Raw genomic sequence first — 56,753 nt, forward strand, 5'->3', positions numbered from 1 at the left:
CCCCTGACTCATCAGAGCCGCATCCAGACCTATTTGACCGAATTCATTCACCAATACTGCCCAGCGCTCATGGGCGGGCTTGTGCGTCATCAGGTGCTGAATCAGACTGGTTTTGCCGGCGCCAAGTGGCCCGGCAATCACGTGGGTGGGTATGTTCTGCAACATGATCGCCAGCTTCTATGTTGATCAAAGCAGCAATATGCCTCAGGCCAGCCAGTCGAGGGTCAAAATCAATCGGCGCTCGCCCGGCTCCAGTGCCGGAGAACGATGGATCAAGCCGGTCCCCTCATTGCCTTGCCACTTTTCTCCCTTGAGCAAGGCCACCTCACCGGCATTTACCTGCTGAATCAACGAGCCACAGGTTGGCTCGGCCTGCGGCTGACCCAACTGAGAACGCTCCATCACCCCTTCTTCCAGCCATTGGCTACCCACTCCCGCATAAGTGGTAATGAGTCGCACAGGTACGTGGTCCACATGAAACCGTGGGCACATGGCCTTATCCAGCGCCCTGAGACGCAGCCCAACGCGTTTTGCGCCCAACAGGCACGCATAGGCGCTCACCAGCCAGGAAACATCGGCAATGAAGCCTGCATAGCCCTCCAGATCATTAAACCTGGCGGCCAGGCCAGCCAAATTGGGCTGAGCCTTTTCGTTGGGCATATCTATCACGATGGCGTCAGCCAATGGCTCGTCTAACGCGAGTAATAAAGCCCCGAAATCGACGATATGCACAGGTAACTGACGCTGCCAGATAGCCAAGTTGACGTCTTCATCCAGAATCCGCGTCATGATTTCCGGCGTTTGCCCACGAACCTGATCGATCAACGGCTGAGCGATAAAGGTAAATGCATTCTTCATGCGGCTACCTCTTCATACCAATCACCAAAGGGATCGTTCAGTCGTTTCCAGCTTGCTTCGCCCAATGCCATTTCGGCATCGCTGAGCAAACAGGCATCAAGCTCATGGGTGAGAAGTGAAAAGTCGATGTGCTGACCTATAAACACCAATTCCTGACGGCAATCTGCGGTGTCTGGCTGCCATTTTTGAAGAATTTCCGCCCTGGTTTCCGGATCTTGTGGCCATTGGTCGCTCGGCACAAAACGCCACCAGCGCCCGGCAAACCCATAGCGCATCAAGCCGCCTGCTTGGGACCAACTGCCCGCCTCCTGATATTTACTGGCCAGCCAGAAAAAACCTTTGGAACGCAGCAATTTGCCGTTGGTCCAGGGACGCTCGATGAAATTAAAAAAACGTTCGGGATGAAACGGACGGCGAGCGCGATAGGCGCTGGAGGCGATGCCGTATTCTTCGGTTTCAGGTACATGCTTACCGCGCAGCTCTTGCAACCACCCAGGTGCTTGGGCCGCACGCTCAAAATCAAAACGCCCGGTATCGAGAATTTTATTTAGCGGGACTTCCCCCATGACCATGGGGATTATTTCTGCCTGTGTATTCAGACGCTGCAAAATGGCCATTAATTCTTGTCGGTCGGCACTGCTGATGAGGTCAATTTTGCTGATCAAGATGACGTCCGCGAACTCGATTTGCTCAATCAACAAATCGGTTATTGACCGCTCGTCGGATTCATCAAGAATTTCTCCTCTAGAATCCAGGCTCTCTGCCGCTTGATAATCCTGCAAGAAATTAAGGCCATCCACCACCGTGACCATAGTATCCAGACGGGCACTATCCGCCAGGCTCTGCCCTGCGTCATCGCGAAAAGTGAAGGTTTCTGCCACGGGAAGAGGTTCTGAAATACCCGTTGATTCGATTAATAAATAATCAAATCGACCGTCCTTCGCCAATGCACTGACCTCCTCCAGCAAGTCTTCACGCAGGGTGCAGCAGATGCAGCCATTGCTCATTTCGACCAGTTTTTCTTCAGCACGATTCAAGGTCACGTCACGCTGAACTGCACCGCCATCAATATTTATTTCGCTCATGTCGTTAACGATCACCGCTACACGCAAGTTGTCGCGGTTACGCAAAATGTAATTGAGCAGGGTGCTTTTTCCCGCTCCGAGAAATCCGGACAGCACTGTCACCGGCAGACGTTTAGGCATGGGAGTTCCTCATCAGGATAGGCAGGTCAAAGCGCCCGCTTGTTGGCTCGATCATTTCTGATCGTCGATAATGATACATTATAACAATACAAAGCATTAGAATTGTTATTAAGTAACAAAACGCCAACTCCCTCGATGGAAGCCTTTTATGAATGCCCTAACCCTTCCCGACATAGCGTCACAAAACGCTCGACAAGCTATCCCACTTGAATGGGTTGGAATGTGCGGTATTGCGCTGCCAGTCTTGATTGACGGCCAGCGACTCGCAGCAACAGCTGATGCAGGTGTAAGTCTGGATGACGGTGAAGCCCGCGGGATTCATATGTCACGACTTTATCTAGCGCTAGAAGCACTCGAGTCGCAGGACCTGAACCCTCTCGTTTTTAAAAAAGTTTTGCAGCAATTTCTAGACAGTCATGACGATTTATCGATCTGTGCCTACCTCCGAATACACACCCACGTGCTGCTAAAACGTCCCGCTTTAGTAAGCCCACTGAGTGGCTGGAAAAGCTATCCGGTGAGTATCGATGCGTCTCTGAAAAACGGAATGTTCCACGTGGAACTAAAAATCGAGGTGGATTACTCATCGACTTGCCCATGCTCCGCTGCCTTGGCCCGTCAGTTAATCCAGCAACAATTCGTCAATGACTTCGCGAACAAGCCACTGCAGCACGCCGAAGTTTTAACCTGGCTTGGTAGTTCTCAGGGCATTGTTGCAACGCCCCACAGCCAACGAAGCACCGCCTACTTGCAGACTCGCCTCAGCTCTGAAGTGCAGCAGTTTCCGATCAACCTGCTTATCGATGAAGCAGAAGGAGCATTGGGTACCGCCGTACAAACCGCAGTCAAACGAGCAGATGAACAAGCCTTCGCATTAGCCAACGGTCAAAACCTTATGTTCTGTGAGGATGCGGTACGCCGACTGAATGTCGCGTTGAAGGTTGTACCGGGAGTGAAAGGCTTCAACCTCAAAGTGGTACACGCTGAAAGTTTGCACAGCCATGACGCCGTTGCCCAGAGCTTCTGGAACTGGAGACCACTATGATCCGTAAGAATCCGTCCGGTGATCTGCCGAAGATCGCCGAGTCAGCCTACGTTGATAGAACCGCGATTATTTGCGGCAAGGTAGTGATTGGCGAGAATGTATTTATCGGGCCATATGCCGTGATACGCGCCGATGAAGTAGACAGTGAGGGTGGCATGCTGCCGATTACTATCGGAGCCAATTCCAATATCCAGGACGGTGTGGTGATTCACTCGAAGTCCGGGGCTGCAGTCACTATTGGTGAAAACACCTCGATTGCGCACCGGTCCATCGTTCACGGCCCCTGCCGTATTGGTGATCGAGTGTTTATCGGCTTCAACAGTGTGCTGTTCAATTGCGAACTGGGGGACGGGTGTGTGGTGCGGCATAACTCGGTCGTCGATGGCCGCGACCTGCCGGATAAATTCTACGTACCTTCCACAACGCGTATCGGGCCAAACACTGACCTGAGCCAGTTTGCCCCGGTCAGTGTCAGCGCATCGGAGTTTTCAGAGGATGTAGCGCGCACCAATGTCGATCTGGTACGCGGCTACAAGGCGCTGCAAAACGAGTTCTAATCAAGTGCGGGGTTTGACTGTTCCACAGTTTTGTCCCAACCAGACAGCACGGGTGTCCATGCTGCCCTTCTGCTGAATCCCGGTCGCGTTAAAGGTGCCATTAACCTGGGTGGTGAACTCACGATCACTGGCAAAAGTTGCCACACCTGCGCCCTGAGCTTTTGGACAACTAAAGCGAAACTTCCACTTATTTCCACTACGCTCAGTGATCTGCTGGTTACATCCCGACTTGGGATCAGTCAGCGGGATGTCATCTGTTTTCACTTGATCAGGGGTGAGGCAGACCCGAACACCTTTGCCTGCCATGGTCAGCCCTTGGCTTTCCAATTGGGCTTTTTGTTCCGGGGTCAGCATATTTTGCAACTGGCCTAACATTACCTGCAGTTCAGGCAATTGTTGGCCGTCTACCTGCATATTGCTGGAGCTCAGTTCCCAAAGCCCCGGCTGCAGCATTTGGGCCTGAGCCACCGGGATCGACAAACCACAGGCCATGAACAACCCAAGCAGACGAACATTCATCAAGTAACTCCTACGCTATTGTCAGCGTTAGACGTCAAAAAAGGGCGAGTGTTGCAACGCACCCAAATGGGGACATTCACTACAGAACGTGGTCTGTCAGTAATTGGCATTGAACATTGAGGAGCAAGGATACGCATGGATTATCTAGGCCCGCACATATTTGGTTATCTGATTCTATTAATCCACAGCTTAGGCTTGATTGCTGCCGTACATGCGGTCTTAACCGTCAGGACGGCGCAAGGCTCGATCGCCTGGGCCATGTCATTATTCTTCATTCCTTACATCACACTGATCCCGTACCTGATCTTTGGCCGCAGCACATTTGACGATTACATTCGGGCCCGGCGCGATGCCAATCAGGAGATGCGAGAAGCCATTACTCACCTGAGCTGGCGGCCGTGGGTAGAGGAAGCCCTCGCAGCACGTAACTCAAATGCCTATGCATCACTGCGAGCGATGCCCCGGTTAGGGCGCATGCCTTGCCTGGCAAACAACACCGTACGATTGCTGATCAATGGCACCGCTACTTTCGATGCTATTTTCGACGCCATCCGTGCAGCAAAAGAAGTCGTGCTGGTCCAGTTTTTTATCGTTCACGACGATGACCTCGGCATGAAGCTGCATGCATTGCTCCTGGAAAAAGCCGCACAAGGGGTCGCAGTGCATCTGCTCTATGACAGCATCGGCAGCCATGCACTGCCCAATATTTACGCCGAGACCTTGCGCGCAGGCGGTGTTCAAACTTATGCGTTTGCCACACATGGCGGATGGATCAGTCGCTTCCAGGTGAACTTTCGTAACCACCGCAAAGTGGTAGTGGTAGACGGCGTGCGGGGCTTTGTTGGGGGGCACAACGTTGGGGATGAATACCTGGGAGCCAAACCGCCGCTGTCTCCGTGGCGCGATACCCACGTCGAAGTCACCGGCCCTGTGGTGGCCTGCCTGCAGGAGTCCTTTGCTGAAGACTGGTTCTGGGCCGCACGCAAACTGCCCCCCCTGCTCCTGCCCCAGAGTTATCCGGACGGCGGCGTGCTCTGCCAGTTTCTGGCCAACGGTCCAGCAGACCCGTATGAAACCTGCTCGTTGTTTTTTGTTGAAGCCATCCATGCCGCCAACCGCAGGGTATGGATTACGACCCCCTACTTTGTTCCCGATGAGGCGGTGTTCTCCGCTTTAAGGCTGGCCGTACTGCGCGGTGTGGATGTTCGAATCCTGATACCGTCCCGCCCGGACCACAAGATTGTGTATGCCGCGTCCAGCCTGTATGCCTTTGAAGCGGTACGCGCAGGCGTGCGGATCTTCCGTTATCAACCGGGTTTTTTGCATCAAAAAGTGGTGTTGGTCGACGACGAAATCAGCGCCATTGGCAGCGCCAATATGGACAACCGCTCGTTCCGTCTCAACTTTGAAGTGATGTTGCTTACCGTCGACGAAGCGTTCGCCAGACAGGTCGAACATATGCTGCTCGATGACTTCGCCCTGGCCCGTGAAATCACCGAAGCGGATATCAAGGCAACCCACCGTTTACAGCAGTTGGGCATGCGGGTGGCCCGGCTGGTTTCGCCCGTTCTATAAAAAAGGCCGTGACGCTCTAACGTCACGGCCTTTTCACTCCCATGTAAAAACCTGTCAGCGATAAATGTCCGCACGGGTTGGTGGCAGCTCCAGCGAACCATCCGCATGGGGCTTGGTCGCTAAAATTTGATCAATGTTGATCCATCCATGAGCAAAGGCGTAAGCACACCCCGCCAGATACAGCCGCCAAATTCGCAGGGCCTGTTCCGGCACCTGCCTGGCGGCAGCCTCAAGGTTGTGCTCCAGTCGCTGGCTCCAATGCTCCAGCGTGCGTGCGTAATGCAGACGCAAACTTTCGACATCCACCACTTCCAGTCCTGCTTCGCTGATTTCGGCAGTCATCATCGACAGATGCGGCAACTCCCCGTTGGGGAATACATAACGATCGATAAAATCACCCGCCCCCCGGCCTACCTGACGACCATCGGTGTGCTTGGAGGTAATCCCGTGATTCATCACCAACCCGCCCTCACGCACAGCCCTGGACAGGATCTCGCAATACTCACGCAGGTTGGCGTGCCCCACGTGCTCGAGCATCCCGACGCTGACGATTTTATCGAACCGCCCATCTTGAGGCAGGTCACGATAGTCCAGCAGTTGCAGATCAACCTTGTCTTGCAGGCCTTCGGCGTTGACCCGCTCGCGAGCAAGTGTGAGTTGCTCTTTGCTCAGGGTGATCCCGAACACCTTGACCCCGTATTCCCTCGCGGCAAAACGCGCCAGCCCACCCCAGCCACAACCAACATCCAATAAATATTCACCGGGTTTGAGTCGCAGCTTGCGGCACAGCAAACGGAACTTGGCTTGTTGTGCCTCATCCAGGCTCTCTTCTCCGGTTTCAAAATATCCACAGGAATAGGCCATGTCGCGGTCGAGCCACAACTGATAGAAGTCGTTGGACAGGTCATAGTGATAGGAAATGGACTCGGCATCTGTGGCCTTGTCGTGATGCACGCGAGGTGGCGTGGTGTCCTCATCATCGTCCAGCAATGCCTGACTCAACTCATCGCACACACGAATGGCTTCGCTGATCGAGCCTTCCAGTTCAAGTCGACCCTCAACAAAAGCGCTGCCCAGAAGGTCCAGACTGGGATGAGTAAACTGAGCCACCAGGGTCGGATCCTTGACCACAATCGTGACGCTGGGGCTCGGGCCAAAATTGAACTCATGCCCGTCCCACAGCCTTAGCCGTAATGGAAGTTGAAGTTTCTGTAAGGCCGGCGGAAGTTGCGCGAGCATCTGTGTTCCTCCTTCAGTTCAGATCTCAAAACTATAGGTTAGACGAATAACGAACACTGTCAGTTTCGTGGACCAGAGGTGCACACAGATCGTGCGCAACCCGCTGCGCCGCTTTAGGGTGTAATCACTCCGGGTGAGCGATTAGCTGCTTGGCCAGGGCCTCGAACGCCGGAATGGTCACCGGATCATTCGCCGAGTTGCTGGCAATCGGGTTGGAGGCATAGCGCACAATCACCATCTCGGCCTTCGGGTCGATATAGGTGCGCTGCCCATAAACACCGCGAGCCATAAAGGCACCATCGGCGTTATGCGTTACCCACCACATGTCGCGATAGCTGCTGCCTTTGAGCAGGTCATAACCGGCCTTGGCAAAGGCTGCTTTGTCGCCACCACCACGAATATCATCGATAACCGTTTTGGGCACGATTTGCTGCCCAAGGTACTGGCCATTATTACGGATCATCTCGCCAAATCGGGCCATGTCCCGCAGCCCGGTATTCAAGCCGCCGCCTGCGAACGGAGTGCCGATTGAGTCGACGGTAAAATAAGCAGCCTGTTCTGCGCCAATGCGTTGCCAGATTTTTTCGGAGAGTAACTGTGCAACGTTGCGCCCTGTCACCCGTGCAATCACCCAGCCCAGTACATCGGTGTTAACTGTTTTATAGGCGAATGCCTGGCCGTGCTCACCTTCTGGCTCAACTGTCTGCAAATATTCCATATAGCTTTGCGGGCCGGTGTAGCCCTTGGGCTTGGGCAGCGGGTTACCGGCCTGGGCATGCTTCCAGACTTCAGCATTGGGGTCGGCATAATCCTCGCTGTATTTGAGCCCCGTGGTCATGTCCAGCACCTGACGCAAGGTGGCGTTGCCAAAAGCCGACTTGGCCAGCTCCGGCACATACTCTGCAATTTTTTTATTGGCATCCAGCGTGCCGTCAGCCACCAGCATGGCACCCATGGTGCCAACCACCGATTTGGTCATCGACATTGCGCCGTGCTGACCTTCGGGGTTCAGGACGCCAAAGTAGCGCTCATAAATTATTTTTCCGCGGTGCAATACAACAATGCCGTCGGTGTAGTTCGCCGCCAGAGATTGCTCCCAGGTCATCGGTTGCTTGCTGCCCAGCGGCACAAAGGTCAACCCGTCGATATCCGTGCGCAAGGCTTGAGCCAGCGGTACCGGTGCGCCCAGGCCACGTGAAACATTGGTGGTGGGCATCAATTGGCGAAAGTTGGAAACACTCCAGCGCATGGCCGGAAACTGGAAATAACTGCCATCGGCAAACCGCACAATGCGATCAGGTGGTGGCGGCGCGCCGACCATCCAGCCCATCTTCGCCGGGTCGCTGGCGGCGGCATCCGGGTAAGTGGTTTTTTCAGTGGCACAGGCTATAGAGGCAGCCAGGCAAGACAGTAAAAAAACTGCGCCGGTACGGGCAGGTTTAAAAAATTGTTTAAACATCGAATATTCCTTTTCAGTTCAAGGCCGCACACCACCTTGCGGTAGAAGTGACTGATCTGTATAGCTCATATCCCTCTTATCCACAGCCCGAAAACAACTCGACCCGCAGGGCGGGTCGAGTTGTTGCTACAGAATGTAGAGCGTTAAAACTGTTGCACCTGCTAATGACACGACATCCACGTACGGTCGGATAAAGGGGCAAAAACGGTGGTTTCCTCAAAACCTCCAGGCTATTCGGCATTAGTCGCGTTATGTCTTAAAATAGCCGGTTGCCGAAGAACCGTCATGACCCTAGCCATGAAGGGCTTCCATTCTTAACAAGTAAGTGTGGTCAAGATGAACAAGCCTTTCATTTCGCTGTGCCCTGAAATTACTCGTGCACACGCGCTGACGTTGATGGATTGGTTGGAGGATGAACGCGTTACCTGCTATCTGAGCGATTCACGTCATGTCTCCCGCTCCATTGAGCAAGCCATTGATCGGACTCAATTGCCGATCCTGACCCATCTATTCAACCAGGGTGGCCGGTTCTTCATGGCCTTTGACAGGCATGACGCCCCAGTGGGTTTTGTCCGTCTAATCAAAACCGGCTCAAATTGCGAGATCGTTCTGGTCATCGGAGACAGCGACAAATGGGGCCGAAACCTTGGCGCCCGTACGATCCGCGAAGGCATGAAACTGGCCTTCCTCGACATGCGAGCCAAGAAGCTCATCGCCAAGATCCACCCGGACAACGCGCGCTCGCTGAAAGCCTTTCTACGCAGCGGCTTTGTGCTTGAGAGCGAATCGCCGACTTTGAAGTCATTTTCCATGACGGCGGGGCGCTATCTCCAGCTCTTGCGTGAAGGTGCCGTTGGCGACTCCACCAGGATCTACATCACCGAAATCGACAAGGCCAGGCTCGAGAGTCTGATCGCGCTCGAGCAAGGCCCGGTCGTTGTTGAACTCGAACATGAGCTTGAGCGTGCCATTGTCGTCAAGCCGCAACAGGTGGCGTGCAATGTCGTCACGATGAACTCCAGGGCCTTGCTGCAACTGGACGACGAAGAGATCGAAGTGGCCTTGGTCTACCCTGAAGATGCGGACAGCAACGCAGGAAAGCATTCCGTGTATTCCGACATCGGTGCCGCCATTCTGGGTTATCAGGAGGGGGATACTATCGACTGGCGAATTTCTGATCGGACCCGCCGGATTGAGATCAGGAAAGTGCTTTACCAGCCGGAGGCTGCAGGCCACTTCCACCTGTAATTGAACCGTTTGCTCAGTGTGCGTCTTGATCCCGGACACGGTTTGAAGGTTTTCTTCGGTTTTTGCCAGAGCCAACCCATCGTTAAATTGATGAGGTCGAATCCAGTTGTAGTGATGCATCAGGCACTGACTGATGTCTCTCTGAGCTTGTTGACCGGTCATGTAGCCAGGAGTCGGTACCCTGGCCCTCTCCCGAAGGAGAGGGAACCGATTGGGGGATGCTGTCGATTATCGGCGGCCTGTTTGCTGCGCGACAGCGCGGCGCATGGTGGCGGGGAGGCTCCTACAGACTCTCAGCCGCTTTAGAACTTCGCCCTTAATGCCAGGTTGAAGTTGCGCGGCGCGCCGTAGAAGTTCCAGTAATTGGTGTTGCCGGTGCTTTGGTAGTACTTCTTGTCAAACACGTTATCGAGGTTGTATTGGACTTCGAGGTTTTTATTGATCTCGTAGATCGCATGCAGATTGGTCAGGGCATAGCCTTGCTGCTGGATTTTGTAATCGTCGCCCGGGTAGGTGTTGGTCATTTTGCTTTGCGCAAAGAAACTGCCGCCGACGCGTGTCTGGTTCATGACGCCCGGCAAGCGGTAGTCCGTGGTCACTTTAAACAGGTGGCGTGGTGACAAGGCTGAATAGTCCTCGCCTTTCTGGCTACCGGCCACGTATTTGGACTGGGTGTAGGTGTAGCCTGCCGACAGGTTCCAGTCAGCGGTCAATGCACCGTTGAGTTCGAGATCGATCCCTCGATTACGCACCTTCTCTGAAGCGCGGTAGCAGCCGTTCGGCAACTCCGGGCACAGCGTATCTGCTTGAGCGTCGCTGTAGGCTTCTGCACGTCCGATCTGGTCAGTCTGGAACACTGCCGCCGAGGTGTTCAGGCGCTTGTCGAGAAACTCTCCTTTAAGCCCCAACTCGTAGTTTGAGCCGGTCATCGGTTTGAGCACCGAGCCGTTGCTGTCGAGGTTGTTCTGCGGTTTGAAGATTTCGGTGTAGCTGGCGTAGGCCGAGATGTTGTCATTCAGCTCCTGGACCAGACCCGCGTACGGGGTGATTTCGGCGTTTTTTTCGTACTCGTTGTTAATCTTCTTGCTGACGAACGACATGCTCTCGTTCTTGAACCAACTGATACGGCTGCCCAGGATCAGTTTGGTGCTGTCGGTCAGGCTGAAACGGCCCGCCGCGTAGACCCCGGCCTGTTTCTGCGTGATGTTGTACTTCCATTGGTTGACGTTAAGCCCGGTAGGCGTCGGTGGGTTAAAGCTGCCCGGATCCGTGATGTCAAACACGTATTTGTAGGACGCATCGCGGCCACCGTGGTAGTCGAAATCATCGACCCGCACGTTACTGCCCACGACCAGATCGTGCTGCTTTCCCATGAAACTGAAAGGCCCGGACAGGTAGGTATCTACGCTGGTCTGTGTGTCGTCGTAGCGGAAGTGCCGTGGGTTCAAGGTAAACATGTTCTCGGTGCCGTTCACACGCTGGGTGTAGTTGCCGAGAAAGTCCGATTTGGCCCAGGTCTGGTTGGCAGCGACCACCAGTTTCCAGTCATTGACGAAGTAGTGCTGGATATCCCTAAACACCGTGGTGTTGCGTTTATCCAGATGGTTCCACTTGCCGGTCAGCGACGTCGAGCGCGACAGCGGGTAGAACTTGCCACTCTCCTGGGTCGGCAAACCGGACCAGTCGTACCCCGAGTTGCGCTCTTTCTGATAGCTGAAACCGAGCGTTGCCAAGGTGTCTTTGCTGATGTCGGCTTCCAGCAGGGTATAGAACACCTGATTTTCTTTTTTCGCGGTGTCCATGTAGCTGTTGGCGTTGTTGTAGGTGATGACCGTGCGCCCGCGCACTGTTCCTTGATCGTTCAGGGGCGATGACAGATCGACCATGGTTTTGTAGTCGTCCCACGAGCCGACCGAGGTTTCGATCAGCGCCTGGGGCTCGGCCGTCGGGCGTTTGCGCACCAGGTTGATGGTGGCGGACGGGTTGCCGGCACCTTCCAGCAAACCGGTCGCGCCGCGCACGATTTCGACGCGGTCATAGATATCGGTGGTGGGCTTGGAGATCGCGTCCATCGAATAGGCGTTGCTGATGTTGGTGGGCACGCCATCAATTTGCAGGGTGTCGACCAATTGGCCGCGCGCCATGTACAGCGAGCGCTCGCCGCCGTTTTTGACGATGGTGATGCCCGGCGCGTCCTGCAACACGTCATCCAGGTTTTTCATACCTTGGTCGTCCATCTGCTGACGGGTGACCACGCTCACCGATTGCGGTGTTTCGCGCAGGCTCATCGGCAGTCGTGTGGCGGTGCTGGTGGAGCCTACGGTGTAAGCGCGGGTCTCTTCTGAGCTCACACCCACGGTGTTGGCGTTGACCCGGGTGGCGTCCAGTTCGACCGCGCCTTGTGCTTGCGGCACGACCATCAGCACATAGCCATCGCTGCTCGGCACGGCTTGCAGGCCGTGCCCGCGCAGCAATGCAGCAAATCCTTCGTCCACCCCGTAATCACCTGTCAGGCCGTTGCTGTTCTGGCTGGCGAGTTGGCGCGTCTCAAAAGAAATCGACACCCCGGACTCACGTGCATAGCGGCTCAAGACCTCAGCCAAGGGCCCGGCCTGGATGTTGTAGTGATTCAGTGGCTCGGCCATTGCCGGGGCAAAGGCGGCCAGTGCCAGGCTGCCGGCACTGAGCTTGAGCGCCAGGACCAAGGCACTGGCAGGGGTGAATGGTGGGCGCATGGGCGAGGTTGAAGGCATTTTCCCGACTCTCTGATGGATTGGCTACAACAAGGACGGCCGGGAAATGAGAATTGGAAGCAACTGACAATATTTTTTATTTGGGCACTTGCTCCGGTTCAAGCGAGATGCGGGTCATCCACGGTGTGTACGTCGTTATTTTGATCGGCAGGCTGCGGGCCAACAGTCGCAGGGCGCGCGGGCTGTCGTCGGCGGGCAGCACGGCGGTAACCTGGAGGCTGGCCAGCTCGGTGCGGTCGAACATCAGGTAACCGCTGTGGTAACGGTCCAGTTGATCAAGGACTTGCGACAGTGGTTGATCCTTGATGATGAGCTGGTGCCGGGCCCACGCTTGTTCAATCTCGGCACCGTCGACGGATCCCTGCGGGTAAATGCCCGCCTGATCGAAACGCACTTGCTCGCCGGCATGCACTGTGCGCTGCTGTGCGGCGTTTTTGACCTCGGTGCTCGACTCGATCATGGCCAGGCGCGTGGCCCCGTCCAGGCGTTCCACCACAAATCGGGTGCCCAAGGCACGTACGCTGCCTTGGTCGGTGATGACCCGGAACGGGCGATTGGCATCCTTGGCCACGTCCAGGAGGATTTCCCCGCTGATCAAGCGCAGCGTGCGGCTGTGGGCATCGAAGTCCAGGTCCACCGCAGAGCGCGCATCAAGGCGCAGCCACGTACCGTCTGCAAGCTTTTGCGCATGCCATTGCCCGGTGCCGGTGCGAATGTCTGCCAACAGGTAAGCCGGCGCAAATTGCTGCAACGCCAGCGCGCCGGGCAGCAGTACCAGCGCGCCCAACGCCAGGGCTTTGAGCGCACGTTTGCCCGATGAACGATGGCTCAGGGTGGCCAGTGCGGCACGGGTCGGCGCGAGGGGTAATTCGCGCAGGGGGGCGAGGCTGCCTTGCAGGCGCTCAATCGCATTGCGGTGTTCGGGTGCAAGGGCCAGCCACTCAGCAAAGTCGCGATGCTCGGCTGCACTGGGTTCATCGTCCAGTCGCACCAGCCATACCGCCGCCTGACGCATGATTTTAAGCGAAGGCCTGCTCATAGCGGCTCTTCGGTCGCGGCGTGGCAATGCAATAGAGCCTGTACCAGATAGTTCTGCACGGTTTTGGTCGACACGTTCAGTTGCTCGGCGATCTGTGCGTGGCTCAGGCCGTCGAGGTGGCGCAAAACAAAGGCTTGGCGCGCGCGCGGGAGCATGCTCTCAAGTGCGCGGGCAATGTGTTCCAGCGCTTGCACTGCGGCGAGTATTTGCTCGGGGGAAGGCGCGTGCTCTAGGTGCTCAACGTGTTGCGCCAAGGCTTCGCGATACGCCTGCTCAAGCTTTTGCCGACGACTGCGATCAACCATCAAGCGCCGCGCCACGGTGGCTAGAAAAGCCCGCGGCTCGCGCGGGGTCACGTAAGCCCCCGCCGTCAGCAAGCGGATAAAAGTCTCTTGCGCCATGTCCGCCGCGTTGTGCGGGCAGCCCAGGCGTCGGCGCAGCCAGACCAGCAGCCACCCGTGATAGCCCTTGTACAAAGTGTCGAGACTGTCCGTGTCAGTGCTTGAAAGAGGCTTCATGGGTGGCGGGCTTGAATGAGAATGATTCTATACTAGTGGCATTGCTAACCTTCTGACAATGCCTGGGCGTTATGACCTAAACGCATACCCCCATGACTTTTCAAAAGCCTGGCGTAGCATCGCACCAACCATGTCGAACAGCGGGCGCCTCGCGGTCTTGAAAGCGATTATTTCGCCGTTATAGAGGTCACGGATCGGCGAGAGATAAAGTTTCTGCCCCCGACCCGAAACTCCGTCACGTCGGTAATCCTGGTGGATATGCACCGGCAGTTGTTCACCAACCAGACTGGAACCACCAGCTACCTGATTGGTATCGCATCGCAGGGGCAACTCACCATCGCTTATGAAGGTGATTGCGCCTGTGGGAAGGCCGCAAGCGATGGCAAATTTGAATGGTTTACTCCTCCACACTGCAAAGCAAAATGGAAGCTGGACCGATCGCACCGCGAATTGGTGCTTGATCCTACACGCAACCTGGTGACTCGTAGCCTCAGGGCAACCCGCGCCCCGGATCCAGACTTTGTACGCCAGTAGGCACCCGCTGGAACTCGTTTTACGTCGCGCCAGGCACCGCGGTACTTTGGCTTGCCGGCAGCTTCTCATAGGGATTGCTTCGTGCAAGCAATGAGAACTGTGGCAGGCGCCTGATCAGAACAATCAGCGGCCTGCGACAGTTTTAACTCTCTAAAACCACTGCCTGTTATCGCGCTGCCACTTATTCCACAGTCACGGATTTAGCCAGGTTACGCGGCTGGTCGACGTCAGTGCCTTTAAGCACGGCCACGTAGTACGACAGCAATTGCAGCGGGATGGTGTAGAGGATCGGTGCCAGCACATCATGGATATGCGGCATGTTGATCACATGGGTGCCTTCGCCATTGGTCATGCCTGCCTGTTCATCTGCAAACACGATCAGTTCACCACCACGGGCACGAACTTCTTGAAGGTTGGATTTCAGTTTTTCCAACAATTCATTGTTCGGTGCAACGGTCACTACCGGCATGTCGTTATCCACAAGCGCCAGAGGGCCGTGCTTCAACTCGCCCGCTGGATACGCTTCAGCGTGGATGTACGAAATTTCCTTGAGCTTGAGTGCACCTTCCATTGCCACCGGGAACTGAGCACCACGACCCAGGAACAGGGTGTGGTGTTTGTCGGCGAACAATTCAGCCACTTTTTCGACAACCGAGTCCATCGCCAGGGCTTCGCCCAAACGTGCCGGCAAACGACGCAATTCTTCAACCAGCTGAGCTTCAACGCCCGCTTCCAGGGTGCCGCGCACTTGACCTAGTGACAGCGTCAACAGCAACAGGCCCACCAGCTGGGTGGTGAAGGCTTTCGTGGAAGCCACGCCAATTTCACGACCTGCTTGGGTCAGCAGCGTCAGATCAGACTCACGCACCAGCGAGCTGATACCTACGTTGCAAATCGCCAGGCTGCCCAGGAAGCCCAGTTCTTTTGCATTACGCAGAGCGGCCAGGGTGTCTGCGGTTTCGCCCGACTGAGAGATCGAAACAAACAAGGTATCTGGCTGCACCACGACTTTGCGGTAGCGGAATTCGCTCGCCACTTCGACTTGGCAAGGAATACCGGCCAGGCTTTCAAGCCAGTAACGAGCCACCATCCCGGCGTGGTAGCTGGTACCACAGGCTACGATCTGAACATTGCGTACTTTGGCGAACAATTCCTTGGCCTGTGGACCGAAGGCTTGTACCAGCACATGGTCCTGACCCAAGCGGTTTTCCAGGGTGCGCTGCACCACTGCTGGCTGCTCGTGGATTTCCTTGAGCATGTAGTGGCGATATTCACCCTTGTCAGCCGCTTCAGCACCATCGCTGTACTGCACGGTTTCACGCTGAACGCTGTGGCCATCTATATCCCAGATCTGAACGCTGTCACGATGGATTTCAGCGATATCGCCTTCTTCCAGGTACATGAAGCGGTCAGTTACCTGGCGCAATGCCAATTGGTCGGAAGCCAGGAAGTTTTCACCCAGACCCAGGCCGATCACCAGCGGGCTACCGCTACGGGCAGCAACCAGACGATCCGGTTGTTTGGCGCTGATCACGGCCAGGCCGTACGCACCGTGCAACTCTTTAACAGTGGCTTTGAGGGCCGCAGTCAGGTCGCTGTGGTCTTGGAGTTTGTGCTCAAGCAGGTGGGCAATGACTTCAGTATCAGTGTCCGAAGTAAAAACGTAACCCAGGCCTTTAAGTTGCTCGCGCAAGGCTTCATGGTTTTCGATGATGCCGTTATGAACCACAGCCAGATCGGAACCGGAGAAATGCGGGTGAGCGTTACGCTCGCAAGGCGCGCCGTGAGTTGCCCAACGGGTGTGAGCGATGCCCAGACGCCCTGCCAGTGGTTCACCGGCCAGCGCTTGCTCAAGCTCAGCAACTTTACCGTTGCGACGCATGCGTTCCAGGGTGCCGTTGTTGGTAAAAACAGCAACACCAGCACTGTCGTAGCCACGGTATTCAAGTCGTTTCAGGCCTTCAAGCAAAATGGCCGTGATGTTGCGTTCAGCGACTGCGCCTACAATTCCGCACATAAAATTCTCCTAGCTTAGGGCCGCGCATAACAGTGTTATGCCCCGGGCCTGAATCTGTTCGCGTGCCTCCAGCGGCAGGCGATCATCGGTAATAAGGGTGTGGACGCTGCTCCAGGGCAGTTCCAGGTTGGGTATCTTGCGACCAATCTTGTCCGACTCGACCATTACGATCACTTCTCGCGCGACGTCAGCCATGACCCGGCTCAGACCCAACAACTCGTTAAAAGTTGTCGTGCCGCGCTGCAGGTCTATGCCGTCAGCACCGATGAATAGTTGATCGAAGTCGTAGGATCGCAACACCTGTTCGGCAACCTGCCCCTGAAAGGATTCAGAGTGCGGATCCCAGGTGCCCCCGGTCATCAGCAACACAGGCTCGTGTTCAAGTTCACTGAGTGCATTGGCGACGTGCAGGGAGTTGGTCATCACCACCAGGCCCGGCTGCAGGCCCAATTGTGGAATCATCGCAGCCGTGGTGCTGCCGCTGTCGATGATGATGCGCGCATGCTCTTTAATCAGGCCAACCGCCGCGCGGGCAATGGCTTGCTTATAAAGTGAAACCGGTTGAGGAACATCACTGACCAGTTCTTGCGGCATGGTGATAGCACCACCGTAACGACGTAAAAGCAGACCGTTACTTTCGAGTGCAGCCAAATCCTTGCGGATCGTAACCTCGGAGGTTTCGAAGCGCTTGGCCAGCTCATCCACACTGACTTCGCCTTGCTCTGCAAGCATGGCCAGGATGTTGTGTCTGCGTTGTGGTGTATTGCGTTTGGACATAACGGCTTAAGTTTCGTTTCGAAAGATAACGAAAGCAATGAAACCTTATCTCGAAATCCCCGTCAAGAAAATGTTGCAGGTTTTTTCTGTGAATAACTCAATGTCGCCCTGTATTACTGGGACCTATCGTTATCCAAATCGGATAAAAATAAAGCCTTATCCACAGACTGTAGATAAGGCTTTAGGTAACTTATTGATTTTAAACAGTTATAGGATGACTTGTTGATAACCACAGATCGCCAAGCTGATCTGTGGATAAGTCCACATCAAGCCTTTGGCTGCTTAACCGGACGCTTCCAGCCATCAATATTTCGCTGGCGCGCACGACCGACTGCCAGTTGCTCAGGGGCAACATCCTGGTTGATGGTTGAGCCCGCTGCGGTGGTTGCACCGTTGGAGATATCCACAGGCGCTACCAGAGAGTTGTTCGAACCGATAAACACATCGGCCCCCAACACGGTTTTCCACTTGTTGGCGCCATCGTAGTTACAGGTGATCGTGCCCGCGCCAATGTTGGTGCGTGGCCCGACCTCGGCATCCCCCAGGTAAGTCAGATGGCCGCACTTGGCATCTTCACCCAGGTGGGCATTTTTCAATTCGACAAAGTTACCCACATGGGCACGGGCATCCAGCACGCTACCCGGGCGCAAACGAGCGAATGGGCCGGCATCGCTGTTTTCACCCATCACGGCGCCGTCGATATGGCTATTGGCTTTAACTACCACGCCTTTGCGCAAGGTGCTGTCTTTGATCACGCAGTTGGGGCCAATCACCACGTCATCTTCGATGACCACACGGCCTTCCAGAATCACGTTGATATCGATCAGCACGTCACGGCCCACCGTCACTTCACCGCGCACATCGAAACGGGCCGGGTCACGCAAGGTCACACCCAATGCCATCAAGCGTCGGGCTTCGCGTAGCTGGTAATGACGCTCCAGCTCACTGAGTTGCTTGCGATCATTGGCGCCCTGCACTTCCATCGGGTCGTGTGCATGTTCGGTAGCCACTACCAGACCATCATTCACTGCCATCGCAATCACGTCGGTCAGGTAATACTCGCCCTGGACGTTATTGTTCGAAAGGCGGCTCATCCAGTCACCCAGGTGCTGGGTCGGCAACGCCAAAATCCCGGTGTTGCCTTCACTGATGGCACGTTCGGCTTCGGTCGCATCCTTATGCTCAACGATGGCACTGACGTTGCCGTTGGCGTCACGCACGATCCGGCCATAACCGGTCGGGTCGGCCAGGTTCACAGTCAGCAGACCCAATTGCTCAGGGCCGACTTGCTTGAGCAAACGCTGCAAGGTCTCAACTTCGATCAGCGGCACATCCCCATAAAGGATCAGTACATTTTGAGCCGTCAAAAATGGCAATGCCTGGGCCACGGCATGGCCAGTCCCCAATTGCTTGTCTTGCAGCACAAAATTCAGATCATCAGCTGCCAAACGCTCGCGGACCAGTTCGGCACCGTGCCCGATAACGACGTGGATGCCGGTCGGCTTGAGCTGGCGAGCGCTGTGGATAACATGGCCGAGCATGGAGTTGCCTGCCACAGGATGCAGAACCTTTGGCAAGGATGAACGCATGCGGGTGCCCTGACCTGCAGCGAGAATAACGATATCGAGAGACATGACTGGCTACCAATCCTGGGTGGTCAGCGGTTGCGACCAAAAAGTATTTCGCGGAAAAAGAAAAAGGGTAGCCGAGGCTACCCTTTTTAATCAATCACACAATGAAGCAGGAGGCTTAGCCGCCAAACTTTTTGCGGATTTGCTGAACGGTGCGCAGCTGAGCTGCAGCCTCGGCCAGTCGTGCAGCAGCAGATCCGTAATCGAATTCTGCGCCTCTTTCGTTCAGGGCCTTCTCGGCAGCCTTGACGGCTTCCTGAGCGGAGGCTTCATCCAGGTCGGCAGCACGTTGCACGGTGTCGGCAAGAACCTTGACCATGTTCGGCTGAACCTCGAGGTAACCACCGGAGATGTAAAACACCTCGGCTTCACCACCCAATTTGATCAGGCGGATCGGACCTGGCTTGAGTTCAGTGATCAGCGGAGCATGACCCAGAGCGATACCAAGATCACCCAGGCTGCCGTGCGCAATCACCATCTCGACCTGACCGGAAAAGATTTCTCCTTCCGCACTGACGATATCGCAATGGACTGTCATCATATTAGCCATCTGATTGCCTCAACCTGATTAGCGCCCGTTGCCGGGCGCCGGAATTACAGTTTCTTGGCTTTCTCGATCGCTTCTTCGATGCCGCCGACCATGTAGAACGCTTGTTCTGGCAGGTGGTCGTAGTCACCGTTGAGGATGCCTTTGAAGCCAGCAATGGTGTCTTTCAGGGAAACGTATTTACCCGAAGCGCCAGTGAAGACCTCTGCCACGAAGAACGGCTGAGACAAGAAACGCTGGATCTTACGAGCGCGGGATACCAACTGCTTGTCGGTTTCCGACAGCTCGTCCATACCCAGGATCGCAATGATGTCCTTCAGTTCTTTGTAACGCTGCAACACGTACTGAACGCCGCGAGCGGTGTCGTAGTGTTCCTGGCCGATAACGTTCGGATCCAGCTGGCGCGAAGTCGAATCCAGTGGATCTACTGCTGGGTAGATACCCAGGGAAGCGATGTCACGGGACAGAACGACGGTAGCGTCCAAGTGGGCAAACGTGGTCGCAGGCGACGGGTCAGTCAAGTCATCCGCAGGTACGTATACCGCTTGGATCGAAGTGATCGAACCGTTCTTGGTCGAAGTGATGCGCTCTTGCAGAGTACCCATCTCTTCAGCCAGAGTCGGCTGGTAACCTACTGCCGAAGGCATACGGCCCAGCAGTGCGGATACTTCAGTACCGGCCAAGGTGTAACGGTAGATGTTGTCAACGAACAACAGTACGTCGTTACCTTCGTCACGGAACTTCTCGGCCATGGTCAGGCCAGTCAGTGCTACGCGCAGACGGTTACCCGGCGGCTCGTTCATCTGACCGTAAACCAGTGCCACTTTGTCCAGTACGCTGGAATCCTTCATCTCGTGGTAGAAGTCGTTACCCTCACGGGTACGCTCGCCCACACCAGCAAACACAGAGTAACCGCTGTGTTCCATGGCGATGTTACGGATCAGTTCCATCATGTTTACGGTTTTGCCTACACCGGCACCACCGAACAGACCAACCTTACCGCCTTTAGCAAACGGGCAGATCAGGTCGATAACCTTGATGCCTGTTTCCAGAAGGTCGTTGCCGCCAGCTTGCTCAGCGAAGGACGGTGCTGGGCGGTGAATGCCCCAACGCTCTTCGGTGTCAATCGGGCCAGCTTCGTCGATCGGGTTGCCCAGAACGTCCATGATCCGGCCCAGAGTCGCTTTACCGACTGGAACGGAAATGGCTGCGCCAGAGTCGGTGACTTCCAGACCGCGCTTCAAGCCCTCGGTGGAACCCATCGCAATGGTACGAACCACGCCGTCGCCCAGCTGTTGCTGAACTTCCAGAGTGGTTCCGGCCGCGCTTTGTACTTTCAGCGCGTTGTAGATGCTCGGTACGTTTTCGCGTGGAAATTCCACGTCGATCACGGCGCCGATGATTTGAACGATACGTCCGCTACTCATAGCTGGATCCTCTGAATATTTGAACCGTTAAACCGCGGCAGCGCCGCCGACGATTTCCGAGATCTCTTGGGTGATCGCAGCCTGACGCGCCTTGTTGTAGATCAGCTGCAAATCGCTGATCAAGTCACCGGCGTTATCAGTGGCGTTCTTCATTGCGATCATCCGCGCAGCTTGTTCAGCTGCACTGTTCTCGACCACCGCCTGGTACACCTGCGACTCCACGTAACGCACCATCAAGCCGTCTAGCAGCTCTTTGGCATCCGGTTCGTAGAGATAGTCCCAGTGGTGCTTGAGTTTTTGATCCGGGGTCGCCACCAGTGGAATCAACTGCTCCACAGTAGGCTGTTGCGTCATGGTGTTGACGAACTTGTTGGATACCACGGACAGGCGGTCAATACGGCCTTCCAGGTAAGCATCCAGCATCACCTTAACGCTGCCGATCAAGTCATTGATCGACGGTTCTTCACCCAGATGGCTGATAGCAGCGACGACGTTACCGCCGAAGTTACGGAAAAATGCCGCACCTTTGCTGCCGACCACGCACAGATCAATCTCGACGCCGTTTTCACGGTTTACCGCCATGTCCTTGACCAAAGCCTTGAACAGGTTGGTATTCAAACCACCGCACAAACCACGGTCACTGCTCACAACCACATAACCCACACGCTTAACTTCGCGGTCGATCATGAATGGGTGGCGGTATTCCGGGTTGGCGTTAGCCAAATGCCCAATAACCTGGCGGATACGCTCCGCATAAGGACGGCTAGCAGCCATGCGCATTTGTGCCTTGCGCATTTTGCTGACCGCCACTTTTTCCATGGCGCTGGTAATCTTTTGCGTGCTTTTGATGCTCGCAATCTTACTGCGAATCTCTTTTGCGCCTGCCATGTAACACCTATCAGGTTAGCAAGCGGGAGCCTTGCGGCTCCCGCTGCGGCTTACCAGGTTTGGGTGGCCTTGAACTTCTCGATACCGGCTTTGATGCCAGAATCGATTTCGTCATTGAAGTCACCTTTAACGTTGATCTTCGCCATTAGTTCGGCGTGATCGCGGTTGAAGTAAGCAATCAGCGCTTGTTCAAAGCTACCGACCTTGGTGATTTCGACGTCAGTCAGGAACCCACGCTCAGCGGCATACAGCGACAGCGCCATGTCAGCGATCGACATTGGTGCGTATTGCTTCTGCTTCATCAGCTCGGTAACGCGCTGACCATGCTCAAGTTGCTTACGGGTCGCTTCGTCCAGGTCAGATGCGAACTGGGCAAATGCTGCCAGTTCACGGTACTGAGCCAGAGCGGTACGGATACCACCGGACAGCTTCTTGATGATCTTGGTCTGAGCGGCACCACCCACACGGGATACCGAAACACCGGCGTTCACTGCAGGACGGATCCCGGAGTTGAACATGGCCGATTCCAGGAAGATCTGACCGTCAGTGATGGAAATCACGTTGGTCGGAACGAACGCGGAAACGTCGCCAGCCTGGGTTTCGATGATCGGCAGTGCGGTCAGGGAACCGGTTTTGCCGGTCACTGCGCCGTTGGTGAACTTCTCTACGTACTCTTCGGATACGCGGGATGCGCGCTCCAGAAGACGGGAGTGGAGATAGAACACGTCGCCTGGGTAAGCTTCACGGCCTGGTGGACGGCGCAGCAGCAGGGAAATCTGGCGGTAAGCCACTGCTTGCTTGGACAGATCGTCATAAACGATCAGTGCGTCTTCACCGCGGTCGCGGAAGTATTCGCCCATGGTGCAACCGGAGTACGGTGCCAGGAACTGCAGCGCTGCGGATTCGGAAGCACTGGCAGCAACGACGATGGTGTTAGCCAACGCGCCGTTTTCTTCCAGCTTGCGAACTACGTTAGCGATAGTCGATTGCTTCTGACCGATCGCTACGTATACACAGAAAATGCCGCTGTTCTTCTGGTTGATGATCGCGTCGATCGCCAGAGCGGTTTTACCGATCTGACGGTCACCGATGATCAGCTCACGCTGGCCACGGCCGACAGGGATCATGGCATCGACAGCCTTGTAGCCAGTCTGTACAGGCTGGTCTACCGACTTACGCCAGATCACGCCTGGAGCAACTTTCTCGACTGCATCAGTCTCGGTGTTGCCCAGTGGACCTTTGCCATCAACTGGGTTACCCAGTGCGTCGACAACGCGACCCAGCAGTTCCTTACCAACCGGAACTTCCAGGATGCGGCCAGTGCACTTGGCGCTCATGCCTTCAGCCAGAGTCGTGTATGCGCCCAATACTACGGCACCTACAGAGTCTTGCTCCAGGTTGAGAGCCATACCGAAGACGCTGCCCGGAAACTCGATCATCTCGCCGTACATTACGTCGGCCAGACCGTGAATCCGCACAATACCGTCAGATACGCTGACGACAGTGCCTTCGTTACGGGCTTGGGAGGTCACATCGAGTTTTTCGATGCGGCCCTTGATAATTTCACTTATTTCGGAAGGATTGAGTTGCTGCATTGCTCTGCTGCCCCTTCAAACTCAAGATTTCAATGCTTCGGCAAGGCTTGCGAGTTTTCCGCGAACCGAGCCATCGATAACCAGGTCGCCGGCGCGGATGATGACACCACCTATAAGGCTGGCATCCTCCGCAACTTGCAGGCGCACTTCCCGGTTGAGTCGTGCACTGAGAACCTTGGCGAGTTTGTCTTGCTGTTCTTGGTCCAATGTAAAAGCGCTGGTCACTTCTACGTCTACCGACTTCTCTTGTTCAGCCTTGTACAGGTCAAACAGAGCGGCGATCTCCGGCAATAGCGGGAGACGGTCGTTTTCGGCAACGACGTTGATGAAGTTCTGTGCTTCTACAGTGAACTTGTCGCCGCACACGTCAATAAACGTGGCGGCCTTTTCTGCGCTCGTCAGTCGCGGGGCCTTGAGCACGCGCTGCATAGTGTCGTCTTGCGACACTGCTGCAGCCAGGCCGAGCATGGCTGACCAAGAGGCCAGTTGCTGGTGGGCCTGGGCGTGCTCGAAGGCTGCCTTAGCGTAAGGTCGGGCCAACGTGGTCAATTCTGCCATGATCGCCCTCGCTTAAATTTCAGCAGCCAGTTTAGTAACCAGCTCCGCGTGCGCGTTTTGATCGATTGTGGCACCCAGGATCTTCTCTGCGCCTTCAACAGCCAAGCTACCCAATTGGGCACGCAGGGCGTCTTTAACGCTGTTCAGTTCCTGTTCGATCTCGGCCTGAGCCTGAGCCTTCACACGGTCAGCTTCAACGCGAGCCTGTTCACGGGCTTCGTCTACGATCTGAGTACCGCGTTTCTTGGCTTGCTCAATGATTTCAGCTGCTTGAGCCTTAGCTTCGCGCAGTTGTTGACCCGCTTTATCTTGGGCCAACTCCAGGTCGCGAGCTGCTCGGTTAGCAGCGTCCAGTCCAGCCGCAATCTTCTTCTGACGTTCTTGCAATGCCGCGATGACCGGAGGCCACACGAACTTCATGCAAAACAGTACAAAAATGAAGAACGCAACGGACTGGCCAATCAGGGTTGCATTAATGTTCACGCCAACACCTCGCTCGTTCGTTGTCCATCACTCTAATCAACTCGAAAATTCGAGTGATTAGCCAGCGAGTTGACCAACGAAGGGGTTCGCGAAGGTGAAGAACAGTGCGATACCAACACCGATCATGGTTACGGCGTCGAGCAGACCGGCAACGATGAACATTTTAACTTGCAGCATTGGAACCATTTCTGGTTGACGCGCTGCGCCTTCCAGGAACTTGCCACCCAACAGGCCGAAACCAATTGCGGTACCCAGTGCGCCCAGGCCGATCAACAGTGCAACAGCGATAGCGGTTAGACCAACTACAGTTTCCATCTTTCCTCCCGACTTTTACGTCGTATGGTTTAGGTTTTTAGATTAAAGCGGTAAAACAAAATCATTTTGCGACGCCCTCTCACCCGAAGGTGAGAGGAGCACCAGACTCGCCGAAGCGGATCTTAGTGGTTATCTTCGTGTGCCATCGACAGATAGACGATGGTCAACATCATGAAGATGAACGCTTGCAAGGTGATGATCAGGATGTGGAATACAGCCCACGCCCATTGCAGCACCACGCCCAGACCGCTAAGCCAAAGCAGGCCGCTGCCGAACATCACGGCGATCAGGATAAACACCAGTTCGCCAGCGTACATGTTGCCGAACAGACGCAGAGCCAACGAAATAGGCTTGGCAATCAACGTCACGAATTCGAGCAGGAAGTTCACCGGAATCAGCAGCGCTTGAACAAAAATGTTCTTGCTGCCAAACGGGTGCAGGGTCAGTTCGCCGATAAAACCGCCGATGCCCTTGATTTTGATGCTGTAGAAGATGATCAGCGCGAATATCGACAGGGCCATGCCCATGGTCGCGTTTGGATCAGTCGTCGGTACGGCACGGAACGGGAAGTGCTCATCGCCAGTGATCAGGATCGCCAACTGAGGAATCCAGTCAACCGGAACCAGGTCGATGGCGTTCATCAGGAACACCCACACGAAAATGGTCAGCGCCAGCGGTGCGATAACTGCACTGCGACCGTGGAAACTGTCTTTTACGCTGCCATCAACGAATTCCACCAGTACTTCAACGAAGTTCTGCAGTGCGCCTGGTTGACCGGAAGTTGCCTTCTTGGCCGCCATGCGGAATACGAGGATGAAAATCAGACCTACAAAAAGCGACCAGCCGAGGGTATCGACGTGGAAAGCCCAAAAACCCATTGCTTTAGCTTCTGCAACGGTGTGAGCAAAGCCCCAGCCGCCATCAGGTAGCTGCCCAAAGGTCAGGTTCTGTAAGTGGTGCTGGATATAGCCCGAAGCGGTTGTTTCTGCCATGGTTGCCTCAAACGCCCTAAGGTCTCGAAAGTGTTGTTCTCATTAGCAGGGGAGCGAACCAGCTGACCAGTTGGGTCAACACGAAGACGCCGAATACTGCTAACGGCGCCAATGGCTTCACACCTGCAAACGTCAGCGCGAACAGCACTGCCGTCAAAATTAACTTGCCCGCCTCGCCAGCGTAAAACGACCGGACGATGGCTTGCGCTGCTCGGGCGCCGGAAAACCGAAAAGCCCTGTGAGCAAAATACACATTGGGTAGCAAAGCTATCAGGCCTCCGCAGAGTCCTGAATATCCGGCGACGACTCCATGCCATTGCCAGAGCCCCAGAGCAGCCAGCAATAAAACGACAAATTGAGCCAGCAAAACCGGAAAAACCGCCAAGCGATGGAACGGCAAGCGGTTTGGCGTGCGGGTTTCCATCACAACTGCTCCTCAAAGGTCGGCTACCAAAAACAGAAAACTTGGCATAATTTGTGCCGACAAAATGCGCGCAGAGTATAGGGGCGCTTAAGCCCCTATTCAACTGTCAGGTAGTGATTTCCGACTGCACGCTACATGGGGAATTGTTTCAGCGGATGTGAGCAAGCACTCCTTGAAGCTCATCCAGAGAATTGTAACCAATCACTAACTGGCCTTTTCCCTTCTTTCCGTGGCGAATCTGCACCGCAGAGCCTAGGCGCTCTGCCAGACGCTGTTCGAGCCTGGCAATGTCCGGATCTGGTTTAACCGGTTCAGCAGGCTCTTGTTTGCCACTCAACCACTGGCGAACAAGTGCTTCGGTCTGACGCACTGTCAGACCTCGTGCGACAACGTGTCGCGCCCCTTCAACCTGCTGAGTTTCAGGCAAACCGAGCAATGCCCGCGCATGACCCATTTCAAGGTCACCGTGGGACAGCATGGTTTTGATGACTTCCGGCAAGGAAATCAATCGCAACAAGTTAGCCACAGACACCCGGGACTTACCCACAGCGTCGGCAACTTGCTGCTGAGTCAGCTGGAACTCTTGCTGCAAGCGTTGCAAGGCGACGGCTTCTTCAATCGGATTGAGATCTTCGCGCTGAATGTTTTCGATCAGCGCCATCGCGATGGCGGTTTCATCCGGCACATCACGCACCATCGCCGGGATGGTGTCCTTGCCTGCCTGTTGGCTGGCGCGCCAGCGACGTTCACCGGCGATGATCTCAAAGCGGTTGCCATCAATCGGGCGAACCACGATTGGCTGCATCACGCCCTGGGTCCTGATCGAGCTGGCCAGCTCTTCAAGCGCCTGGGGATCCATGTCGCGACGAGGCTGATACTTGCCGCGCTGGATCAGGTCCAGAGGCAAGTGTTGCAGTTCGCTTTGATCAACCTTGACCGCTTGCTCTTCCAGCGAGCTGACCGTTGGACCACTCAGGAGTGCATCCAGTCCGCGTCCGAGACCTCGTTTCTTGACGGCCATGGGATTTCCTTAAGTTGGCTGAGGCGTGCGGGTGGTACGACGTTGACGACGAACCAGCTCGCCCGCCAGGGCAAGGTAAGCAATCGCGCCACGGGAATTTTTGTCATACGCCAGTGCCGGCATGCCGTAACTCGGCGCTTCGGCCAAGCGGATGTTGCGCGGAATCACCGTGTCGTAGAGCTGCTCGCCGAAGTGTTCCTTGAGCTGAGCCGATACATCGTTCATCAGGCTCAGACGCGGGTCGTACATGGTCCGCAGCAGGCCTTCGATCTTCAGGTTCGGGTTCAGCAGTTCGGCAATGCGCTTGATGTTATCCACAAGATCGCTCAAGCCTTCGAGTGCGAAGTACTCGCACTGCATGGGGATAATGACCCCATCGGCAGCAACCAGAGCGTTCAGGGTCAGCATCGACAGAGACGGCGGGCAATCGATCAGAATGTAATCGTAGCTCTCGCGAACCGGCGCCAGTGCAGTACGCAGACGGCTTTCTTTCATCTGCATTTCGAGCAATACAACTTCAGCTGCCGTCAAATCACGGTTTGCGGGCAGAAGCTGGTACCCACCGTGTTCGGAGATGTGCATGGCCTGGGCCAGATCACATTCACCGATCAACAGGTCGTAGACCGAATTCTCGAGACCATGTTTATCCACACCGCTACCCATGGTGGCGTTGCCTTGTGGATCGAGGTCGATCAGAAGCACGCGGCGCTTGGTCGCGACCAGCGATGCTGCGAGGTTGATACAGGTGGTGGTTTTACCCACACCACCCTTTTGGTTCGCTATTGCGAATACCTTAGCCATTCTTGCTTGCGTTCCCAATCATGCCGTGCGGCGCAGTATCAGCAGATGGCGTTGGCCTTGGCAACCTGGAACAGTCAAGGCGTGTTCGCTATCTAGACGAAAATCAGACGGCAATGCTACCAGCTCATCAGCCGGATGAACGCCCTTCATTGCCAACCAGCGCGTTTCACTGTTGCCCAGATGGCGTGTCCAGTTGCTGAAGTTCTCCATGCTGCTGAAAGCCCTGGAAACAATTCCATTGAATGGCAGCTCTGGCTGAAACTCTTCAACGCGACTGTGGATAACTTGCAAGTTATCCAGCTTGAGCTCGAGTTTCACCTGGGTCAGAAAACGGGTTTTCTTGCCGTTGCTGTCCAGACAGGTCACTTGGGACTCGGGAAACAGGATCGCCAGGGGAATGCCCGGCATGCCGCCGCCGCTGCCCACATCCAGCCAACGGCCATTTTCGATGAAGGGCATCACGCTGAGGCTGTCGAGCAAATGGCGCGAAACCATTTCGTCCGGGTTACGCACAGCCGTGAGGTTGTAGGCCTTGTTCCATTTGATCAACAGGGCCAAATAACCCAGCAATAGCTGATGCTGGTTTTCGGACAGTGCTACGCCCAATTGGCGTGCACCTGTGGATAACTCTTCGGCGTGTTGCGCGGTAACCAGCGAACTCAAGCGTTTTGCTCCAACGTGCGGCCAGCGCCGCGCTTTTTCAGGTGAATCATCAACAGGGAAATCGCCGCAGGCGTCACACCTGGAATACGCGAAGCCTGCCCCAAGGTCTCGGGACGGGTTGCGCCCAGCTTGCTCTGGATCTCTTTCGACAGCCCGGAGATGATCGTGTAATCGATATCCACAGGCAGTTTGGTGTTCTCACTGGCGCGCAGACGGGCAATTTCGTCTTGTTGACGATCGATATATCCGGCGTACTTGGTTTTGATCTCAACCTGCTCGGCGACCAACGGATCTTCTGCGCCTTGCCCAGTCACTTCAACCAGACCCGCGTAGTCGATTTCGGGGCGTGTCAGCAGGTTCAGCAAATTGTATTCATGGGTCAGCGGCGTGCCGAATTTAGCTGCAATGGCATCGCCCTGCTCAGTGCCCGGGCGAACCCAAGTGCTTTTCAGGCGCTGTTCTTCTTGCGCGATGCTTTCACGCTTGGTGCAGAAAGCGGCCCAACGGGCGTCATCGACCAGGCCCAATTCGCGACCTTTTTCGGTCAAGCGCATGTCGGCGTTGTCTTCGCGCAGGATCAGCCGATATTCGGCACGGGATGTAAACATCCGGTACGGCTCTTGAGTACCCAGGGTAATCAGGTCGTCGACCAATACTCCGATGTACGCCTCGTCGCGACGCGGGCACCAGCTTTCCTTGCCCTGTGCGAGCAATGCCGCGTTGGCGCCAGCCAGCAAACCTTGGGCCCCGGCTTCTTCGTAACCGGTAGTGCCGTTGATTTGTCCTGCGAAGAACAAGCCGCCGATTACCTTGGTTTCAAGGCTGTATTTCAGGTCCCGCGGATCGAAGTAGTCGTATTCGATGGCATAGCCGGGCCGCACGATATGGGCGTTTTCCATGCCGCGAATCGATTGCACGATCTGGATTTGCACGTCGAACGGCAAGGATGTGGAGATCCCGTTCGGGTACAGCTCATGAGTGGTCAAACCTTCCGGCTCGATGAAAACCTGATGGCTTTCCTTATCGGCAAAGCGGTGAATCTTGTCTTCGATCGACGGGCAGTAACGCGGGCCAATCCCTTCGATTACGCCCGAGTACATCGGTGAGCGGTCGAGGTTGGACGCGATGATTTCGTGAGTACGGGCGTTGGTATGGGTAATCCAGCAACTGACCTGAGCCGGATGCTGTTCTTTGTTGCCCATGAACGACATCACTGGAATCGGTGTATCGCCTGGTTGCTCGGTCATGACCGAGAAATCCACAGAGCGCCCATCGATACGTGGTGGTGTACCGGTTTTCAGGCGACCAACTCGCAGGGGCAGTTCACGCAGGCGGTGTGCCAGGGCGATCGAAGGTGGATCACCGGCTCGGCCACCCGAGTAATTCTGCATCCCGATGTGGATAAGTCCACCGAGGAAAGTACCTGTGGTCAAAACCACAGCATCAGCCATAAAACGCAGGCCCATTTGGGTCACTACGCCCCGCACTTGATCCTGTTCAACGATCAGGTCATCAGCAGCCTGTTGAAATATCCACAGGTTGGGCTGGTTTTCAAGCGTTTCGCGAATAGCCGCCTTGTACAGAATGCGGTCGGCCTGTGCACGGGTTGCCCGTACTGCCGGGCCTTTACGCCCATTAAGTACACGGAACTGGATGCCGCCTTTATCGGTAGCCATTGCCATCGCGCCGCCCAGGGCGTCGATTTCTTTAACCAGATGGCTTTTACCAATCCCGCCAATCGCAGGATTGCAGCTCATTTGCCCGAGGGTTTCCACGTTGTGGGTCAACAGCAGGGTTTTTACGCCCATGCGTGCTGAAGCAAGTGCAGCCTCGGTTCCGGCGTGACCGCCGCCGATGACGATCACTGCAAAACGGGAAGGGAAATTCACCACGCACCTCGTGCCTGTTACTAGGGGTTTTTTGGATAGACCGCGAAGTATAGGGACTTCGCCCTTCTTAAAGAACCCTTTGCACAAAATTTAACCAGCTGTGGATAAGGGCAAGATAGATAAATAAATAGAGAAGAAATTTATAAAGCTTTGTTTTTATGTTTATTTCTACTGAGCCACATTTCTGTGGATAGATTGCTACAGGCTATATTCTACGTACTGTACAGAGATTCAAAAGTCTGTGGTTATGCACCGATGAGGGGTTGGGATAAGTGCTTTAAGCCTGTGGGTAAAACATGTGCTTATCCACAGGGGTGGTTATCTTCAGTTTTCAGGCCTACTTACCCACTGACCTGAGGGCCAGTTATACACAGAGCTTATTCAACGATTTATGCGGTTTTTGGCCAATAAACAGGCAGCCGAAAACCGCTGGAATGGCTAATCCATCAAGCGGTCGTACAATCGGTGAGTCATAAAAGTGATAAACGGTACAAGCCTGTCTCATCAGACGGGCTGGTTCAGCCACCCTGTGGGTGATGCCTGCAGTCTGTGGGTAACCCCGATTGCTGCCAAAAACACCTCATCGTGTGAGGTGACAATCAGAGTTCCCGAATACTGTTCAAGCATGTCCTGCAGGGCCAAAACCGAAGGCAGATCCAGGTGATTGGCCGGTTCATCGAGCAATAGCAGGTGCGGCGGTGAAGCGGCATAAAACACGCAAGCCATGGCGGCTTTCAGGCGCTCACCGCCACTCAGTCGATGGCATGGCTGGTTGACTCGATCGGCATTGAGACCCAATTGCGCCAGTCGGGTGCGTAATTCTCCTACATTGAGCTGCCGATTTTGGGACAGCAATTGCTCAAGTACGGACTGCTCAGGTTTTAACAGCCCCAGATCCTGGTCGAGATAAGCAGTGGTTACGAAGGTCCTGGCCTGGCCTGAAATGACTGACAGTTGACCGGCCAGTACCCTGAGCAGAGTCGACTTGCCGCATCCATTCGGCCCAATCAGGGCAATACGCTGGCCACGAGTCAGCGTGAGATTGATCGTGCGTAAATGCTCAGCCCCCTGGGGCAGACGAGCATCGATCAACTCAGCTATTTGCAACGGTGCGCTTTGGCAAGCATGGGGCGGATAAACAAAGATGGCCTGTTGTTCTTCTACCTGACTCGCAGCCTGGCGTACCAGGGCAGACAAATGTTCCCGTGCAGCGTCTTGTTGTACTCGCTGCTTGCCGCTACTGGCCTGGCTTCGCTCCTTTTGCCGGCCCAGCAAAATCTTAGCCTGATTGGCATCACTGGCCTGCTTGTGGCCGCGGGATTGGCTGCGCTCAAGGCGTTCTTTGTGTTCACGCATGGCGTGTTCCTGACGCTTGCGCTCAAGCTTGGCTGACGCCAGTTGTTGCTGCGCCGCTTGTAGTTGCTCGGCTTTTGCCTGTGCATAAAACGAAAAACCACCGCCATAACTGATGAGCCCTTGGGATGACAATTCAACAATGCGCTCCATGTGTTCCAACAAATCGCGGTCATGGCTGATCACGAGCAAACCGTTGGGCCAGTTCTGCAACTGCTCATGGAGCGCATCACGGTGCTGGCGATCAAGATGATTGGTGGGCTCATCCAGTATCAACAGGTCAGCTTGAGACAAGAAGGCCCCCATCAGGGCCACGCGCATGGCCTCGCCTCCGCTGAGGGCTGAGGTGGGGGTAGAAGGCGTCAAGTGTGCAAGGTTGTTCTGGGCCAACTGATCGAGTAATTGCTGACGGATACCCCAGCGTTCGCCGATGCAATCGAAGTCTGCTTGCTCAGTGCTGCCCTGCTCGATGTGCTCAAGGGCCCTGATGATGTGCTGTACGCCGGCAAGGTCTGCAACGGTGTGACCGGGGTCGGGGCTGACATACTGGGCCAGGTAATACACCGTGCCGTTTCGGGTGCAATGGCCTGTTGAAGGGAAGATATCCCCGGTGATCAGGCGTGCCAAAACGCTTTTACCTGCACCATTGCGCCCCACCAGAGCAGTACGTCGCTGGTCGAGATGCAGATCAAGGTCCGAGAAGAGAGCACTGCCATCGGGCAGGTGAAAAGAAACGCCTTTGAGCGTTACAGAGGTAACGAGAGTCATACGCACTCCAGAGATGCACAGATCTACCCCCTGTTGCAGGGGAATCAAGAACTGGCCGCAAACATCGCGGCGGCATCAATGACGCATTGGACTAACACCTCGTGTGAATGTGAGTAACTGTAGCAGTGTGACACGTTGTAGTCGCTGCCGAGGAACGAAGACTGCGAGCGGTTTGCAGGCTATCGCAGCCTTCGTTCCTCGGCAGCGACTACAGACGTGTGCTGTTACTTGCCGATGCAGAAGCTGGAGAAGATCCGTCCCAGCAGATCATCAGAGCTGAATGCGCCGGTAATCTCACCAAGGGAATGCTGCGCCTGACGCAAGTCCTCAGCCAGCAACTCCCCTGCGCCCGCCAGGGTCAGTTGCGCCCTGCCGTGCTCAAGTGCCCGGCTGGCGTGCTGCAACGCCTCCAGGTGCCGACGGCGTGCGCTGAAGCTGCTTTCAGACGTTTGCTCGTATCCCATGCAAGCCTTGAGGTGTTCACGCAGCAGGTCCAGCCCATCCGTTGATCTGGCGCTAAGGCTAATCGTCACGTGGCCATCGTCACATACCTGCAGGGCAATATTCTCGCCGCTCAGATCTGCCTTGTTACGGATCAAGGTCACTTTCGAAGGATCTGGACGCTGCTCAAGAAACTCTGGCCATAGCGCAAACGGGTCATCCGCTTCCGGAGCCGTGGCATCGACTACCAAGAGCACCCGATCGGCTTCGCCAATGGCCTTGAGTGCCCGTTGCACACCGATTTTTTCCACATGGTCATCTGTATCACGCAGACCCGCGGTGTCGACCACATGCAACGGCATGCCATCGATGTGGATATGTTCACGCAATACGTCCCGGGTGGTACCGGCAATTTCGGTCACGATGGCCGCTTCGCGTCCGGCCAGGGCATTGAGCAAACTCGACTTGCCGGCGTTTGGACGGCCCGCGATTACCACGGTCATGCCATCGCGCAGCAAAGCACCTTGCCCGGCCTCGCGTTGAACGGTGGATAACTCTTCGCGAACCTTATCCAGCATGCCAAGCACATGGCCATCGGCCAAAAAGTCGATTTCTTCTTCCGGGAAATCAATCGCCGCTTCGACATAGATACGCAAGCTGATCAATTGCTCAGTCAAGTTATGCACACGCTGTGAGAAAGCGCCTTGCAAGGAACGCAATGCGTTACGTGCAGCCTGTGCAGAACTTGCCTCGATCAGGTCGGCAATTGCCTCGGCTTGCGCCAGGTCGAGTTTGTCATTCAAAAATGCCCGCTCGCTGAACTCCCCCGGACGAGCCAGGCGGCAACCTAGCTGGATGCAGCGCTGGAGCAGCATATCGAGAACAATCGGGCCACCGTGGCCTTGAAGTTCCAGTACGTCTTCGCCGGTAAAGGAGTTGGGGCCGGGGAAATACAGCGCAATGCCCTCATCCAGCACTTCACGGTTTTCGCCGTAAAAAGGGCCGTAATGGGCGTAGCGCGGTTTCAGCTCACGTTCGCTGAACGCTTGCGCCGCAACACTGGCAAGCGGGCCGGAAATACGCACGATTCCCACACCACCTCGGCCTTGGGCGGTCGCTACTGCGGCAATGGTCTCAGCCGGAACACTCATAAAACAGGCCTCAAAACAAAAGTGACGGATAGCAAAACGCCCCACTAGGGGGCGTTTTGAGTGGTGCTCACCAGAGTAGGTTACTCGGCTGCTTTTTTGGTAGCAGCTTCAACTTTACGGGTGATGTACCACTGTTGAGCGATGGACAGGCAATTGTTCACAACCCAGTACAGCACCAGACCAGCAGGGAACCACAGGAAGAAGAAGGTGAAGATGATTGGCATCAGCTTCATTACCTTGGCCTGCATCGGGTCCGGCGGAGTCGGGTTCAGACGCTGCTGGATGAACATGGTTGCGCCCATGATGATCGGCAGAATGAAGAACGGGTCTTTGATCGACAGGTCGGTAATCCAGAGCATGAACGGCGCCTGGCGCATTTCAACACTTTCCAGAAGTACCCAGTACAAGGACAGGAAGACCGGCATCTGCACCAGAATCGGCAAGCAGCCGCCCAGTGGATTGATCTTCTCTTTCTTGTACAGCTCCATCATTGCTTGCGACATTTTCTGGCGATCATCACCGAACTGCTCTTTCAGAGCAGCCAGTTTTGGTGCCACGGCGCGCATGCGGGCCATCGACTTGTAGCTGGCGGCCGACAGAGGGAAGAAGATCCCTTTGATCAGCATGGTCAGGAAGATAATCGACCAGCCCCAGTTACCGACCAGGCTGTGGATATGTTGCAGCAGCCAGAAAATAGGCTGGGCAATGAACCACAGAATGCCGTAGTCGACAGTCAGTTCCAGACCTGGGGATAACTCTTTGAGTACACCCTGGCTTTTTGGACCGGCGTACAACGTAGCGCTGGTTTCAGCTGTTTTGCCCGGCTCAACGGTCAAGGTTGGGCCAGTAAAACCGATGATGTAGTTGCCCTGGTTGTCTTTGCGGGTCTGAACGACGTTGTTATCGCCTTTCTGTGGAATCCACGCCGTCACAAAGTAGTGTTGCAACCAGGCAACCCAGCCGCCTTGAACAGTTTCTTTCAGCTGAGCCTTGTCGATATCTTTCATCGACACTTTTTTGTACGGCTCCGAACTTGTCCACAGGGCAGCGCCCAGGTAAGTCGCAGTGCCGGTGGCGGTGCTGGAAGAAGGATCGGAGCTGGCGTCACGCTTCAATTGCGCGAACAGGTTGCCGTTCCACGGCTTGCCGCTCTCGTTATCAATCAAATAGCTGACTTGTACATCGTACAAACCACGCTTGAGCGTGAAACGCTTGATGTAGTTGATGCCGTTTTCGCTGAATTTCAGATCAACAACCAGTTGATCCTGGCCTGGGGCCAGTTCGAAATTCTTTTTCTCAGCGCTGAAAACAGGACGACCTGACGGACGGGCGTCCGGGCCATCAACGCCTGTCAGGCCACTTTGTGCCAGATAGGTGCGTTCGTTGCCGTTATCGAACAACTGGAAAGGAACATCCGGGTGATCCTGGCGACGTGGATAAAGCGGCAGACGCAGCTGGGCAATATCACCACCCTGTGGATCGATCGCGATGTCCAGAACATCCGTTTTTACGTGGATGAGGTCTTTGCTTGCAGCCACCGGAGTTTCAGTCGGTGTGCTGGTATCTGTATTGGCGCTGGGTACATCGGCACTGTTTGAAGCGTTGTTACCTGAAACCGTATCGGGCAAAGCCGGCGCGGTTGTGCTGCTGGCGGCAACATTCTGAGTCGGCAGGGCAGCTTGGCCGTAATCCTGGTTCCATTTCAGAACCATAACGTAGGACACGACTGCTAGAGCGACGATCAGGATCGTGCGTTTAATATCCATGATTACTCGGCCATCAAGAAGAACGGGAGGTAGGGATAGGCGGAACCGGGTCGTAACCACCGGGATTCCACGGGTGACAGCGACCTAAACGACGAAAGGTCAGCCAGCCGCCGCGCAGAAGGCCATGATTTTCGATGGCTTCCAACGCGTAGCAGGAACAACTGGGGTAGAAACGGCAGTGGCTGGCCATCAAAGGACTAATGGCATAGCGATAAAACTGGATCGGAACGAGCGCCAGTTTACGCATCAGGACTGCCTACCCCTACAGTTTCGGTTTTAACTGCTGGAACTGGCGTGTTACGGGCCAGACGCTTCCAGAGTTTGCCGAAATGCTGAATCAATTCGGGGTTCTCTACGTCACCCAAACCTTTGCGCGCGACGATAACGATATCCCAACCAACCAGTAAATCCTGGTGGAGACGAAACGATTCACGCATCAAACGCTTAAGGCGATTGCGCTCAACGGAGAGCTTTACGCTCTTTTTCCCGATCACTAACCCCAGGCGGGGGTGATCAAGATCGTTGCTACGCGCAAGGAGCAGGAGATTTTTCCCCGGAACCTTGCCGGTGGGGGAGTCAAAGACTGCCTTGAAGTGTCGGGGAGTGAGTAACCGCTTTTCCCGACTGAAGTCCTGACTCACCACCATTGTCTGATTATCAAACTGCCAGACGTGCACGGCCTTTGGCGCGGCGACGCGACAGGACTGCACGGCCGTTTTTAGTAGCCATGCGTGCACGGAAACCGTGAGTGCGGGCGCGTTTGATAGTGCTTGGTTGGAAAGTACGTTTCATGTCGTGCTACCTGGTTCGTCCACAACGGGCCGGAATGGCCCCCGTTTTAAGAGACCGGCGATTCTAGAGAAAGCAAGCCAATAGGTCAATTTCCAACCAGCGTTTACCGCTAAATAGATGTTTGCCCTTTCGCACCTGTCTTGCACCTGCCAACTATAGAAATAAAAAAACGAAGTATTTAAAGCTCTTTTATAAAGCTTATTAAACTTAGGGAAGCGATCTTCTGTGGATAACTAGCTTGAGGCCATATAAAACAAGGCGTACAGAAGATGACAACACTGTCGAGAAGCCGTGCTCCACCTGTGCTGCACCCTCGGATAAGCTGTGCATGAAAGGGGCTTTTATCCACAGGCGACTTATGCACAGACTTTCGACCCCACTTGTGCAACGAGCTTAGGCCCGCTTATCCACAGAGCTTATGCACATACCATTTGTCGCTTTGTTCACAGTAAAAAGCCGGATCTCTCCTTATATGCACGTCACCTACATGTGGATAAGTGGGGCCACGGTCGCTACAATGGCGCCTGTTTTTGCCTCACCGGCTTTCAACTTAGGGGATATCCGTGTCAGTGGAACTTTGGCAGCAGTGCGTGGAGCTTTTGCGCGATGAGCTGCCTGCCCAGCAATTCAACACCTGGATCCGTCCACTACAGGTCGAAGCCGAAGGCGACGAGTTGCGTGTGTATGCACCCAACCGATTCGTTCTCGACTGGGTCAACGAAAAATACCTGAGCCGTTTGCTTGAACTGTTGAACGAGCACAGCAATGGCATGGCGCCTGCGTTGTCCTTGTTAATAGGCAGCAAACGCAGCTCGGCGCCTCGTGCTGCCCCCAATGCGCCATTGGCTGCAGCGGCCTCTCAGGCCCCGGCGCCCAGCGCACCTGTTAACACCGCAGCGGCACCCGCTCCTGCACCCGCGCCAAAACAGTCCGGGCATGCCAGCGAAGAACCTTCGCGGGCCAGCTTCGACCCAATGGCCGGTGCCAGCTCGCAGCAAGCGCCAGTGCGCGCCGAACAGCGCACCGTCCAGGTCGAAGGTGCGCTCAAGCACACCAGCTACCTGAACCGCACCTTTACCTTCGAAAACTTCGTTGAGGGCAAGTCCAACCAACTGGCTCGCGCTGCGGCGTGGCAGGTGGCAGATAACCCCAAGCACGGTTACAACCCGCTCTTCCTTTATGGCGGCGTTGGTCTGGGTAAAACTCACTTGATGCACGCGGTGGGCAACCACCTGCTAAAGAAGAACCCGAATGCCAAGGTCGTGTACCTGCATTCCGAGCGTTTTGTAGCCGACATGGTTAAAGCCTTGCAGCTCAACGCCATCAACGAGTTCAAGCGCTTCTACCGTTCGGTAGACGCCTTGCTTATCGATGACATTCAATTCTTTGCGCGCAAGGAACGGTCCCAGGAAGAGTTCTTCCATACCTTCAACGCCCTGCTTGAAGGTGGTCAGCAAGTGATTCTGACCAGTGACCGTTACCCGAAAGAAATCGAAGGCCTTGAAGAGCGTCTCAAATCACGCTTTGGCTGGGGTTTGACGGTTGCCGTCGAGCCGCCAGAGCTTGAGACCCGTGTTGCGATCCTGATGAAGAAGGCCGATCAGGCCAAGGTCGATCTGCCTCACGATGCCGCCTTCTTTATTGCCCAGCGCATTCGCTCCAACGTGCGTGAACTCGAAGGCGCGCTCAAGCGTGTTATCGCTCACTCGCACTTTATGGGCCGCGACATCACCATCGAGCTGATCCGCGAATCCCTTAAAGACCTGCTGGCGCTGCAAGACAAACTCGTCTCTGTGGATAACATCCAGCGCACAGTGGCTGAGTACTACAAGATCAAAATTTCGGACTTGCTGTCCAAGCGCCGTTCGCGCTCGGTGGCGCGACCACGCCAGGTGGCGATGGCGTTGTCCAAAGAGCTGACCAACCACAGCCTGCCGGAGATTGGCGATGTGTTTGGCGGTCGCGATCACACCACGGTCTTGCACGCATGCCGCAAGATCAACGAACTCAAGGAATCCGACGCGGACATCCGCGAGGACTACAAGAACCTGCTGCGTACACTGACAACCTGATGACACCAGCGCAGCTTATTAAGGCAAGGGACTAGACCATGCATTTCACCATTCAACGCGAAGCCCTGTTGAAACCCCTGCAACTGGTCGCAGGCGTCGTTGAACGCCGCCAGACCTTGCCGGTATTGTCCAACGTGCTGTTGGTTGTCGAAGGCCAGCAACTGTCGCTGACCGGTACCGACCTTGAAGTCGAACTGGTTGGTCGAGTGCAACTTGAAGAGCCGGCCGAGCCAGGCGAAATCACCGTGCCTGCGCGCAAGCTGATGGATATCTGCAAAAGCCTGCCCAACGACGCACTGATCGACATCAAACTCGATGACAACAAGCTGGTAGTCAAGGCAGGCCGTAGCCGCTTTACCTTGTCCACCCTGCCTGCCAACGACTTCCCGACGGTTGAAGAAGGCCCGGGTTCGCTGACGTGCAGCTTGCAGCAGAGCAAATTGCGTCGTCTGATCGAGCGCACCAGCTTTGCCATGGCGCAGCAGGACGTTCGTTACTACCTCAATGGCATGCTGCTGGAAGTATCGGCAGGCATCATCCGTGCTGTGGCAACCGACGGTCACCGTCTGGCCATGTGCTCGATGAAAGCCGATATCGGTCAGCCAGACCGTCATCAAGTGATCGTTCCGCGCAAGGGTATTCTTGAGTTGGCGCGCTTGCTGACTGAGCCGGACGGCGAAGTGAGCATCGTTCTGGGCGCACACCACATCCGTGCCACCACCGGCGAGTTCACCTTCACGTCCAAGCTGGTTGATGGCAAGTTCCCGGACTACGAGCGTGTGCTGCCTAAAGGTGGTGACAAGGTCGTTATCGGTGACCGTCAGGCATTGCGCGAAGCATTCAGCCGTACCGCGATCCTGTCCAACGAGAAATACCGTGGCATCCGTCTGCAATTGGCCAATGGCCAGCTGAAAATCCAGGCGAACAACCCGGAGCAGGAAGAAGCGGAAGAAGAAGTGGGCGTTGAGTACAACGGCGGCTCACTGGAGATCGGCTTCAACGTGAGCTACCTGCTGGACGTGCTGGGGGTCATGACCACTGAACAAGTGCGTCTGATCCTGTCGGACTCCAACAGCAGCGCTCTGGTGCAAGAGTCGGACAACGACGACTCGGCCTACGTTGTTATGCCGATGCGCCTGTAACCATGCACAGCCCAAGCTAGATGTCCCTCAGTCGTGTCACAGTCACCGCGGTGCGTAACCTGCACCCGGTGACCTTCTCCCCCTCTCCCCGCATCAATATCCTGTACGGCGCCAACGGCAGCGGAAAAACCAGCGTGCTGGAAGCTATCCACTTGCTGGGGCTGGCGCGTTCGTTTCGCAGTGTGCGGCTCAATCCCGTGATCCAGCACGAGCAGCAGAGCTGTACGGTTTTTGGTCAGGTTGAACTGGCTGAAGGCGGGCACAGCGCGCTCGGTATCTCGCGGGACCGGCAAGGGGAGTTCCAGATCCGTATCGACGGCCAAAATGCGCGCAGTGCTGCGCAGCTGGCCGAGATCCTGCCGTTGCAATTGATTAACCCTGACAGCTTCCGCTTGCTGGAAGGTGCCCCAAAGATCCGCAGGCAGTTTCTCGATTGGGGGGTGTTCCATGTTGAGCCCCGCTTCATGTCGACCTGGCAGCGGCTACAGAAGGCCCTGCGGCAGCGGAACTCATGGCTGCGGCATGGTACACTCGACGCCGTTTCACAAGCGGCCTGGGACCGGGAACTTTGCCTGGCCAGTGCTGAAATTGATGAATACCGCCGCGCCTACATCAAAGCCTTGAAACCAGTCTTTGAGCAGACCTTGAGTGAGCTACTTGATCTCGAAGGGTTAACGCTGAGCTATTACCGTGGTTGGGACAAAGACCGTGAGCTGAGTGCTGTACTCGCCGCGTCTGTCCACCGGGACCAGCAAATGGGGCATACCCAGGCAGGGCCACAACGTGCTGATTTGCGTCTCAAGTTGGGTGCAAACAACGCAGCAGATATTTTGTCGCGGGGTCAGCAGAAGTTGGTGGTCTGCGCGCTGCGCATTGCTCAAGGGCATTTGGTCAGCCAAGCCCGGCGTGGCCAATGTATTTATCTAGTAGATGACTTGCCTTCCGAACTGGATGAGCAGCATCGCAACGCATTGTGTCGCTTGTTGGAAGACTTACGCTGCCAGGTATTCATTACCTGTGTAGACCACGAATTATTGAGGGAAGGCTGGCAGACGGAAACGCCAGTTGCCCTGTTCCACGTGGAACAGGGCTGTATCACCCAGACCCACGACCATCGGGAGTGAAGGCATTGAGCGAAGAAAACACGTACGACTCAACGAGCATTAAAGTGCTGAAAGGCCTTGATGCCGTACGCAAACGTCCCGGTATGTACATTGGTGATACTGACGATGGCAGCGGTCTGCACCACATGGTGTTCGAAGTAGTCGACAACTCCATCGACGAAGCGCTGGCTGGCCATTGCGACGACATCACCATTACGATCCACCCGGACGAGTCCATCACCGTGCGCGACAACGGCCGCGGGATTCCGGTGGACGTGCATAAAGAAGAAGGCGTTTCTGCAGCCGAGGTCATCATGACCGTACTGCACGCTGGCGGTAAGTTCGATGACAACTCCTACAAGGTATCCGGCGGATTGCACGGCGTAGGTGTTTCGGTGGTAAACGCCCTGTCCGAACTGCTGGTCCTGACTGTACGTCGCAGCGGCAAGATCTGGGAACAGACCTACGTCCACGGTGTTCCTCAGGCGCCTATGGCGATCGTTGGCGAGAGCGAAACCACCGGCACTCAGATCCACTTCAAACCGTCTGACCAGACTTTCAAGAATATCCACTTCAGCTGGGATGTCCTGGCCAAGCGTATTCGTGAGCTGTCCTTCCTGAACTCCGGTGTAGGTATCGTCCTCAAGGACGAGCGCAGCGGCAAGGAAGAGCTGTTCAAGTACGAAGGCGGCTTGCGTGCATTCGTTGACTACCTGAACACCAACAAGACCCCGGTCAACCAGGTGTTTCACTTCAATGTTCAACGTGAAGACGGTATCGGCGTAGAAATCGCCTTGCAGTGGAACGACAGCTTCAACGAGAACCTGTTGTGCTTCACCAACAACATTCCTCAGCGCGATGGCGGTACGCACCTGGTGGGCTTCCGCTCTGCCCTGACGCGTAACCTCAACACCTACATCGAAGCTGAAGGCCTGGCCAAAAAGCACAAAGTCGCCACTACCGGTGATGACGCCCGTGAAGGCCTGACTGCAATCATTTCGGTGAAAGTACCGGATCCGAAGTTCAGCTCCCAGACCAAAGACAAGCTGGTTTCTTCCGAAGTGAAGACCGCTGTTGAACAGGAAATGGGCAAGTTCTTCTCCGACTTCCTGCTGGAAAACCCGAACGAAGCCAAGCTGATTGTCGGCAAGATGATCGACGCCGCCCGTGCCCGTGAGGCCGCGCGTAAAGCCCGTGAGATGACTCGTCGTAAAGGCGCTCTGGACATCGCAGGCTTGCCGGGCAAACTGGCCGACTGCCAGGAAAAAGACCCGGCGCTGTCCGAACTGTATCTCGTGGAAGGTGACTCTGCTGGCGGTTCCGCCAAGCAGGGTCGCAACCGTCGTACCCAGGCCATCCTGCCGTTGAAGGGTAAAATCCTCAACGTCGAGAAAGCCCGCTTTGACAAGATGATCTCTTCGCAAGAAGTAGGCACCTTGATCACCGCCCTGGGCTGTGGCATTGGCCGCGATGAATACAACATCGAAAAACTGCGCTATCACAACATTATTATCATGACCGATGCTGACGTCGACGGTTCGCACATCCGTACCCTGCTGCTGACCTTCTTCTTCCGTCAGTTGCCGGAGCTGATTGAGCGTGGCTACATCTACATTGCTCAGCCGCCGTTGTACAAAGTGAAAAAAGGCAAGCAAGAGCAATACATCAAAGACGACGAGGCCATGGAAGAGTACATGACCCAGTCGGCCCTTGAAGACGCCAGCCTGCACTTGAACGAAGAAGCCCCGGGCATCTCGGGTGAGGCGCTGGAGCGTCTGGTGTACGACTTCCGCATGGTGATGAAGACCCTCAAGCGTTTGTCGCGCCTGTACCCGCAGGAGTTGACCGAGCACTTCATCTATCTGCCAGCCGTTACTCTGGAGCAGCTGGGCGACCACGCGGCCATGCAAGACTGGATGGCCAAGTTCGAAGAGCGTCTGCGTCTGGTTGAGAAGTCGGGCCTGGTTTACAAAGCCAGCCTGCGTGAAGACCGTGAGCGTAATGTCTGGTTGCCAGAGGTCGAACTGATCTCCCACGGCCACTCGACCTTCATCACCTTCAACCGCGACTTCTTCGGCAGCAACGACTACAAAACCGTTGTGACCCTGGGCGCTCAGCTGAGCACTCTGCTGGACGACGGTGCATACATCCAGCGTGGCGAACGTCGCAAGCAAGTGACCGAGTTCAAGGAAGCACTGGAATGGTTGATGGCAGAAAGCACCAAGCGCCATACCATCCAGCGCTACAAAGGTCTGGGCGAAATGAACCCGGATCAGCTCTGGGAAACCACGATGGACCCAAGCGTGCGCCGCATGCTGAAAGTCACCATTGAAGACGCGATCGGCGCCGATCAGATCTTCAACACCTTGATGGGCGACGCCGTAGAACCGCGCCGTGAGTTCATCGAGAACAACGCACTGGCAGTGTCCAACCTGGACTTCTGATGGTGTAGTGCAGTTAAAAAAGGCCAACGCTTAGCGTTGGCCTTTTTTTTGGTAAAAAATCACCTACGGCGCCAGCAAAACCCCCTGCTCTTCCTGGCACAGCTCCAGCAAAAAATCCCACACAACCCTCAGCCTTACGGACTTGTGCAGTTCACGGCGGGTGCTGATCCAGTAGCTGCGCTGGACCGACTCTTCGGGCAGTACGCGCACCAGTTCCGGGTCATGGCTGGCCATGTAGTTGGGCAGTACGGCGATGCCGAGCCCTGCTCTCGCCGCTTGCTGCTGGGCAATGACGCTGGTGCTGCGAAAGGTCACGGTCGGGGTACGGCAGAAGTTGTTGAGAAACAGCAGTTCCTGACTGAACAGCAAGTCGTCGACGTAGCCAATCCAGTAGTGATTGGCCAGGTCATCGCGGTTGTTCAAGGGCGGTGCCTTGTCGAGGTAAACGCGGCTGGCGTAGAGCGCCAGGCGGTAGTCGGTGAGTTTGCGAGTGATCAACAGGTCAGCGTTGGGGCGTTCCAGGTGGATGCTGATTTCAGCCTCGCGGTTGAGGATGCTGACAAAGCGCGGCACCGCCACCAGCTCCACTTCCAGCCCAGGGTAGCGTTCAAACAACCCGCGTAGTCGCGACGTGATGAACATGATCCCAATCCCTTCAGTGACCCCAAGCCGGATCTTGCCCATGGGAGCGATGGCCTGGGTGATTTCCTCTTGCGCCAGCAATGCGACGTTTTCCATGGCTTCAGCGTGTTTGAGCAATGCCTGGCCTGCGGGCGTCAGTTCGTAACCTTGTGCATGTTGCACGAACAGCGCAGCGCCGAGGTGCTGCTCGATGCTCTCGATATGCCGGGCGACAGTGCTGTGGGTTGTATTCAGGCGTTTGGCGGCGGCAAGCAAGCGACCACTGCGTTGCAGTTCCAGAAAGTATCGCAGGTCATTCCAGTCGAACATGTCAGCCCCCCAGCACGATTGATAATCAGCTGTGCAAAAACGCACAAGCCATGGGTGAAATCACGCGTTTCAAACTCGAAATTAATCAATAGGATGGTGTAGGACAAGAACAATAAAGGCGAGGTGATCAATGCCATCAGCCAGTAAGGTGTACGACTACATCATTGTGGGCGCCGGGCCTGCGGGTTCAGTGCTGGCGAATCGGCTGTCTGCCGATCCACGTCACAACGTGTTGCTGCTCGAAGCGGGTGGGCAAGATAACTACCCATGGATCCATATTCCCGTCGGTTACCTGTATTGCATCGGTAACCCGCGCACCGACTGGTGCTTCAAAACCGAAGCGCAGGTCGGCTTGCAAGGTCGCAGCCTGAGTTATCCGCGGGGCAAGGTGTTGGGCGGCAGCTCGTCGATCAACGGCATGATCTACATGCGCGGTCAGGCGGGCGATTACGACCGTTGGGCCGAGCAAGGCAATGCGGGCTGGTCCTGGAAAGACGTCCTGCCGCTATTCAAGCGCAGCGAAAAACACTTTGCCGGCAACTCCGACCTGCATGGCGCTGATGGCGAATGGCGGGTTGAACAGCAGCGCTATACCTGGCCGATTCTGGATGCCTTTCGCAACGCGGCCGCCGAAAGCGGAGTTGCCAGCGTCAGCGACTTCAACGGTGGTGACAACCAGGGCTGTGGATACTTTCAGGTCAACCAGCGATCCGGTGTGCGCTGGAATGCTTCCAAGGCTTTCTTGCGGCCAGTGCTCAAGCGTTCGAACCTGACCGTGTTGACCGATGTTCAGGTCGATAAAGTGCTGCTTGAAAATGGCCGTGCGACGCAGGTCAGTGCCCGCTGGCAAGGCGCTGAGCATGTTTTCTCGGCCGGTCGCGAGATCATCTTGTGTGCGGGTTCGATTGGCTCTCCCGGGATCTTGCAGCGCTCGGGTATTGGCCCCCGCCCCCTGCTGGAAAGCCTGGGGATAACTGTTCAACACGAATTGCCCGGTGTGGGTGGAAACCTGCAGGACCATCTGCAACTGCGCCTGATCTTCAAACTAACCAAGGCGCGCACCCTTAATCAGGTGGCCAACAGCCTGTGGGGCAAGATCGGCATGGGCCTGCGTTATGCCTACGACCGTAGCGGCCCATTGGCCATGGCACCCAGTCAGTTGGGTGCATTCGTAAAGTCCGATCCCGATCAACCCTCGGCCAACTTGCAGTACCACGTCCAGCCGTTGTCCCTTGAGCGTTTTGGCGAGCCGCTGCACACCTTTCCCGCGTTCACGGCGTCGGTGTGTAACTTGCGCCCAAAAAGCCGTGGTCGGGTCGATATCCGCTCTGCCAATCCGGATGACGCGCCGCTGATCGATCCCAATTACCTGAGCCATCCTGACGATTTGAAAGTCGCAGCGGATGCGATTCGCCTGACCCGGCGCATCGTGTCCAGTGCGGCCTTGCAGGCGTTTACGCCAGAGGAGTACTTGCCTGGCAAGGACCTGCAAACCGAGCAAGAGTTGTATGAAGCTGCCGCCCGCATCGGGACGACCATTTTTCACCCTGTGGGCACCTGCCGCATGGGCCAGGACGCCGAGGCAGTGGTCGATGACCAGTTGTGCGTTCATGGCGTACCGGGGTTGAGGGTGGCAGATGCTTCAATCATGCCTAGCATCGTGTCGGGTAATACCTGTTCACCGACCTTGATGATTGGCGAAAAAGCCGCGCAGTTGATCCTGCAGGCGTCACTTGACTCACTGGAGCACGCAACTGAGGTCAATCGCGCGGTAGCAACACCGGTCGCCTGAGCGGGATCGTGGTTTCGGGCGCAGTCATCCGGAACCGGCAGTGGACAAAAACAATAATCACTGTGGCCCAACAGGGCTGAGGACATTGAACATGTCAGACGCAATTGCAGAACAAGCAGCTCCCGCCAAGGGAACAACCGGTCGTGAAGAACGAAAGATCATTTTTGCGTCATCCCTCGGGACGGTTTTCGAGTGGTATGACTTTTTCTTGTATGGCGCTTTGGCAACCGTACTCAGCAAGCAGTTCTTTGCGGGTGTAAACGACACCACGGCGTTCATTTTTGCCTTGATGGCTTTTGCCGCAGGCTTTTTGGTCAGACCCTTTGGAGCACTGGTTTTTGGCCGATTGGGTGACATGATCGGGCGCAAATACACCTTCCTCATGACCATCATTCTGATGGGCCTTTCGACCTTTGCTGTCGGTCTGTTGCCGACTTACGCCAGTATCGGCATTGCGGCCCCGATCATGCTCGTGGTGTTGCGCATGCTTCAAGGGCTGGCGCTGGGGGGTGAGTATGGCGGTGCGGCCACCTATGTGGCAGAGCACGCAGCTCCCGGCAAACGCGGCTTTAACACCAGCTGGATTCAATCCACCGCGACCCTGGGCTTGTTGCTGTCGCTGGTGGTTGTATTGAGCTGCCGTTACCTGACCGGTGATCAGTTTGAAGTGTGGGGCTGGCGCCTGCCGTTCCTGCTGTCCATCGTGCTGCTTGGCATCTCGACCTGGATTCGCATGAGCATGCACGAATCGCCGGCTTTCGTGAAAATGAAAGCCGAAGGTAAAACCAGTAAATCGCCGATCCGCGAGTCGTTCGGTAAATGGGAAAACCTTAAAATTGTTCTGATTGCGCTGTTCGGCATCAACGCGGGCCAGGCGGTGACCTTCTATACCGCGCAGTTCTATGTGCTGTTCTTCCTCACGCAGATGCTCAGGATTGACCCGGCCCAGGCCAACATGTTGCTGATTATCAGCGTGATCATCGGTGCGCCGTTCTTTATCTTCTTTGGCTGGCTATCGGACAAGGTGGGGCGCAAGCCGATCCTGATGCTCGGCCTGTTGCTGGCCACCGTGTTGTACTTCCCGCTGTTCAAAGCATTGAGCCATTACGCCAACCCGCAGATTGATACTGCCAGCCGTCAGTCACCGATTGTGGTGATGGCTGATCCGGCCACCTGCACCTTCCAGTTTGACCCGGTGGGCAAGGCTCGCTTTGACAGCCCGTGCGACAAGGTCAAAACCTTTCTGGTGAAACAGGGCTTGCCGTACACCTCGCAGTCAGTTGCAGCAGGCACCGAGGTTCAGGTGTCCGTGGGCGAGAAGAAAATCAGCGGTTTCGACGAAGCCGCCATGCGTGCTGCAGTCACTGAAGCGGGCTACCCGGCCAAGGCTGACCCAAGCTCGGTCAATCAGCCGATGGTCGTGCTGATCATGGTATTGCTGACCCTCATCGCCACCATGACCTATGGCCCGCTGGCGGCGGTGATGGTCGAGCTGTTCCCGACCCGCATCCGTTACACCTCCATGTCCCTGCCCTACCACATTGGCAATGGCTGGTTTGGTGGGTTCCTGCCAACGGTATCGTTTGCGCTGGTGGTCTTCACCGGGGATATCTTCTATGGCCTGTGGTATCCGGTGGTGATTACCGGGGTCAGCCTGGTGGTGGGCATGATCTTCCTCAAGGAAACCAGGAACGTGAACATCGACAAGGTCTAGCCCATCTCGAGCAAGCCCGCTCCCACAGAATTGTTCGGTGGGAGCGGGGCTTGTCCGCGATTTCAACACGGCCGTCAGGCAGACTGTCAGACACAAAAAAACCGGCTGGAATAAGCCGGTTTTTTTATGTTCCAAGAAAAACTTATGCACGGTTTTCGGTAAAAAGTCTGAAATAGAAATAACTATTTAAATCATCGACTTACAGATGCTTTTTTAAAAATATCAAAATCTTGTGCACACCTTATCCACAATTTTACTGACCCACAGCGGCGGCGATGGGTGCAGCCACTGGAGGCAGTGAACCCATGTCACGCTGAGCCTGTTCATTCCAGGCTTGAACACGGTCGTTCAGCTCGGCAATCGCCCGTGGTCCAGTGCCGTTGGCGTACATCGGCTCACCAATGACCAGCTCGATCGTACCGGGCTTTTTAGCCCAGCCGGTCTTTGGCCAGTACTTGCCAGCATTGTGGGCAATTGGCAGTACCGGCAACTCGGCGTTGACCGCCAGGGCCGTACCGCCACGGGAAAACTTGCCCACCTGGCCAAACGGCACGCGGGTCCCTTCCGGGAAGATCAGCACCCAAATATTGTCCTTGAGCAGCTCATCACCTTTTTTGGCGATGTGCTTGAGCGCCGCCTTCGGGTTGTCACGGTCGATGGCAATCGGACGCAGCATCGCCATCGCCCAGCCAAAGAACGGTACATACAGCAGCTCACGCTTGAGAACCTGGCTCAACGGCTGAAAGTAAGCCGAGAGGAAGAACGTCTCCCAGGTACTTTGGTGGTTGGCCAGAATCACGCAAGGTCGTTGCGGGATGTTTTCAGCACCCGTCACGTTGACGTGAATGTTCAGAAACACTCGCGTCAGCCACAGCGCACAGCGGCACCAGTACACGTTGATAAACCGATAACGCGCACGGAACGGCAAAAAGGGGGCGACAAAAAAGCTCAGCGAGCACCACAGCAGAGAGCTGGTGCCCAGCAGCAGGTAAAAGAAGAAGGTTCTGATGGCCTGCAGGATCGACATAGCGACTTTTACCGTTGCGGATAGAGCACGACTGAACAACCCGATCCACCGTGTGATGGGGCGTGTTCAAACCTGCTCTATTTGTGGATAAGTTCTGCGGCAACTGCCGCCAGATCGTCAAATATTAGGGTATTAACCGGTAGAACTTTGGCCAAAGTTTGTAGGCCTTTTCCGGTTTTTACCAAAACGGGCTGAGAATCGACGGCTTGCGCAGCCTGCAAGTCACCCAAACTGTCACCGACAAACCAACATTGGGTCAAATCGGCGCCGTAATGCGCGGCAATCGTCTGGAGCATGCCTGGTTTGGGCTTGCGGCAAGCGCAGCCCTCATCAGGACCATGGGGGCAATAAACGATCAGCCCGACCTCGCCACCCTGCTGCGCCACCAACGCCCGTAAACGGGCGTGCATGGCGTCGAGTGTGGCGACATCGTAATAGCCGCGGGCAATGCCGGACTGGTTGGTCGCGATGGCGACGGTCCAGCCGGCTTTGCTCAACTGCGCAATGGCCTCGATCGCGCCGGGCAGTGGAATCCACTCCTCGACTGACTTGATGTAAGCGTCGGAGTCGACATTGATCACTCCGTCCCGATCGAGAATCAGCAGTTTCAACGGTAACCCCTCAGCCCAGCAGTGAAATATCGGCAACGCCCAGGAACAGGCCACGCAGACGTGCCAGCAATGCATAGCGGTTAGCTCGCACACTCGCATCTTCAGCGTTGATCATCACCGCTTCGAAGAACGCATCCACCGGCTCGCGCAGGGAGGCCAGACGGGTCAGCGCTTCGTTGTACTGACGGGCAGCAGCCATTGGCTGTACCGCTTCGTCAGCCTTCTGGATGGCCGAGAACAGCGAGAATTCACTGGCATTGTCGAAGTAGCGGGCTTCAACGTGAGTTGAAACCGTGCCTTCAACCTTGCTCAGCAGATTCGATACGCGCTTGTTCACGGCGGCCAGTGCAGCGGCTTCCGGCAATTGACGGAACGCCTGCACGGCTTGCACACGTTGATCGAAGTCCAGCGCCGATTTTGGATTGAGGGCACGTACCGACAGGTAAGTGGCAACGTCCACGCCTTCATCTTCATAGCGCGCACGCAGGCGGTCGAAGATGAATTCCAGGACCTGGTCAGCCAGACCGGCCGACTTGATCTTGGCACCGAACGCGCTGACAGCGAAGTTCACCGCTTCAGTCAGGTCGAGGTCGAGTTTCTTGTCGATCAGAATGCGCAGGATACCCAGCGCGGCACGACGCAGTGCGTACGGGTCTTTGCTGCCGGTTGGCAACATGCCGATGCCGAAAATCCCTACGAGGGTGTCCAGCTTGTCAGCGATGGCCACTGCAGCGCCGGTCAGGGTGCTTGGCAACTCGGCGCCAGCGCCACGGGGCATGTATTGCTCGTTCAACGCCAGGGCGACGTCTTCAGGCTCGCCGTCGTTCAGCGCGTAGTAGTAACCGGCAATGCCTTGCATTTCCGGGAACTCGCCGACCATTTCCGTGGCCAGGTCGCACTTGGACAGCAAACCGGCACGGGCTGCACGCGAAGCATCGCCGCCAATGCGCGGGGCAATGAATGCCGCCAGTTTGGACACGCGTTCGGCCTTGTCGTAAACGCTGCCCAGTTGAGCCTGGAACACTACGTTTTGCAGGCGCAGGTTGAAGCTTTCGAGTGTCTGCTTTTTGTCTTGCTTGAAGAAGAACTCGGCATCGGTCAGACGTGGGCGAACCACTTTCTCGTTACCCGAAATGATCTGCTTCGGATCTTTACTCTCAATGTTGGCCACGGTAATAAAGCGCGGCAGCAACTTGCCATCAACGTCCAGCAGGCAGAAATACTTCTGGTTGTCCTGCATGGTGGTGATCAGGGCTTCTTGCGGCACATCCAGGAAGCGCTCTTCAAACGAGCACACCAGTGGCACCGGCCATTCAACCAGCGCGGTGACTTCGTCGAGCAGGCTTGGCGGCACGATTGCAGTACCTTCCTGCATTGTCGCCAGCTCGGCTACACGCTTGGAAATCAGCTCACGACGCTCATTGAAGTCTGCCAGCACGTAGGCTTTGCGCAGGTCTTCGAGGTAGTTGGCCGGTGCTGTGATGGTCACGTTTTCCGGATGATGGAAACGGTGACCACGGGAATCGCGACCCGATTTTTGCGCCAGGATCGTACAGTCGATCACTTCATTGCCCAGCAGCATCACCAGCCATTGGGTTGGACGCACGAACTCGACCTTGCGGGCACCCCAGCGCATGCGCTTGGGTATAGGCAGGTCGTTGAGCGAATCTTCAACGATGGTCGGCAGCAGGGTGGCGGTCGGCTTGCCGACGATCACCTGGCTGAAACGCAGCTTTGGGCCGCTCTGATCGATTTCGCTCAGTTCAACGCCGCACTTCTTGGCGAAGCCAAGGGCTGCCTGGGTCGGGTTGCCTTCAGCGTCGAAGGCTGCCTGACGTGGCGGGCCATCGATATTGATGCTGCGGTCCGGTTGCTGGGTATCGAGCTGGGTCAGCAGCACGGCCAGGCGACGCGGCGCGGCGTAAACCTTTTTCGCGCTGAAGTTCAGACCTGCGCCTTGCAAACCTTTTTCAATCCCGGCGAGAAACGCATCAGCCAGGGTATTGAGGGCTTTTGGCGGCAGTTCTTCAGTGCCCAGTTCAACCAGAAAATCTTGAGCACTCATTGTGCAGCCTCCAACTTAGCCAACACTTCATCACGCAAATCAGGTGGAGCCATCGGGAAGCCCAGCTTGGCGCGAGCTTCGAGATAGGCCTGAGCCACCGCACGGGCCAGGGTACGCACACGCAGGATGTACTGCTGACGCGCGGTCACGGAAATGGCGCGACGGGCATCAAGCAGGTTGAAGGTGTGCGACGCCTTGAGCACCATTTCGTAGCTAGGCAACGGCAGCGGCTGGTCCAGTTCGATCAGGCGCTTGGCTTCGCTTTCATAGAAATCGAACAGCTCGAACAGCTTGTCGACGTTGGCGTGTTCGAAGTTGTAGGTCGATTGCTCGACTTCGTTCTGATGGAACACATCGCCGTAGGTCACTTTGCCGAACGGGCCGTCAGTCCATACCAGGTCGTAGACGGAATCTACGCCTTGCAGGTACATCGCCAGGCGCTCAAGGCCGTAGGTGATTTCGCCAGTTACCGGGTAGCACTCAATGCCGCCGACTTGCTGGAAGTAGGTGAACTGGGTGACTTCCATACCGTTAAGCCAGATTTCCCAGCCCAGACCCCAGGCGCCCAGTGTTGGCGATTCCCAGTTGTCTTCGACGAAACGGATGTCGTGTACCAGAGGGTCCAGGCCGATGTGTTTCAGCGAACCCAGGTACAGCTCCTGGAAGTTTGGCGGGTTTGGCTTCAAGACTACCTGGAACTGGTAGTAGTGCTGCAAACGGTTAGGGTTTTCGCCGTAGCGGCCGTCAGTCGGGCGACGACTGGGCTGCACATAAGCGGCGTTCCAGGTTTCCGGGCCCAGAGAGCGCAAAAACGTGGCGGTATGGAATGTGCCGGCGCCCACTTCCATATCGTAGGGCTGAAGCACCACACAACCTTGCTCGGCCCAGTATTGCTGGAGGGCGAGGATCAAGTCTTGGAAGGTACGCACTGCTGGCGTAGGCTGGCTCACAAATTCACCTGTTTCTTGGGCTGCGATTTAAAGAGCGGGAGTATACCCGATTCGGTCGCCCCTCCACCCCCTGGAGCCTATATGGCACGTTGCTTCTGGTGTTCAGACGATCCGCTGTACACCGCTTATCACGATCAAGAGTGGGGAGTGCCGTTGCGCGATGCGCATGGGCTGTTCGAGTTGTTATTGCTCGAAGGGTTCCAGGCGGGTTTGTCCTGGATCACGGTTTTAAAGAAGCGCGAGCATTATCGCAAGGTGATGTTCTGCTTCGATGTGCAACGTTTGGCGATCATGAGCGACGCCGAAATAGAAGCGTTGCTGCAAGATCCCGGGATCATCCGCAACCGGCTCAAGGTGGCTGGAGCACGGCGCAATGCCCTGGCCTGGCTGGCGCTGGACAACCCCGTCGAGTTTTTATGGTCGTTCGTGGGCGGCAAGCCGAAGATCAACCACTTCACCGAACGCCATGAATTCCCGGCCGTGACACCTGAGGCCGAAGCCATGAGCAAAGGCCTGAAAAAAGCCGGATTCACGTTCGTCGGCCCGACCATTTGCTACGCCTTTATACTGGCGTAGTCAATTCGTATGTTGAGATCAACGCTTGGCATGGTCAGGGTGACGGTGGCAATCGGTGGTGTGGTCATTAAGCATGCCTACGGCTTGAAGATACGAATAGCATATCGTTGGGCCAACGAATTTAAAGCCTTTCTTTTTCAGTTCCTTGCTCATTTTCAGAGAAAGTTCGTTTTGCGTAGGAATATCAGAATGTTTTTCGTAGTTATTTATGACTGGTTTACCGTCAACGAATGACCAAAAATATTCAACTGGATTATCCAGCGCAAGCCATGCTTTCGCATTCTCTCGAACTGCATTAAATTTTGCTCTATTACGAATTAATGAAGCATCTTGCATAAGTTCATCAATTTTCGAATCTGGCATTAAAGACAGTTTTTCAGCATCAAAATTATAAAGTGCTTGGCGAAAGTTTTCTCGGCGTTTCAAGACTAATATCCAAGAAAGCCCAGCTTGAAAACCTTCTAACAGAAGTTTTTCAAAAAGATGGCGGGCGTCATAGGAGGGAACGCCCCATTCTTCATCATGGTATTTTTGATAAAGCGGGTCATTTGAACACCATGAGCATCGTTTTATCTCGTTCATAAAAATGCCCTCTGAAAAAGGACATTATACGGATTTGGATGAACGGGTTCAAAAAAGATTAATTAAGATTCAAACTATAATCTGGCAGTCCACTAACTGAATAATCTGAAATATCAGTAACACTTGTAAATTCATACCTAACATCATCTTTATCGCTTTTGTCGTATCTCCATTGCTTATCTTTGCATGCGGAATTTTCTATGTCGAAATGATAAGCATGTCGAATGATTACACTGTCAGACTCTTCTCTAAAACTCTTATTTATACATGCCCATATCGTGTCGTCCCATTTTTGTTTTGCCTCTTTTCTTGCAATAGCATCGTTTCTTATAGCTTGAACTTGTTCTTGCCGAGTGGAATTATGGCTTGAAAATGCTTTGGGATTAGCATATAGAACAAACACACAAAGACAAAAAATTATAAAAAATAAATCACATATCTTGCAGTAACCCATGTAGAAACTCTTTTGTTATATGAATATATTACTATTGGAAAAAAAGAAAGCACCTCACAAAGGATTTTTGATTTCAGCAATTCACCAAACAGTGCAAAACGCGGATTTGCTTTTACATCGCAGTCGTTATAGATTAAGCCTATACGCCAATCTAAAAGGAAATCAGCATGGAAGAAAAAATTATTGAAATTCACAGCCTATCGGCTTTGACTGATTGGTATTTCGACAATATAACTGGTGATAGTTTGGCCGATTATGAGCCAGCCATTTGTTTGGCTCTTATTTCAACCATGGATAATAAGCATGGATTGATTGAAAAAAAAGCTGTCCCAGTTAAAGCCAGTGAATTAGCAAATTTGAAGGTCGGAGAGACTTTTACCGAAAGTCATGATGAACTTATAGCACTTGAAGCATTGAAGGTGCGCTTTGAATAGCCAGCGGCCAGCTATACCTAAAAAACTTGCTGCAAAAATTGTTGCTGCTCAAAAAAAGATTATCAATGAGCGGGATTCGCTCTTTCATTGCGAGATTAGACTGGCGCAGGATAGAGCAAGGGTGGCCGAGTTTGAAAAAAATCCAGTCGATTTTGCCAGGAAATACTATGGCAAAAATCCGGTAGACAGCTATCCAGTTCAGACCAACATTTCACGTTGCAGGGAATCCATAGAGTATAGAGAGGAACGGATTCCAAAATATATGGGTGAGATAGAACGATTAATAACTAATCTCATCAGTCTTGAATCAGAAATTTTGGAACAGGTTCAAAGCTCTCGCCCATCGGCTGGCAGGATACTTTGGCCTGTCGAGATTGATGCTATCGAGATCCACAAGGATAAATTTCTCAAAGCTCGCGCCATCGAGCATGAGGAATGGAAAACCCAGGCTGAACAGCAACGGATTGAAGATGAAGCTTTTGAACAGGAGATGGAAAAAGAGGAAGCTGAAAGGCAGAGATTAGAGAATGAGCAATTTGAGAAAGAAATTGCAGAGTCCTATGCTCAGATGACTGATGAAGAAAGAAGAAAAACCAAGGAGCAAAATCAGAAAATTGTCCAACTGCTGAAAGAAGGGAAAATTACAGCTATGGATATTATTGAGCATTTGAAGAAAAGAAATTGACTGAATGATGCGGGTAGAGATTAAAAATTATCCTTACCTGCTTTTGATTCTGATTTTGATTTTGATTTAAAAATAGGCACATTTTTTTTCACACACATATGGTAAACAGGACAAAAAGTTCGCGCAAAAAAAGCCTTAAATAAGGCCGTTTTTCTTCATTTCATAATACTTTGTTTTTCCAACTCCTAACGCTTTCCATGGTTGTAATTTTGATTCACCTGTTTGCTTTTTCATACCCTTCTCACGTCTTAAAACCTCTTTTTTCTCTCTATCTCTACGTCTTTTTTCATCATCTGAAATGATGGTTTTTAGGTGTTGCTGTTCTTCTTCTGTGATGTTGAAAACGCTGATTAAATGAGAGTTTTTTGGAGTGTAAAGCGGAATGTAGTCATTATGTTTTATCGCATTTACTGACATTTCAAGATTGTATTGCCTTACTCTATTTTCAAGAGTGCTTAAATTAGTAAAGCGCCAGTTTTTATCCTTGAAAACTTTTTGGCCGATTTTTTCAGCTTGTTCTTGAAATTCGACATAGTTCATTCTTCCAGTCACGCACATAAAATTGCAAATCCAGAACGTGAATTTAATGCGTTCACCTTCTACATCGCCGCGCATTTCGATCAATTTCAAAAGGTCTTCATAGCGTGCTTTTGCAAGGCTTCTTGTGTTTTTCGCTATGAAATTCTTGCTTGGTTTTTGCTTTTCTTCATTAGCCACCGGCAAAGTCATTGCCTTTTTGATAACAGGTTGGACCTCTTTCAAAACCCTTTCTTTTTTCTCCTTCTTTATACCAATGACTTTATCAATGTCTTCTTGTTCGGTGTGGGGTTCAAGAACTTGAAGCAGATAGTCAAAGCTGTGATTTTCATGCACTTCTAAAAGTTCAGCCCTATTTCCTGTTTTGAGGTTTATCGTTCCGCATAGGCGGAGTAAACGAGCAACATCAAGCGCAGCGGTATCAGAACCAAAATCATCAAATAATCTATTTATCACTCGCTGGGCGATTTTCCACTTTTGCACATTTAAAGGCGTTCTGTATTTGCCTTTATGATTTTTCTTTGATAACTGAAATACTGGCTGTTTTTCTTTGAAAATCCATTTTAGATAGTAGCCGTTGCCAGAATACATGATTGTTGGAAAAGGCAAATTGTTAAGATGACAAACATCTTTTACATCGGGCGGCCGCGAAAACTGAGTGCAACACCTGACCTTTCCGGTACGGTGCTGCCCCTATGTCCTATTCCGAACTCAGCGTTGAAGAGCGCGCGATCATTCAGCTCAGTCAAGCTCAAGGCTTCACCCT

At 54.7% G+C, this 56,753-nt stretch carries 52 protein-coding genes and 2 pseudogenes (1 of these 54 running past the window's edge); 13 read left to right on the plus strand and 41 right to left on the minus strand.

From position 1 onward, the window contains the following. The 3 genes in view from AC19YQ_RS15595 to zigA are tightly spaced (at most 39 nt apart) and all read right to left on the minus strand, a layout consistent with a single transcriptional unit that may run on beyond the window. Positions 1–165: the beginning of a CobW family GTP-binding protein gene (locus tag AC19YQ_RS15595; RefSeq protein ID WP_500595456.1), read on the minus strand. 810 nt of this gene lie to the left of the window's left edge; 165 of the gene's 975 nt are visible here — the first part of the coding sequence; the start codon lies at positions 163–165; its stop codon lies off the left edge, out of view. Between the two features lie 39 nt (positions 166–204). After that, positions 205–858, minus strand: a complete 654-nt coding sequence (locus AC19YQ_RS15600; protein ID WP_500595457.1) for a DUF1826 domain-containing protein — start codon at positions 856–858, stop codon at positions 205–207. After that, the gene (gene zigA / locus AC19YQ_RS15605; RefSeq protein ID WP_500595458.1) at positions 855–2,063 is read right to left on the minus strand and encodes a zinc metallochaperone GTPase ZigA; all 1,209 of its coding nucleotides are present in this window, start codon (positions 2,061–2,063) and stop codon (positions 855–857) included. The genes AC19YQ_RS15600 and zigA overlap by 4 nt, the downstream gene beginning before the upstream one ends. Before the next feature lie 148 nt (positions 2,064–2,211). On the opposite strand from zigA, the gene folE2 reads away from it, so the two are divergent. Next, on the plus strand, positions 2,212–3,108 hold the full coding sequence (gene folE2 / locus AC19YQ_RS15610; RefSeq protein WP_500595459.1) for a GTP cyclohydrolase FolE2: 897 nt from the start codon (positions 2,212–2,214) through the stop codon (positions 3,106–3,108). Then, complete coding sequence (locus AC19YQ_RS15615; RefSeq protein WP_500595460.1) at positions 3,105–3,665, plus strand: gamma carbonic anhydrase family protein; 561 nt, start codon at positions 3,105–3,107, stop codon at positions 3,663–3,665. Before folE2 ends, AC19YQ_RS15615 begins: the two co-directional genes overlap by 4 nt. Here AC19YQ_RS15615 and AC19YQ_RS15620 read toward each other — a convergent pair whose 3' ends face one another. Continuing rightward, positions 3,666–4,184 (minus strand): DUF3617 domain-containing protein, encoded by a 519-nt coding sequence (locus AC19YQ_RS15620; protein WP_133074929.1) that lies wholly within the window; start codon positions 4,182–4,184, stop codon positions 3,666–3,668. 135 nt (positions 4,185–4,319) lie between these two features. On the opposite strand from AC19YQ_RS15620, the gene cls reads away from it, so the two are divergent. Beyond that, positions 4,320–5,759 (plus strand): cardiolipin synthase, encoded by a 1,440-nt coding sequence (gene cls / locus AC19YQ_RS15625; RefSeq protein ID WP_500595461.1) that lies wholly within the window; start codon positions 4,320–4,322, stop codon positions 5,757–5,759. Between the two features lie 54 nt (positions 5,760–5,813). Here the strand turns inward: cls and cfaB are convergent, their stop codons facing one another. Continuing rightward, the gene (gene cfaB, locus AC19YQ_RS15630; RefSeq protein ID WP_500595462.1) at positions 5,814–6,998 is read right to left on the minus strand and encodes a C17 cyclopropane fatty acid synthase CfaB; all 1,185 of its coding nucleotides are present in this window, start codon (positions 6,996–6,998) and stop codon (positions 5,814–5,816) included. Between the two features lie 124 nt (positions 6,999–7,122). Then, on the minus strand, positions 7,123–8,457 hold the full coding sequence (locus AC19YQ_RS15635) for a serine hydrolase domain-containing protein (protein WP_326398946.1): 1,335 nt from the start codon (positions 8,455–8,457) through the stop codon (positions 7,123–7,125). Positions 8,458–8,793: 336 nt separating this feature from the next. On the opposite strand from AC19YQ_RS15635, the gene AC19YQ_RS15640 reads away from it, so the two are divergent. Further along, positions 8,794–9,705, plus strand: a complete 912-nt coding sequence (locus AC19YQ_RS15640) for a bifunctional GNAT family N-acetyltransferase/nucleoside diphosphate kinase regulator (RefSeq protein ID WP_339474984.1) — start codon at positions 8,794–8,796, stop codon at positions 9,703–9,705. 27 nt (positions 9,706–9,732) lie between these two features. Here AC19YQ_RS15640 and AC19YQ_RS15645 read toward each other — a convergent pair. The 27 genes and pseudogenes from AC19YQ_RS15645 to rpmH all read right to left on the minus strand — a co-directional run. After that, positions 9,733–9,885, minus strand: a pseudogene (locus AC19YQ_RS15645) (IS3 family transposase); the annotation flags it as partial. Between the two features lie 122 nt (positions 9,886–10,007). Next, complete coding sequence (locus AC19YQ_RS15650) at positions 10,008–12,458, minus strand: TonB-dependent siderophore receptor (protein WP_500595463.1); 2,451 nt, start codon at positions 12,456–12,458, stop codon at positions 10,008–10,010. Between the two features lie 76 nt (positions 12,459–12,534). Further along, positions 12,535–13,497: a FecR family protein gene (locus tag AC19YQ_RS15655; protein ID WP_500595464.1), complete on the minus strand. Its 963-nt coding sequence runs from the start codon at positions 13,495–13,497 to the stop codon at positions 12,535–12,537. After that, a complete protein-coding gene (locus AC19YQ_RS15660; RefSeq protein ID WP_500595465.1) occupies positions 13,494–14,015 on the minus strand; it encodes a sigma-70 family RNA polymerase sigma factor in 522 nt (173 codons plus the stop codon). Before AC19YQ_RS15660 ends, AC19YQ_RS15655 begins: the two co-directional genes overlap by 4 nt. Before the next feature lie 96 nt (positions 14,016–14,111). Beyond that, positions 14,112–14,263: pseudogene (locus tag AC19YQ_RS15665) on the minus strand (IS3 family transposase); the annotation flags it as partial. Between the two features lie 467 nt (positions 14,264–14,730). Then, a complete protein-coding gene (gene glmS, locus AC19YQ_RS15670; protein ID WP_339474989.1) occupies positions 14,731–16,566 on the minus strand; it encodes a glutamine--fructose-6-phosphate transaminase (isomerizing) in 1,836 nt (611 codons plus the stop codon). Between the two features lie 9 nt (positions 16,567–16,575). Further along, positions 16,576–17,343, minus strand: a complete 768-nt coding sequence (locus AC19YQ_RS15675) for a DeoR/GlpR family DNA-binding transcription regulator (protein WP_019828670.1) — start codon at positions 17,341–17,343, stop codon at positions 16,576–16,578. 266 nt (positions 17,344–17,609) lie between these two features. Continuing rightward, positions 17,610–18,977: a bifunctional UDP-N-acetylglucosamine diphosphorylase/glucosamine-1-phosphate N-acetyltransferase GlmU gene (glmU, locus tag AC19YQ_RS15680; protein WP_326398933.1), complete on the minus strand. Its 1,368-nt coding sequence runs from the start codon at positions 18,975–18,977 to the stop codon at positions 17,610–17,612. A gap of 115 nt (positions 18,978–19,092) precedes the next feature. Next, positions 19,093–19,512: a F0F1 ATP synthase subunit epsilon gene (locus AC19YQ_RS15685; RefSeq protein ID WP_133075339.1), complete on the minus strand. Its 420-nt coding sequence runs from the start codon at positions 19,510–19,512 to the stop codon at positions 19,093–19,095. Positions 19,513–19,568: 56 nt separating this feature from the next. Next, positions 19,569–20,948: a F0F1 ATP synthase subunit beta gene (gene atpD, locus AC19YQ_RS15690; RefSeq protein WP_016782877.1), complete on the minus strand. Its 1,380-nt coding sequence runs from the start codon at positions 20,946–20,948 to the stop codon at positions 19,569–19,571. Between the two features lie 27 nt (positions 20,949–20,975). Then, positions 20,976–21,836, minus strand: coding sequence for a F0F1 ATP synthase subunit gamma (gene atpG / locus AC19YQ_RS15695; RefSeq protein WP_133074937.1), 861 nt, complete (start codon positions 21,834–21,836; stop codon positions 20,976–20,978). Between the two features lie 50 nt (positions 21,837–21,886). Next, positions 21,887–23,431 (minus strand): F0F1 ATP synthase subunit alpha, encoded by a 1,545-nt coding sequence (atpA, locus tag AC19YQ_RS15700; protein ID WP_019828665.1) that lies wholly within the window; start codon positions 23,429–23,431, stop codon positions 21,887–21,889. A gap of 21 nt (positions 23,432–23,452) precedes the next feature. Beyond that, positions 23,453–23,989 carry a F0F1 ATP synthase subunit delta gene (locus tag AC19YQ_RS15705; RefSeq protein WP_046809499.1) on the minus strand — a complete coding sequence of 179 codons (537 nt, stop codon included), beginning with the start codon at positions 23,987–23,989 and terminating at the stop codon, positions 23,453–23,455. A 12-nt stretch (positions 23,990–24,001) separates the two neighbouring features. Beyond that, the gene (locus AC19YQ_RS15710; protein WP_016782874.1) at positions 24,002–24,472 is read right to left on the minus strand and encodes a F0F1 ATP synthase subunit B; all 471 of its coding nucleotides are present in this window, start codon (positions 24,470–24,472) and stop codon (positions 24,002–24,004) included. Between the two features lie 57 nt (positions 24,473–24,529). After that, on the minus strand, positions 24,530–24,787 hold the full coding sequence (gene atpE, locus AC19YQ_RS15715) for a F0F1 ATP synthase subunit C (RefSeq protein ID WP_002555987.1): 258 nt from the start codon (positions 24,785–24,787) through the stop codon (positions 24,530–24,532). 122 nt (positions 24,788–24,909) lie between these two features. Continuing rightward, complete coding sequence (atpB, locus tag AC19YQ_RS15720) at positions 24,910–25,779, minus strand: F0F1 ATP synthase subunit A (protein ID WP_500595466.1); 870 nt, start codon at positions 25,777–25,779, stop codon at positions 24,910–24,912. A gap of 16 nt (positions 25,780–25,795) precedes the next feature. Continuing rightward, positions 25,796–26,203, minus strand: coding sequence for a F0F1 ATP synthase subunit I (locus AC19YQ_RS15725; protein WP_003437994.1), 408 nt, complete (start codon positions 26,201–26,203; stop codon positions 25,796–25,798). A gap of 148 nt (positions 26,204–26,351) precedes the next feature. After that, positions 26,352–27,224 carry a ParB/RepB/Spo0J family partition protein gene (locus tag AC19YQ_RS15730; protein ID WP_133074938.1) on the minus strand — a complete coding sequence of 291 codons (873 nt, stop codon included), beginning with the start codon at positions 27,222–27,224 and terminating at the stop codon, positions 26,352–26,354. Between the two features lie 9 nt (positions 27,225–27,233). Further along, complete coding sequence (locus AC19YQ_RS15735; protein ID WP_046809500.1) at positions 27,234–28,025, minus strand: ParA family protein; 792 nt, start codon at positions 28,023–28,025, stop codon at positions 27,234–27,236. Positions 28,026–28,043: 18 nt separating this feature from the next. Then, complete coding sequence (rsmG, locus tag AC19YQ_RS15740) at positions 28,044–28,688, minus strand: 16S rRNA (guanine(527)-N(7))-methyltransferase RsmG (protein ID WP_133074939.1); 645 nt, start codon at positions 28,686–28,688, stop codon at positions 28,044–28,046. After that, the gene (gene mnmG / locus AC19YQ_RS15745) at positions 28,685–30,577 is read right to left on the minus strand and encodes a tRNA uridine-5-carboxymethylaminomethyl(34) synthesis enzyme MnmG (protein ID WP_326427639.1); all 1,893 of its coding nucleotides are present in this window, start codon (positions 30,575–30,577) and stop codon (positions 28,685–28,687) included. Before mnmG ends, rsmG begins: the two co-directional genes overlap by 4 nt. Before the next feature lie 504 nt (positions 30,578–31,081). Next, entirely contained in the window at positions 31,082–32,698 is a 1,617-nt protein-coding gene (locus tag AC19YQ_RS15750; protein ID WP_500595468.1) for an ABC-F family ATP-binding cassette domain-containing protein, read from the minus strand. A gap of 224 nt (positions 32,699–32,922) precedes the next feature. Continuing rightward, a complete protein-coding gene (mnmE, locus tag AC19YQ_RS15755) occupies positions 32,923–34,290 on the minus strand; it encodes a tRNA uridine-5-carboxymethylaminomethyl(34) synthesis GTPase MnmE (protein ID WP_133074942.1) in 1,368 nt (455 codons plus the stop codon). A gap of 80 nt (positions 34,291–34,370) precedes the next feature. Next, positions 34,371–36,056: a membrane protein insertase YidC gene (gene yidC / locus AC19YQ_RS15760; protein WP_219261976.1), complete on the minus strand. Its 1,686-nt coding sequence runs from the start codon at positions 36,054–36,056 to the stop codon at positions 34,371–34,373. 13 nt (positions 36,057–36,069) lie between these two features. Continuing rightward, positions 36,070–36,303, minus strand: a complete 234-nt coding sequence (gene yidD, locus AC19YQ_RS15765; protein ID WP_019828647.1) for a membrane protein insertion efficiency factor YidD — start codon at positions 36,301–36,303, stop codon at positions 36,070–36,072. Further along, the gene (gene rnpA, locus AC19YQ_RS15770; RefSeq protein WP_019828646.1) at positions 36,296–36,697 is read right to left on the minus strand and encodes a ribonuclease P protein component; all 402 of its coding nucleotides are present in this window, start codon (positions 36,695–36,697) and stop codon (positions 36,296–36,298) included. The genes yidD and rnpA overlap by 8 nt, the downstream gene beginning before the upstream one ends. A 16-nt stretch (positions 36,698–36,713) precedes the next feature. After that, positions 36,714–36,848 (minus strand): 50S ribosomal protein L34, encoded by a 135-nt coding sequence (rpmH, locus tag AC19YQ_RS15775; RefSeq protein WP_003213577.1) that lies wholly within the window; start codon positions 36,846–36,848, stop codon positions 36,714–36,716. 563 nt (positions 36,849–37,411) lie between these two features. Here rpmH and dnaA point away from each other — a divergent pair. Genes dnaA through gyrB form a run of 4 tightly spaced genes read left to right on the plus strand, consistent with a single transcriptional unit; the run spans position 37,412 to position 43,609 of the window. Then, positions 37,412–38,920: a chromosomal replication initiator protein DnaA gene (gene dnaA, locus AC19YQ_RS15780; RefSeq protein WP_133074944.1), complete on the plus strand. Its 1,509-nt coding sequence runs from the start codon at positions 37,412–37,414 to the stop codon at positions 38,918–38,920. Between the two features lie 38 nt (positions 38,921–38,958). Continuing rightward, positions 38,959–40,062: a DNA polymerase III subunit beta gene (gene dnaN, locus AC19YQ_RS15785; protein ID WP_133074945.1), complete on the plus strand. Its 1,104-nt coding sequence runs from the start codon at positions 38,959–38,961 to the stop codon at positions 40,060–40,062. Between the two features lie 20 nt (positions 40,063–40,082). Next, entirely contained in the window at positions 40,083–41,186 is a 1,104-nt protein-coding gene (gene recF, locus AC19YQ_RS15790; RefSeq protein WP_019828642.1) for a DNA replication/repair protein RecF, read from the plus strand. Positions 41,187–41,191: 5 nt separating this feature from the next. Beyond that, entirely contained in the window at positions 41,192–43,609 is a 2,418-nt protein-coding gene (gene gyrB, locus AC19YQ_RS15795) for a DNA topoisomerase (ATP-hydrolyzing) subunit B (protein ID WP_326398914.1), read from the plus strand. A 63-nt stretch (positions 43,610–43,672) separates the two neighbouring features. On the opposite strand, the gene AC19YQ_RS15800 is transcribed toward gyrB, so the two are convergent. Further along, entirely contained in the window at positions 43,673–44,560 is an 888-nt protein-coding gene (locus AC19YQ_RS15800; RefSeq protein ID WP_219261978.1) for a LysR family transcriptional regulator, read from the minus strand. Positions 44,561–44,690: 130 nt separating this feature from the next. Here AC19YQ_RS15800 and AC19YQ_RS15805 point away from each other — a divergent pair, with 130 nt between their 5' ends. Next, positions 44,691–46,352 carry a GMC family oxidoreductase gene (locus AC19YQ_RS15805; protein WP_326398911.1) on the plus strand — a complete coding sequence of 554 codons (1,662 nt, stop codon included), beginning with the start codon at positions 44,691–44,693 and terminating at the stop codon, positions 46,350–46,352. Positions 46,353–46,443: 91 nt separating this feature from the next. After that, complete coding sequence (locus AC19YQ_RS15810) at positions 46,444–48,066, plus strand: MFS transporter (protein WP_133074950.1); 1,623 nt, start codon at positions 46,444–46,446, stop codon at positions 48,064–48,066. Positions 48,067–48,319: 253 nt separating this feature from the next. Here the strand turns inward: AC19YQ_RS15810 and AC19YQ_RS15815 are convergent, their stop codons facing one another. The 4 genes from AC19YQ_RS15815 to glyQ form a co-directional block, all read right to left on the minus strand. Beyond that, positions 48,320–49,093 carry a lysophospholipid acyltransferase family protein gene (locus tag AC19YQ_RS15815; RefSeq protein ID WP_019828637.1) on the minus strand — a complete coding sequence of 258 codons (774 nt, stop codon included), beginning with the start codon at positions 49,091–49,093 and terminating at the stop codon, positions 48,320–48,322. A 77-nt stretch (positions 49,094–49,170) separates the two neighbouring features. Beyond that, complete coding sequence (gene gmhB, locus AC19YQ_RS15820) at positions 49,171–49,704, minus strand: D-glycero-beta-D-manno-heptose 1,7-bisphosphate 7-phosphatase (protein ID WP_133074952.1); 534 nt, start codon at positions 49,702–49,704, stop codon at positions 49,171–49,173. A gap of 10 nt (positions 49,705–49,714) precedes the next feature. Further along, positions 49,715–51,769: a glycine--tRNA ligase subunit beta gene (glyS, locus tag AC19YQ_RS15825; RefSeq protein ID WP_500595469.1), complete on the minus strand. Its 2,055-nt coding sequence runs from the start codon at positions 51,767–51,769 to the stop codon at positions 49,715–49,717. After that, positions 51,766–52,719, minus strand: coding sequence for a glycine--tRNA ligase subunit alpha (gene glyQ, locus AC19YQ_RS15830; RefSeq protein ID WP_019828634.1), 954 nt, complete (start codon positions 52,717–52,719; stop codon positions 51,766–51,768). The genes glyS and glyQ overlap by 4 nt, the downstream gene beginning before the upstream one ends. Before the next feature lie 81 nt (positions 52,720–52,800). Here glyQ and AC19YQ_RS15835 point away from each other — a divergent pair, with 81 nt between their 5' ends. Continuing rightward, positions 52,801–53,295: a DNA-3-methyladenine glycosylase I gene (locus tag AC19YQ_RS15835; protein WP_500595470.1), complete on the plus strand. Its 495-nt coding sequence runs from the start codon at positions 52,801–52,803 to the stop codon at positions 53,293–53,295. Positions 53,296–53,313: 18 nt separating this feature from the next. On the opposite strand, the gene AC19YQ_RS15840 is transcribed toward AC19YQ_RS15835, so the two are convergent. Next, positions 53,314–53,868 (minus strand): DNA-3-methyladenine glycosylase I, encoded by a 555-nt coding sequence (locus AC19YQ_RS15840; protein ID WP_500595475.1) that lies wholly within the window; start codon positions 53,866–53,868, stop codon positions 53,314–53,316. Between the two features lie 67 nt (positions 53,869–53,935). Continuing rightward, positions 53,936–54,331, minus strand: a complete 396-nt coding sequence (locus AC19YQ_RS15845) for a hypothetical protein (protein WP_500595471.1) — start codon at positions 54,329–54,331, stop codon at positions 53,936–53,938. 167 nt (positions 54,332–54,498) lie between these two features. Between AC19YQ_RS15845 and AC19YQ_RS15850 the strand changes: the two genes are divergently transcribed. Beyond that, a complete protein-coding gene (locus AC19YQ_RS15850; RefSeq protein ID WP_500595472.1) occupies positions 54,499–54,765 on the plus strand; it encodes a hypothetical protein in 267 nt (88 codons plus the stop codon). After that, positions 54,758–55,450, plus strand: a complete 693-nt coding sequence (locus tag AC19YQ_RS15855; protein WP_500595473.1) for a hypothetical protein — start codon at positions 54,758–54,760, stop codon at positions 55,448–55,450. Before AC19YQ_RS15850 ends, AC19YQ_RS15855 begins: the two co-directional genes overlap by 8 nt. A 135-nt stretch (positions 55,451–55,585) precedes the next feature. On the opposite strand, the gene AC19YQ_RS15860 is transcribed toward AC19YQ_RS15855, so the two are convergent. Further along, positions 55,586–56,578 carry a hypothetical protein gene (locus AC19YQ_RS15860; RefSeq protein WP_500595474.1) on the minus strand — a complete coding sequence of 331 codons (993 nt, stop codon included), beginning with the start codon at positions 56,576–56,578 and terminating at the stop codon, positions 55,586–55,588. Positions 56,579–56,753: the final 175 nt, after the last annotated feature.

This window comes from Pseudomonas sp. MF06569 (genome assembly GCF_059862735.1).

What these genes read in the sequence shown, in the direction of transcription:
- AC19YQ_RS15600 (WP_500595457.1), bottom strand. Translation starts at nt 858, where the DNA reads ATGAAGAATGCATTTACCTTTATCGCTCAGCCGTTGATCGATCAGGTT.
- zigA (WP_500595458.1), bottom strand. Translation starts at nt 2,063, where the DNA reads ATGCCTAAACGTCTGCCGGTGACAGTGCTGTCCGGATTTCTCGGAGCG.
- folE2 (WP_500595459.1), top strand. Translation starts at nt 2,212, where the DNA reads ATGAATGCCCTAACCCTTCCCGACATAGCGTCACAAAACGCTCGACAA.
- AC19YQ_RS15615 (WP_500595460.1), top strand. Translation starts at nt 3,105, where the DNA reads ATGATCCGTAAGAATCCGTCCGGTGATCTGCCGAAGATCGCCGAGTCA.
- AC19YQ_RS15620 (WP_133074929.1), bottom strand. Translation starts at nt 4,184, where the DNA reads ATGAATGTTCGTCTGCTTGGGTTGTTCATGGCCTGTGGTTTGTCGATC.
- cls (WP_500595461.1), top strand. Translation starts at nt 4,320, where the DNA reads ATGGATTATCTAGGCCCGCACATATTTGGTTATCTGATTCTATTAATC.
- cfaB (WP_500595462.1), bottom strand. Translation starts at nt 6,998, where the DNA reads ATGCTCGCGCAACTTCCGCCGGCCTTACAGAAACTTCAACTTCCATTA.
- AC19YQ_RS15635 (WP_326398946.1), bottom strand. Translation starts at nt 8,457, where the DNA reads ATGTTTAAACAATTTTTTAAACCTGCCCGTACCGGCGCAGTTTTTTTA.
- AC19YQ_RS15640 (WP_339474984.1), top strand. Translation starts at nt 8,794, where the DNA reads ATGAACAAGCCTTTCATTTCGCTGTGCCCTGAAATTACTCGTGCACAC.
- AC19YQ_RS15650 (WP_500595463.1), bottom strand. Translation starts at nt 12,458, where the DNA reads ATGCCTTCAACCTCGCCCATGCGCCCACCATTCACCCCTGCCAGTGCC.
- AC19YQ_RS15655 (WP_500595464.1), bottom strand. Translation starts at nt 13,497, where the DNA reads ATGAGCAGGCCTTCGCTTAAAATCATGCGTCAGGCGGCGGTATGGCTG.
- AC19YQ_RS15660 (WP_500595465.1), bottom strand. Translation starts at nt 14,015, where the DNA reads ATGAAGCCTCTTTCAAGCACTGACACGGACAGTCTCGACACTTTGTAC.
- glmS (WP_339474989.1), bottom strand. Translation starts at nt 16,566, where the DNA reads ATGTGCGGAATTGTAGGCGCAGTCGCTGAACGCAACATCACGGCCATT.
- AC19YQ_RS15675 (WP_019828670.1), bottom strand. Translation starts at nt 17,343, where the DNA reads ATGTCCAAACGCAATACACCACAACGCAGACACAACATCCTGGCCATG.
- glmU (WP_326398933.1), bottom strand. Translation starts at nt 18,977, where the DNA reads ATGTCTCTCGATATCGTTATTCTCGCTGCAGGTCAGGGCACCCGCATG.
- AC19YQ_RS15685 (WP_133075339.1), bottom strand. Translation starts at nt 19,512, where the DNA reads ATGACAGTCCATTGCGATATCGTCAGTGCGGAAGGAGAAATCTTTTCC.
- atpD (WP_016782877.1), bottom strand. Translation starts at nt 20,948, where the DNA reads ATGAGTAGCGGACGTATCGTTCAAATCATCGGCGCCGTGATCGACGTG.
- atpG (WP_133074937.1), bottom strand. Translation starts at nt 21,836, where the DNA reads ATGGCAGGCGCAAAAGAGATTCGCAGTAAGATTGCGAGCATCAAAAGC.
- atpA (WP_019828665.1), bottom strand. Translation starts at nt 23,431, where the DNA reads ATGCAGCAACTCAATCCTTCCGAAATAAGTGAAATTATCAAGGGCCGC.
- AC19YQ_RS15705 (WP_046809499.1), bottom strand. Translation starts at nt 23,989, where the DNA reads ATGGCAGAATTGACCACGTTGGCCCGACCTTACGCTAAGGCAGCCTTC.
- atpE (WP_002555987.1), bottom strand. Translation starts at nt 24,787, where the DNA reads ATGGAAACTGTAGTTGGTCTAACCGCTATCGCTGTTGCACTGTTGATC.
- atpB (WP_500595466.1), bottom strand. Translation starts at nt 25,779, where the DNA reads ATGGCAGAAACAACCGCTTCGGGCTATATCCAGCACCACTTACAGAAC.
- AC19YQ_RS15725 (WP_003437994.1), bottom strand. Translation starts at nt 26,203, where the DNA reads ATGGAAACCCGCACGCCAAACCGCTTGCCGTTCCATCGCTTGGCGGTT.
- AC19YQ_RS15730 (WP_133074938.1), bottom strand. Translation starts at nt 27,224, where the DNA reads ATGGCCGTCAAGAAACGAGGTCTCGGACGCGGACTGGATGCACTCCTG.
- AC19YQ_RS15735 (WP_046809500.1), bottom strand. Translation starts at nt 28,025, where the DNA reads ATGGCTAAGGTATTCGCAATAGCGAACCAAAAGGGTGGTGTGGGTAAA.
- AC19YQ_RS15750 (WP_500595468.1), bottom strand. Translation starts at nt 32,698, where the DNA reads ATGACTCTCGTTACCTCTGTAACGCTCAAAGGCGTTTCTTTTCACCTG.
- mnmE (WP_133074942.1), bottom strand. Translation starts at nt 34,290, where the DNA reads ATGAGTGTTCCGGCTGAGACCATTGCCGCAGTAGCGACCGCCCAAGGC.
- yidC (WP_219261976.1), bottom strand. Translation starts at nt 36,056, where the DNA reads ATGGATATTAAACGCACGATCCTGATCGTCGCTCTAGCAGTCGTGTCC.
- yidD (WP_019828647.1), bottom strand. Translation starts at nt 36,303, where the DNA reads ATGCGTAAACTGGCGCTCGTTCCGATCCAGTTTTATCGCTATGCCATT.
- rpmH (WP_003213577.1), bottom strand. Translation starts at nt 36,848, where the DNA reads ATGAAACGTACTTTCCAACCAAGCACTATCAAACGCGCCCGCACTCAC.
- dnaN (WP_133074945.1), top strand. Translation starts at nt 38,959, where the DNA reads ATGCATTTCACCATTCAACGCGAAGCCCTGTTGAAACCCCTGCAACTG.
- recF (WP_019828642.1), top strand. Translation starts at nt 40,083, where the DNA reads ATGTCCCTCAGTCGTGTCACAGTCACCGCGGTGCGTAACCTGCACCCG.
- AC19YQ_RS15800 (WP_219261978.1), bottom strand. Translation starts at nt 44,560, where the DNA reads ATGTTCGACTGGAATGACCTGCGATACTTTCTGGAACTGCAACGCAGT.
- AC19YQ_RS15805 (WP_326398911.1), top strand. Translation starts at nt 44,691, where the DNA reads ATGCCATCAGCCAGTAAGGTGTACGACTACATCATTGTGGGCGCCGGG.
- AC19YQ_RS15810 (WP_133074950.1), top strand. Translation starts at nt 46,444, where the DNA reads ATGTCAGACGCAATTGCAGAACAAGCAGCTCCCGCCAAGGGAACAACC.
- AC19YQ_RS15815 (WP_019828637.1), bottom strand. Translation starts at nt 49,093, where the DNA reads ATGTCGATCCTGCAGGCCATCAGAACCTTCTTCTTTTACCTGCTGCTG.
- glyS (WP_500595469.1), bottom strand. Translation starts at nt 51,769, where the DNA reads ATGAGTGCTCAAGATTTTCTGGTTGAACTGGGCACTGAAGAACTGCCG.
- AC19YQ_RS15835 (WP_500595470.1), top strand. Translation starts at nt 52,801, where the DNA reads ATGGCACGTTGCTTCTGGTGTTCAGACGATCCGCTGTACACCGCTTAT.
- AC19YQ_RS15845 (WP_500595471.1), bottom strand. Translation starts at nt 54,331, where the DNA reads ATGGGTTACTGCAAGATATGTGATTTATTTTTTATAATTTTTTGTCTT.
- AC19YQ_RS15850 (WP_500595472.1), top strand. Translation starts at nt 54,499, where the DNA reads ATGGAAGAAAAAATTATTGAAATTCACAGCCTATCGGCTTTGACTGAT.
- AC19YQ_RS15860 (WP_500595474.1), bottom strand. Translation starts at nt 56,578, where the DNA reads ATGTATTCTGGCAACGGCTACTATCTAAAATGGATTTTCAAAGAAAAA.